55 protein-coding genes and 4 tRNA genes (1 of these 59 running past the window's edge) are annotated in these 56,438 nt (G+C 65.3%); 45 read left to right on the top strand and 14 right to left on the bottom strand.

Going from position 1 to position 56,438, the window contains the following annotated elements:
* From ribH to WC585_RS11265, 5 genes are all read left to right on the top strand, one after another.
* Positions 1-369, top strand: the 3' portion of a protein-coding gene (gene ribH / locus WC585_RS11285) for a 6,7-dimethyl-8-ribityllumazine synthase (protein ID WP_373258183.1). 96 nt of this gene lie to the left of the window's left edge; 369 of the gene's 465 nt are visible here — the last part of the coding sequence; the start codon falls outside the window, past its left edge; it ends in the stop codon at positions 367-369.
* Positions 366-893, top strand: a complete 528-nt coding sequence (gene nusB, locus WC585_RS11280) for a transcription antitermination factor NusB (RefSeq protein ID WP_373258078.1) — start codon at positions 366-368, stop codon at positions 891-893. Before ribH ends, nusB begins: the two co-directional genes overlap by 4 nt.
* On the top strand, positions 893-1,882 hold the full coding sequence (thiL, locus tag WC585_RS11275) for a thiamine-phosphate kinase (RefSeq protein ID WP_373258077.1): 990 nt from the start codon (positions 893-895) through the stop codon (positions 1,880-1,882). The genes nusB and thiL overlap by 1 nt, the downstream gene beginning before the upstream one ends.
* 43 nt (positions 1,883-1,925) lie before the next feature.
* A complete protein-coding gene (locus WC585_RS11270) occupies positions 1,926-2,351 on the top strand; it encodes a hypothetical protein (protein ID WP_373258076.1) in 426 nt (141 codons plus the stop codon).
* A gap of 179 nt (positions 2,352-2,530) precedes the next feature.
* On the top strand, positions 2,531-4,678 hold the full coding sequence (locus WC585_RS11265) for a sodium-translocating pyrophosphatase (RefSeq protein ID WP_373258075.1): 2,148 nt from the start codon (positions 2,531-2,533) through the stop codon (positions 4,676-4,678).
* 79 nt (positions 4,679-4,757) lie between these two features.
* Here WC585_RS11265 and WC585_RS11260 read toward each other — a convergent pair whose 3' ends face one another.
* Positions 4,758-5,237, bottom strand: coding sequence for an outer membrane protein assembly factor BamE (locus WC585_RS11260; RefSeq protein ID WP_373258074.1), 480 nt, complete (start codon positions 5,235-5,237; stop codon positions 4,758-4,760).
* An 81-nt stretch (positions 5,238-5,318) separates the two neighbouring features.
* Between WC585_RS11260 and WC585_RS11255 the strand changes: the two genes are divergently transcribed.
* From WC585_RS11255 to WC585_RS11225, 7 genes are all read left to right on the top strand, one after another.
* Positions 5,319-5,864, top strand: a complete 546-nt coding sequence (locus tag WC585_RS11255) for a ubiquinol-cytochrome C chaperone family protein (protein ID WP_373258073.1) — start codon at positions 5,319-5,321, stop codon at positions 5,862-5,864.
* Positions 5,861-6,376: a DUF177 domain-containing protein gene (locus tag WC585_RS11250; RefSeq protein WP_373258072.1), complete on the top strand. Its 516-nt coding sequence runs from the start codon at positions 5,861-5,863 to the stop codon at positions 6,374-6,376. Before WC585_RS11255 ends, WC585_RS11250 begins: the two co-directional genes overlap by 4 nt.
* A gap of 91 nt (positions 6,377-6,467) precedes the next feature.
* Entirely contained in the window at positions 6,468-7,544 is a 1,077-nt protein-coding gene (plsX, locus tag WC585_RS11245) for a phosphate acyltransferase PlsX (protein WP_373258071.1), read from the top strand.
* Positions 7,541-8,518, top strand: coding sequence for a beta-ketoacyl-ACP synthase III (locus tag WC585_RS11240; RefSeq protein ID WP_373258070.1), 978 nt, complete (start codon positions 7,541-7,543; stop codon positions 8,516-8,518). Before plsX ends, WC585_RS11240 begins: the two co-directional genes overlap by 4 nt.
* Before the next feature lie 75 nt (positions 8,519-8,593).
* On the top strand, positions 8,594-8,902 hold the full coding sequence (locus WC585_RS11235) for an integration host factor subunit alpha (RefSeq protein ID WP_373258069.1): 309 nt from the start codon (positions 8,594-8,596) through the stop codon (positions 8,900-8,902).
* Between the two features lie 5 nt (positions 8,903-8,907).
* On the top strand, positions 8,908-9,333 hold the full coding sequence (locus tag WC585_RS11230) for a MerR family transcriptional regulator (protein WP_373258068.1): 426 nt from the start codon (positions 8,908-8,910) through the stop codon (positions 9,331-9,333).
* A 51-nt stretch (positions 9,334-9,384) separates the two neighbouring features.
* Positions 9,385-9,461, top strand: a tRNA-Pro gene (locus tag WC585_RS11225).
* Positions 9,462-9,576: 115 nt separating this feature from the next.
* Here WC585_RS11225 and WC585_RS11220 read toward each other — a convergent pair.
* Together WC585_RS11220 and WC585_RS11215 are read right to left on the bottom strand one after the other, a co-directional pair.
* Positions 9,577-9,783 (bottom strand): DUF2842 domain-containing protein, encoded by a 207-nt coding sequence (locus tag WC585_RS11220; RefSeq protein ID WP_373258067.1) that lies wholly within the window; start codon positions 9,781-9,783, stop codon positions 9,577-9,579.
* Entirely contained in the window at positions 9,783-10,034 is a 252-nt protein-coding gene (locus WC585_RS11215; RefSeq protein ID WP_373258066.1) for an LPXTG cell wall anchor domain-containing protein, read from the bottom strand. The genes WC585_RS11220 and WC585_RS11215 overlap by 1 nt, the downstream gene beginning before the upstream one ends.
* Positions 10,035-10,168: 134 nt before the next feature.
* Here WC585_RS11215 and WC585_RS11210 point away from each other — a divergent pair, with 134 nt between their 5' ends.
* On the top strand, positions 10,169-11,236 hold the full coding sequence (locus tag WC585_RS11210; RefSeq protein ID WP_373258065.1) for a COX15/CtaA family protein: 1,068 nt from the start codon (positions 10,169-10,171) through the stop codon (positions 11,234-11,236).
* On the opposite strand, the gene WC585_RS11205 is transcribed toward WC585_RS11210, so the two are convergent.
* Positions 11,205-12,617 (bottom strand): alkaline phosphatase PhoX, encoded by a 1,413-nt coding sequence (locus WC585_RS11205; protein ID WP_373258064.1) that lies wholly within the window; start codon positions 12,615-12,617, stop codon positions 11,205-11,207. The two genes, WC585_RS11210 and WC585_RS11205, sit on opposite strands and share 32 nt — an antisense overlap.
* A 326-nt stretch (positions 12,618-12,943) precedes the next feature.
* Here WC585_RS11205 and rplM point away from each other — a divergent pair, with 326 nt between their 5' ends.
* From rplM to msrB, 4 genes are all read left to right on the top strand, one after another.
* Positions 12,944-13,420, top strand: coding sequence for a 50S ribosomal protein L13 (gene rplM, locus WC585_RS11200; protein WP_373258063.1), 477 nt, complete (start codon positions 12,944-12,946; stop codon positions 13,418-13,420).
* 2 nt (positions 13,421-13,422) lie between these two features.
* Positions 13,423-13,920: a 30S ribosomal protein S9 gene (rpsI, locus tag WC585_RS11195; RefSeq protein WP_373258062.1), complete on the top strand. Its 498-nt coding sequence runs from the start codon at positions 13,423-13,425 to the stop codon at positions 13,918-13,920.
* 101 nt (positions 13,921-14,021) lie between these two features.
* Complete coding sequence (argC, locus tag WC585_RS11190; protein ID WP_373258061.1) at positions 14,022-14,969, top strand: N-acetyl-gamma-glutamyl-phosphate reductase; 948 nt, start codon at positions 14,022-14,024, stop codon at positions 14,967-14,969.
* Between the two features lie 47 nt (positions 14,970-15,016).
* Positions 15,017-15,514: a peptide-methionine (R)-S-oxide reductase MsrB gene (gene msrB, locus WC585_RS11185; RefSeq protein WP_373258060.1), complete on the top strand. Its 498-nt coding sequence runs from the start codon at positions 15,017-15,019 to the stop codon at positions 15,512-15,514.
* Positions 15,515-15,518: 4 nt separating this feature from the next.
* Here the strand turns inward: msrB and WC585_RS11180 are convergent, their stop codons facing one another.
* Positions 15,519-15,902: a hypothetical protein gene (locus WC585_RS11180; RefSeq protein WP_373258059.1), complete on the bottom strand. Its 384-nt coding sequence runs from the start codon at positions 15,900-15,902 to the stop codon at positions 15,519-15,521.
* The gene (gene phaC / locus WC585_RS11175; protein WP_373258058.1) at positions 15,899-17,911 is read right to left on the bottom strand and encodes a class I poly(R)-hydroxyalkanoic acid synthase; all 2,013 of its coding nucleotides are present in this window, start codon (positions 17,909-17,911) and stop codon (positions 15,899-15,901) included. The genes WC585_RS11180 and phaC overlap by 4 nt, the downstream gene beginning before the upstream one ends.
* A 90-nt stretch (positions 17,912-18,001) precedes the next feature.
* Between phaC and WC585_RS11170 the strand changes: the two genes are divergently transcribed.
* The 13 genes from WC585_RS11170 (at position 18,002) to WC585_RS11110 (ending at position 27,064) form a co-directional block, all read left to right on the top strand.
* Complete coding sequence (locus tag WC585_RS11170) at positions 18,002-18,448, top strand: hypothetical protein (protein WP_373258057.1); 447 nt, start codon at positions 18,002-18,004, stop codon at positions 18,446-18,448.
* A gap of 65 nt (positions 18,449-18,513) precedes the next feature.
* Entirely contained in the window at positions 18,514-19,470 is a 957-nt protein-coding gene (gene glpX / locus WC585_RS11165; RefSeq protein ID WP_373258056.1) for a class II fructose-bisphosphatase, read from the top strand.
* The gene (gene recJ / locus WC585_RS11160; protein WP_373258055.1) at positions 19,470-21,272 is read left to right on the top strand and encodes a single-stranded-DNA-specific exonuclease RecJ; all 1,803 of its coding nucleotides are present in this window, start codon (positions 19,470-19,472) and stop codon (positions 21,270-21,272) included. The genes glpX and recJ overlap by 1 nt, the downstream gene beginning before the upstream one ends.
* Positions 21,273-21,333: 61 nt before the next feature.
* A tRNA-Glu gene (locus WC585_RS11155) sits at positions 21,334-21,408 on the top strand.
* 255 nt (positions 21,409-21,663) lie between these two features.
* Positions 21,664-22,230 carry a cold-shock protein gene (locus tag WC585_RS11150; RefSeq protein WP_373258054.1) on the top strand — a complete coding sequence of 189 codons (567 nt, stop codon included), beginning with the start codon at positions 21,664-21,666 and terminating at the stop codon, positions 22,228-22,230.
* Between the two features lie 29 nt (positions 22,231-22,259).
* Entirely contained in the window at positions 22,260-22,745 is a 486-nt protein-coding gene (locus tag WC585_RS11145; protein ID WP_373258053.1) for a DUF192 domain-containing protein, read from the top strand.
* Between the two features lie 49 nt (positions 22,746-22,794).
* Positions 22,795-22,871 (top strand) — tRNA-Pro (locus WC585_RS11140).
* A gap of 93 nt (positions 22,872-22,964) precedes the next feature.
* The gene (locus WC585_RS11135; protein ID WP_373258052.1) at positions 22,965-23,270 is read left to right on the top strand and encodes an ETC complex I subunit; all 306 of its coding nucleotides are present in this window, start codon (positions 22,965-22,967) and stop codon (positions 23,268-23,270) included.
* Positions 23,271-23,358: 88 nt separating this feature from the next.
* Positions 23,359-23,435: transfer RNA gene (locus WC585_RS11130), tRNA-Arg, on the top strand.
* 45 nt (positions 23,436-23,480) lie between these two features.
* Entirely contained in the window at positions 23,481-23,708 is a 228-nt protein-coding gene (locus WC585_RS11125; protein ID WP_373258051.1) for a hypothetical protein, read from the top strand.
* Positions 23,709-23,777: 69 nt separating this feature from the next.
* A complete protein-coding gene (locus tag WC585_RS11120) occupies positions 23,778-24,521 on the top strand; it encodes a Crp/Fnr family transcriptional regulator (RefSeq protein WP_373258050.1) in 744 nt (247 codons plus the stop codon).
* A gap of 78 nt (positions 24,522-24,599) precedes the next feature.
* Positions 24,600-25,712 (top strand): amino acid ABC transporter substrate-binding protein, encoded by a 1,113-nt coding sequence (locus tag WC585_RS11115; protein ID WP_373258049.1) that lies wholly within the window; start codon positions 24,600-24,602, stop codon positions 25,710-25,712.
* Positions 25,713-25,741: 29 nt separating this feature from the next.
* A complete protein-coding gene (locus tag WC585_RS11110) occupies positions 25,742-27,064 on the top strand; it encodes a dicarboxylate/amino acid:cation symporter (protein WP_373258048.1) in 1,323 nt (440 codons plus the stop codon).
* Position 27,065: 1 nt separating this feature from the next.
* On the opposite strand, the gene sseA is transcribed toward WC585_RS11110, so the two are convergent.
* A complete protein-coding gene (gene sseA, locus WC585_RS11105) occupies positions 27,066-27,896 on the bottom strand; it encodes a 3-mercaptopyruvate sulfurtransferase (RefSeq protein ID WP_373258047.1) in 831 nt (276 codons plus the stop codon).
* Between sseA and WC585_RS11100 the strand changes: the two genes are divergently transcribed.
* The gene (locus WC585_RS11100; protein WP_373258046.1) at positions 27,896-29,470 is read left to right on the top strand and encodes a cryptochrome/photolyase family protein; all 1,575 of its coding nucleotides are present in this window, start codon (positions 27,896-27,898) and stop codon (positions 29,468-29,470) included. The genes sseA and WC585_RS11100 overlap by 1 nt on opposite strands.
* Here the strand turns inward: WC585_RS11100 and WC585_RS11095 are convergent.
* Complete coding sequence (locus WC585_RS11095) at positions 29,467-30,915, bottom strand: deoxyribodipyrimidine photo-lyase (RefSeq protein WP_373258045.1); 1,449 nt, start codon at positions 30,913-30,915, stop codon at positions 29,467-29,469. The two genes, WC585_RS11100 and WC585_RS11095, sit on opposite strands and share 4 nt — an antisense overlap.
* A 99-nt stretch (positions 30,916-31,014) precedes the next feature.
* On the opposite strand from WC585_RS11095, the gene kdsA reads away from it, so the two are divergent.
* From kdsA to WC585_RS11075, 4 genes are read left to right on the top strand one after another with little or no spacing between them, the layout of a single operon-like run.
* Positions 31,015-31,884 carry a 3-deoxy-8-phosphooctulonate synthase gene (gene kdsA / locus WC585_RS11090; protein ID WP_373258044.1) on the top strand — a complete coding sequence of 290 codons (870 nt, stop codon included), beginning with the start codon at positions 31,015-31,017 and terminating at the stop codon, positions 31,882-31,884.
* Between the two features lie 18 nt (positions 31,885-31,902).
* Positions 31,903-33,357 (top strand): D-glycero-beta-D-manno-heptose 1-phosphate adenylyltransferase, encoded by a 1,455-nt coding sequence (rfaE2, locus tag WC585_RS11085; RefSeq protein ID WP_373258043.1) that lies wholly within the window; start codon positions 31,903-31,905, stop codon positions 33,355-33,357.
* Positions 33,354-34,355 (top strand): ADP-glyceromanno-heptose 6-epimerase, encoded by a 1,002-nt coding sequence (gene rfaD, locus WC585_RS11080; protein ID WP_373258042.1) that lies wholly within the window; start codon positions 33,354-33,356, stop codon positions 34,353-34,355. Before rfaE2 ends, rfaD begins: the two co-directional genes overlap by 4 nt.
* Positions 34,352-35,458: a DUF3089 domain-containing protein gene (locus tag WC585_RS11075; RefSeq protein WP_373258041.1), complete on the top strand. Its 1,107-nt coding sequence runs from the start codon at positions 34,352-34,354 to the stop codon at positions 35,456-35,458. Before rfaD ends, WC585_RS11075 begins: the two co-directional genes overlap by 4 nt.
* 44 nt (positions 35,459-35,502) lie before the next feature.
* Here the strand turns inward: WC585_RS11075 and recG are convergent, their stop codons facing one another.
* On the bottom strand, positions 35,503-37,602 hold the full coding sequence (gene recG, locus WC585_RS11070) for an ATP-dependent DNA helicase RecG (RefSeq protein WP_373258040.1): 2,100 nt from the start codon (positions 37,600-37,602) through the stop codon (positions 35,503-35,505).
* 80 nt (positions 37,603-37,682) lie between these two features.
* On the opposite strand from recG, the gene WC585_RS11065 reads away from it, so the two are divergent.
* Both WC585_RS11065 and mfd read left to right on the top strand, forming a co-directional pair.
* The gene (locus WC585_RS11065; RefSeq protein ID WP_373258039.1) at positions 37,683-38,000 is read left to right on the top strand and encodes a succinate dehydrogenase assembly factor 2; all 318 of its coding nucleotides are present in this window, start codon (positions 37,683-37,685) and stop codon (positions 37,998-38,000) included.
* Positions 38,000-41,449, top strand: coding sequence for a transcription-repair coupling factor (gene mfd / locus WC585_RS11060; RefSeq protein ID WP_373258038.1), 3,450 nt, complete (start codon positions 38,000-38,002; stop codon positions 41,447-41,449). The genes WC585_RS11065 and mfd overlap by 1 nt, the downstream gene beginning before the upstream one ends.
* On the opposite strand, the gene WC585_RS11055 is transcribed toward mfd, so the two are convergent.
* Positions 41,446-42,759, bottom strand: a complete 1,314-nt coding sequence (locus WC585_RS11055; protein ID WP_373258037.1) for a diguanylate cyclase domain-containing protein — start codon at positions 42,757-42,759, stop codon at positions 41,446-41,448. The two genes, mfd and WC585_RS11055, sit on opposite strands and share 4 nt — an antisense overlap.
* A gap of 161 nt (positions 42,760-42,920) precedes the next feature.
* Between WC585_RS11055 and WC585_RS11050 the strand changes: the two genes are divergently transcribed.
* Positions 42,921-43,862 (top strand): YihY/virulence factor BrkB family protein, encoded by a 942-nt coding sequence (locus WC585_RS11050; protein ID WP_373258036.1) that lies wholly within the window; start codon positions 42,921-42,923, stop codon positions 43,860-43,862.
* Here the strand turns inward: WC585_RS11050 and WC585_RS11045 are convergent.
* Complete coding sequence (locus WC585_RS11045) at positions 43,828-44,058, bottom strand: sulfurtransferase TusA family protein (RefSeq protein WP_373258035.1); 231 nt, start codon at positions 44,056-44,058, stop codon at positions 43,828-43,830. The two genes, WC585_RS11050 and WC585_RS11045, sit on opposite strands and share 35 nt — an antisense overlap.
* Positions 44,055-44,546 (bottom strand): CinA family protein, encoded by a 492-nt coding sequence (locus WC585_RS11040; protein ID WP_373258034.1) that lies wholly within the window; start codon positions 44,544-44,546, stop codon positions 44,055-44,057. Before WC585_RS11040 ends, WC585_RS11045 begins: the two co-directional genes overlap by 4 nt.
* Positions 44,547-44,627: 81 nt before the next feature.
* On the opposite strand from WC585_RS11040, the gene WC585_RS11035 reads away from it, so the two are divergent.
* Positions 44,628-46,940 carry a fused MFS/spermidine synthase gene (locus WC585_RS11035; protein ID WP_373258033.1) on the top strand — a complete coding sequence of 771 codons (2,313 nt, stop codon included), beginning with the start codon at positions 44,628-44,630 and terminating at the stop codon, positions 46,938-46,940.
* Here WC585_RS11035 and WC585_RS11030 read toward each other — a convergent pair.
* Complete coding sequence (locus WC585_RS11030) at positions 46,937-48,094, bottom strand: bifunctional 2-C-methyl-D-erythritol 4-phosphate cytidylyltransferase/2-C-methyl-D-erythritol 2,4-cyclodiphosphate synthase (protein ID WP_373258032.1); 1,158 nt, start codon at positions 48,092-48,094, stop codon at positions 46,937-46,939. The genes WC585_RS11035 and WC585_RS11030 overlap by 4 nt on opposite strands.
* Positions 48,095-48,158: 64 nt before the next feature.
* Here WC585_RS11030 and dusB point away from each other — a divergent pair, with 64 nt between their 5' ends.
* The 6 genes from dusB to hflX all read left to right on the top strand — a co-directional run bounded on the left by dusB (position 48,159) and on the right by hflX (position 55,471).
* Positions 48,159-49,211: a tRNA dihydrouridine synthase DusB gene (gene dusB, locus WC585_RS11025; protein WP_373258031.1), complete on the top strand. Its 1,053-nt coding sequence runs from the start codon at positions 48,159-48,161 to the stop codon at positions 49,209-49,211.
* A complete protein-coding gene (locus WC585_RS11020) occupies positions 49,208-51,505 on the top strand; it encodes an ATP-binding protein (RefSeq protein WP_373258030.1) in 2,298 nt (765 codons plus the stop codon). Before dusB ends, WC585_RS11020 begins: the two co-directional genes overlap by 4 nt.
* A 9-nt stretch (positions 51,506-51,514) precedes the next feature.
* Entirely contained in the window at positions 51,515-52,930 is a 1,416-nt protein-coding gene (locus tag WC585_RS11015; RefSeq protein WP_373258029.1) for a sigma-54-dependent transcriptional regulator, read from the top strand.
* Positions 52,927-53,790: a D-amino-acid transaminase gene (locus WC585_RS11010; protein ID WP_373258028.1), complete on the top strand. Its 864-nt coding sequence runs from the start codon at positions 52,927-52,929 to the stop codon at positions 53,788-53,790. Before WC585_RS11015 ends, WC585_RS11010 begins: the two co-directional genes overlap by 4 nt.
* 118 nt (positions 53,791-53,908) lie before the next feature.
* The gene (gene hfq, locus WC585_RS11005; RefSeq protein ID WP_168048505.1) at positions 53,909-54,154 is read left to right on the top strand and encodes an RNA chaperone Hfq; all 246 of its coding nucleotides are present in this window, start codon (positions 53,909-53,911) and stop codon (positions 54,152-54,154) included.
* Positions 54,155-55,471 carry a GTPase HflX gene (gene hflX / locus WC585_RS11000; RefSeq protein ID WP_373258027.1) on the top strand — a complete coding sequence of 439 codons (1,317 nt, stop codon included), beginning with the start codon at positions 54,155-54,157 and terminating at the stop codon, positions 55,469-55,471.
* Between the two features lie 60 nt (positions 55,472-55,531).
* Here hflX and WC585_RS10995 read toward each other — a convergent pair whose 3' ends face one another.
* Positions 55,532-56,218, bottom strand: a complete 687-nt coding sequence (locus WC585_RS10995) for a hypothetical protein (protein WP_373258026.1) — start codon at positions 56,216-56,218, stop codon at positions 55,532-55,534.
* Positions 56,219-56,438 lie beyond the last annotated feature (220 nt).

Below are 56,438 nucleotides of genomic sequence, written 5' to 3'. Positions count from 1 at the left end.
GAACAGGGGGCCGAGTTCGACGTCGTCTCCGTGCCTGGTGCGCTGGAGGTGCCGACGGTGATCGCCCTGGCCGAGGAAGCCGGGCGCTATCCGACCGCGCCGCGCTATGACGGCTATGTGGCGCTGGGCTGTGTGATCCGCGGCGAGACCTATCATTTCGAGATCGTCTCGGATCAGTCGGCGGCGGGCATCCGCAATCTGGGCCTGAAAGGCATCATCATCGGCAACGGCATCCTGACCACCGAGGACGAACACCAGGCCTGGGCGCGCGCCCGCATCAGCGAGGGCGACAAGGGCGGCGGCGCAGCCCGCGCGGCCCTGGACCTGATTGCGCTGCGCAAGCGGCTTCGCGTAGGACTGGGATCGTGACCCAGCCCAACAGCATTCAATCCGTCCTCGAACAATTGGCCGAGAATCAAAAGGCCAATGCCGAGCCACAACTGAGCAGTCGCCAGCGGCGTGCGCGCACGGTCGCGCGTCTGGCCGCCGTCCAGGCCCTCTATCAGATGGAGCTGGCGGGTGAGGGCGTGGACACCGTTATCACCGAGTTCTCGAACCACCGCTTCGATGCCGACATCGAGGGCGAACCCCTGGCCGAGGCGGACGAGGACTATTTCGCCCAGATCGTGCGCGGCGTGGTCGGCGAGCAGTCGGCCATCGACCTGGCGGTCAAGGCGCGGCTGGCATCGAACTGGCGGCTGGAGCGGCTCGATTCGACGCTGCGGGCCCTGCTGCGCGCAGGAGCGTGGGAGCTAAAATCGCGCCCCGATGTGCCACGAGAGATCGTGATCGACGAATATGTCGAGCTGGCCAAGGCCTTCTTCGATGAGGCCGAGGCCAAGTTCGTCAACGCCGCCCTGGACGGGGTGGCGCGGGACGTTCGCGCCAGCTGATGCCCTCCGTCGACGTCGCCGGTGAATTCGAAACCATCCGGCGACTGTTCGCGCCCCTGGCGCATCCCGAGTGGGGCAGGGAGCTGAAGGACGACGTGGCCGTAGTGCCTTCGCGTCCCGGCTTTGACCTTGTCCTGACCAAGGATGCGATGGTCGAGGGGGTCCATTTCCTGCCCGACGACCCTCTGGACACGGTGGCGCAGAAGCTGTTGCGCGTGAACCTTTCCGACCTGGCGGCCAAGGGGGCGGAAGCCTTCGGCTATATGCTGGCCTGCCACTGGTCGGATCGCTGTGGCTGGCCCGAGCGGGAGGCCTTCGTCGACGGCCTGCGACGTGATCAGGCGATCTTCGAGGTCCTGTTGCTGGGTGGAGATACGGTTTCGACCAAGGGTCCGGCCAGCTTTTCCCTGACCCTGCTGGGCTGGATGCCGAAGGGACGGACGGTCGGACGTGCGGGCGCGAGGCCGGGCGATGTGGTCATGGTCACCGGCGCGATCGGCGACGGCTGGCTGGGTCTGCAGGCCGCGCAAGGCAAGCTGTCGCTGGAGATGGAGCGGATCATCGCCCTGGTTGAACACTATCGCCGGCCTATGCCGCAGACCGATTTCGCATCCACGATCCGCGATATGGCGAGCGCCTCGGTCGATGTCTCGGACGGGCTGGTCGCCGACCTGGGCCATATCGCCTCGGCCAGCGGGGTCGGGCTGGAGATCGATCTGGAGGTGACGCCATTGTCTCTGGCGGGTCAGGCTTGGATGGATCAGAGGGTCGACGCCCAGGCGGCGCTGGAAAAACTCGTCACCGGCGGAGACGACTATGAGATCGCCTTTACCGCCCCGGCTTCCAGCGAGGAGGCCCTGCGGCGCGAGGCGGACCGTCGCCACATCCCGCTGACACGAATCGGTCAGGTGGTGGCGGGCAAAGGCGTGGCTGTGCGCTATCAAGGACAGGCCGTGACCCTGGCCAAGCCGGGATTCACCCACAGCTAGGCTGCAAACGAAATCTCAAGCCCTGTCGGGTAATGCGGGTGGCATGCGCCGTCGTGACCTCATCGCTACCTCTGCTGCCCTGCCTGCCGGTCTGCTGGCGGGCGGTGCCATGGCCAGCGAGGACGCCCCGACCTCTGCTGCACCTCTGAGCATCGCGGGCGTGGGCCTGCCGGTGATCACCGAGGGACGCATTCGCAACTATGTCTTCGTGTCGCTGAGGCTGCATCTGGGCGCAGGCACGACCGCGGAGGCCCTGCGGGTCAAGGAGCCCTATTTCCGCGACGCCCTGGTGCGTGCGGCCTATCGCACGCCGTTTACGGTGCCTAACAATTGGACCGTCATCGACGGTGCCGCCATGTCGGCCAGTCTGATGCGGGCGGCCACGACCATCGCGGGGCGCGGCAAGGTCACGCGGGTCGAGATCGTCACCCAGACACCCCGCCGTCGGACCGGTGTCCGCGCCGGCTGATCGCCGTTCACCGTAAGTGGTTGCGTCCTGTTGACGCATTTGCCAGTCTTCCGACGCAATCCCCACAGGCCGCAGTTCCGCGTCCGTTGCGCACGGGGGGGACCGGAAGGCGGAAGAGGCCAAAAGGCCCGCCGCGCCAAGGATCCGGGCGCTCAATGCACTCAGGGTTTGGAAACGCCATGAATAACTATCTGTGGCTGGTCATCGCCGCAGGCGCGCTGGGAGTCCTCTACGGACTGATCCAGACCGCTGCGCTGATGAAGGCCAGTACCGGCAACGACAAGATGCGCGAGATCGCCGCCGCGATCCAGGAAGGCGCATCAGCCTATCTGCGGCGGCAATATATGACCATCGGCATGGTCGGGATCGTCATCCTGATCGCCGCCTATTTCCTGATCGGCGTCTATGCGGCGATCGGCTTCGTGATCGGCGCAGTCCTGTCGGGCCTGGCCGGATTTGCGGGCATGCTGATTTCCGTTCGAGCCAATGTGCGGACCGCACAGGCGGCCTCGGAAAGCCTGTCCAAGGGGCTGGACCTGGCGTTCAGGTCCGGAGCCATCACCGGCATGTTCGTGGCGGGCGGGGCTCTGCTGGGTGTCGCGGGCTATTATGCCGTGCTGACGGCGGGCATGGGCCTTGAGGCCACGGGCCGCGAGGTCATTGACGGCCTGGTGGCGCTGGGCTTCGGGGCCTCGCTGATCTCCATCTTCGCGCGCCTGGGTGGCGGCATCTTCACCAAGGGTGCGGACGTCGGCGGCGACATGGTGGGCAAGGTCGAGGCGGGCATCCCCGAGGACGATCCCCGCAATGCCGCGACCATCGCCGACAACGTCGGCGACAACGTCGGCGACTGCGCCGGCATGGCCGCCGATCTGTTCGAGACCTATGCGGTGACGACCGTGGCGACGATGGTGCTGGCCGCCATCTTCTTCCGCGAGCAGCCCTATGTCGAAACGATGATGCTGTTGCCGCTGGCGATCTGCGGCATCTGTATCGTGACCTCGATCATCGGTTCGTTCTTCGTGCAGCTGGGCAAGAGCCAGAACATCATGGGGGCGCTGTATCAGGGCCTGATCGTGACCGGCGTCCTGTCGGTCGCGGCGGTGTGGTGGGTCATCACGACCTTGGTCCCCGAGACAATGACGACCATGGACGGACGCACGTTCGACGCCATGGCCCTGTTCTGGTCCGGGCTTGTTGGCCTGGGCGTCACCGCTGCAATCGTGGTGATCACGGAATACTATACCGGGTCGAACTTCCGGCCCGTGCGGTCAGTGGCCAATGCCTCTGTTTCGGGCCACGGCACCAATGTGATCCAGGGTCTGGCCGTATCGCTGGAGTCCACGGCGCTGCCGGCGCTGACGATCATCGTCGGCATCGTGGCCAGCTTCCAGCTGGCCGGCCTGTTCGGCATCGCCATCGCCACCACGACCATGCTCGGCGTGGCGGGGATGATCGTGGCGCTGGATGCCTTTGGTCCCGTCACCGACAACGCCGGGGGGATCGCCGAAATGGCGGGCCTGCCCAGCGAGGTGCGACATTCGACCGACGCTCTCGACGCGGTGGGCAACACCACCAAGGCGGTGACCAAGGGCTATGCGATCGGATCGGCGGGCCTCGGCGCGCTGGTGCTGTTCGCGGCCTACACGTCTGACCTGAACTATTTCGCGGCCAATCCGGACCTGTATCCCTTCTTCGCAGGCATGGGCGCGATCGATTTCGGCCTGACCAATCCGTATGTCGTCGTCGGCCTGCTGTTCGGGGGGCTGCTGCCCTTCCTGTTCGGGGGCATGTCGATGATGGCGGTGGGCCGGGCCGCCGAGGCCGTCGTGGCCGAGGTGCGTCGTCAGTTCCGCGAGAACCCCGGCATCATGACCTACGAGGTCAAGCCGGAGTATGGGCGGGCCGTCGACATCCTGACCAGGGCCGCGATCAAGGAGATGATCCTGCCGTCGCTGTTGCCGGTGCTGTCGCCGATCGTGCTTTTCGTCGCCGTGCTGGCCATTTCGGACAAGGCGACGGCGTTTGCAGCGCTAGGGGCCATGCTGATGGGTGTGATTGTGACCGGCCTGTTCGTGGCCATCTCGATGACCTCGGGCGGCGGCGCATGGGACAACGCCAAGAAAGTGATCGAGGAAGGCTTCACCGACAAGAACGGCGTCGTCCACGGCAAGGGCTCGGAGGCGCACAAGGCCGCCGTCACAGGCGACACCGTTGGCGATCCCTACAAGGATACGTCCGGCCCGGCGGTGAATCCGATGATCAAGATCACGAACATCGTAGCGCTGCTGCTGTTGGCAGTTCTGGCGAGCGGGAACGTCGGCTAGCCCATCCCGATAGCGAAAACAAAGACGCCCCGGAGAGCGATCTCGGGGCGTTCTTCATTCTGGCATCGAAGAGTTTGGCCTAGTCGTCGCGGCGCTGCTGGCCGGGGACGTCCTCGTCCGTGCGAGGCAGTTGGCCACGGCCGACGTTGCCCAGCAGTTGTTCCAGAATGGTCAGCTGGCGACCGCGCGTCGGCGTCTCATTGCTGTTCATGGACAGGCGCTGGCCGTCGTCGAGCCCGAGCGTACGAACCTCTGCGACTTGGCCAGCGTCGTTGAAAGTAATTTCCGTCACGCTGCGCTGCGTCACCTGCGGACGATTGTAAGTATATTTCTCGGTCGTCTGGCTGATGTAGTACCAGACAGTGTCCTTCTCGAACGTCGAGGTGGTCGAGGGCGAGCCGAGGCGGGTCAGCACCGTCTGCCGTGTGTCCGTGCCCGCCACGATGTCCGTCGGCTTGGCGTCGATGGCCTGAAACCCGTTCTGCCCGATCGTGGGCGCACAGGCGACGGTCAGGGCTGCGACCGAAAGAGCGGCAAAAGTCAGGGAAATGCGGAGCATGGGCGAGCCTGCGACAAAACAAGGTCTTTGACCTAACCGGACCTGCGCCTTAGTTCAACGGCGCGGCGGAAAAGGGGCCGTATGATCATGCTGTCAAAACTGTTCCGAACCCGACCCCACGTCCGAATGGGTGAGACCCTGTATGAACGGGCGGTCGATCAGGCCCGCCATACGGATTTTTACACGACGCTGGGCGTCGCCGACCAGATCGATGCGCGATTCGAACTCTACACTCTGCATGCCCTGCTGCTGATTCTACGCCTGCGCGACGATGACCAGAATCGCGACGAGGGCGGGGCCGAGGCGGCGCAGGCGCTGTTCGACACCTATGTCTCGGCGCTGGATCATGCGCTTCGGGAACTGGGTGTGGGCGACACCTCCGTCGGCAAGAAGATGCGCAAGCTGGGAGAGGCCATGTACGGACGGATGCAGGCCTATGAGACGCCTCTGCGCGACGGCGATCAGGCGGCGTTGGCGGCGGGCCTGGCGCGGAACGTCTATGAGAGCGACGATGCGGCCACAGGTGCGGCCTTGGCGCGTTATGCCATTGCCAGCCGTCGACGCCTGGCGACACAAGGTTTTGGTTCGCTATTGAAGGGCCCGGACTGGGCGGAGATTGCGGCATGATCGAGAGCGGATTGCCCTACAGCGTGCCGGTGCGGTTGCATCAGGCCGGAGCGGGTCTGGAGCGGCATCTGGAGCCGGACGCAGCCGAGCGGGCGAAGATTGCAAAGTCGCTGGACCTGGCGTCGCTGGACGCTTTTGACGCCGACATCAAACTGGAGCCCAGTGGTCACTCGGGCTGGCGCGTGTCGGGCCGGGTGCGGGCCGACGCGGTCCAGACATGCGGTCTGACGCTGGAGCCGCTGCCGATCCACATCGATGCCAGGTTCTCGATACCGCTGGCTGAGGCGGTCGAAACCGAAAGTGACGAGATCGACGTCACCCTGGACGACGATGCGCCCGACCTGATCGAGGACGGTCAGATCGACCTGGGTCAGTATGCGGTCGAGCAACTGGCGCTGAAGCTGGACCCGTTCCCCCGCAAGCCGGGCGCCGAATTCGTACAGCCCGAAGAACCGGCGGAAATCTCGCCCTTTGCGGTGCTGAAAGCGTTGCGTCCGTCCGACGAAGGTTGACGCAGGGTCTGCACGGTTGCATCCCCCCGGCGCGGGTCTATCTTCCCGCCTCAAAGCGCCCGAGTCCCTGGCGCGACGGAGTCGAACCGGCTTGCCATCCTCCATACTGATTTCGCTCGACGGCATGGGCGGGGACCACGGTCCGCCCGTCGTAATCGCCGGCATCCAAGACTATCGCAAACAGCACGGCGGCGATGGTGTCCGCTTTCTGGTGCATGGCGACGAGGCCGCCATCCGGACCGAGATGGGCAAATGCGGCCTGGGCGACGATCTGGTCGTCGTGCGCCACACCGACAAGGTCGTGGGCATGGAAGAAAAGCCCGCCCAGGCCATGCGGCGAGGCAAGGGCTCGAGCCTGTGGAACGCGATCGAGGCGGTGAAGACGGGTGAGGCGCATGCTGTCGTCTCGGCGGGCAATACCGGGGCATTAATGGCGATTGCCAAGCTGATCCTGCGCATGTCGGCCCACGGGCTGGAACGTCCGGCGATCGTCGCCAGCTGGCCCACGCTGCGCGGCGTGACCGCCGTGCTGGATGTCGGGGCCAATATCGAGAGCGACGCCGAACAGCTGATCGAATTCGCCATCATGGGCGAGGCCTTTCATGCCGCCGTGCACGGTGTAGCGTGTCCAACCGTCGGCATACTGAACGTCGGCTCCGAGGACATGAAGGGCCACGAGGAGGTCCGGGAAGCCAGCCGTGTCCTGCGTGAGGGTGGTTTGGGTTTGAACTATCACGGCTTTGTCGAGGGCGATGACATCGCCAAGGGCACGGTCGATGTGGTCGTGACCGACGGCTTTACCGGCAATATCGCGCTCAAGACCGCGGAGGGCGTGGCGCGGTTCATCTCGGCCCTGTTGAAGGAGGCGCTGACCTCCAGTCTTCAGGCCAAGGTCGGGGCGGCGATCGCCATGCCGGCGCTTAAGGCCATGGGACGACGGATCGATCCCAGTTCCATCAATGGCGGACCGCTGCTGGGTCTGAACGGCATCGTGGTGAAGAGCCACGGCGGGGCTGACGCAAAGGGCTTTGCCAATGCCATTCGTATTGCGGTGGATCTGGCCCGCAGTGACTATCTGACCAAGGTGCGCGACAGCCTGAACCGGCTGCCAGCGGCCCTGGAGTTGCCGGCGGCGACGCCGGAGACCGTGACGGAGCCTTCCCAGTGAGCGTAGTGCGCAGCGCCGTGACCGGCGTCGGATCCTTCCTGCCCGAACAGATCGTAACCAATGCCGACTTGGCCCAAATCGTCGACACGTCCGACGAATGGATCCAGGAACGCACCGGGATCAAGCAGCGTCACAAGGCCCGTGACGACCAGCCGACCAGCGACCTGGCCACCGAGGCCGCGCGGCGGGCCCTGGCCGATGCCGGCAAGACGGCGGCTGATGTCGATCTGATCATCGTGGCGACCACGACGCCGGACATGACCTTTCCGGCCACGGCTTCGATCGTGCAGCGCAAGCTGAGCGCGCCGGTAGGAATTGCGTTCGATGTCCAGGCGGTCTGTTCTGGCTTCGTCTATGCGATGAGCGTGGCGGACGGCTTCGTGGCGCGGGGCCTGGCCAAATGCGCCCTTGTGATCGGTGCCGAGGAAATGACCCGCCTGATGGACTGGACCGACCGGTCGACCTGCGTCCTGTTTGGCGACGGGGCCGGTGCCTTCGTCATGGAGCCGCGCGAGGGGCAGGGGACCAAGGACGATCAGGGCCTGCTGGGGTTTGCCCTGCGTTGCGACGGCAACAAGACGGACCTGCTGTATGTCGATGGCGGACCGGCCACGACGGGCACGGTCGGGCATCTTAGGATGGCCGGGAACCAGGTGTTTCGTCATGCCGTCGTCAATATCGCCGAGGCCATCACGGCGGCCTGTCAGGCGGCCAGCATCGAAGTGTCCGATGTCGACTGGTTCGTGCCGCACCAGGCCAATCAGCGGATCATCAAGGGCGTCGGTGACAGGCTGGGTCTGGACGAAAACAAGGTCATCTCGACGGTGGCGATCCATGCCAATACTTCGGCTGCGTCCATCCCGCTGGCCATGGATGCGGCCATTCAGGACGGACGGATCAAGCGGGGCGACATGGTACTGCTTGAGGCCATGGGCGGCGGGCTCACCTGGGGAGCCTGCGCCTTCCGTCTGTAAAATAGGGTTTTCGGCTTTCCATTTGACGACGCTTGGCCTTTTATAGATCGAACGACCCTCGGAGGGGAGCGGACCGTGACCGACAATCAGACCCTGACTCGCGCAGACCTGTGCGAAGCCGTCCATGAAGAGGTCGGGCTCTCGCGACTGGAGTGTTCCGCCATGGTCGAACGGACGCTGGAACTGATCATCGAATCGCTGGAGCGCGGCGAGACCGTGAAGCTGTCCGGATTTGGTGTGTTTCAGGTCCGCGAGAAACGTGCCCGCATGGGGCGTAATCCCAAGACGGGCGAGCCTGCTGCGATCAATCCGCGCCGGGTCATCAGTTTCCGTGCCTCGCAGATCATGAAGGGCAGGGTCCACGACGCGGTCGTGAGCGCCTGACGCCCGTGGCCAAAAGCCCCCAAGCTTTTCGTTCCATCTCCGAAGCGGCCGACGAGGTCGGTGTGCCCCAGCATGTGCTGCGGTTCTGGGAAACCAAATTTGCCTTCATCGCGCCGATGAAACGGGCTGGAGGGCGACGGTTTTATCGCCCCCAGGACCTGGTGCTGCTGAAGGCAGTCAAACGGCTGCTGCATGACGAAGGCCTGACCATCAAGGGCGTGTTGCGTCTGCACAAGGAGCAGGGGCTGAAGGCGTTGGCCCGCTATGGTGATCCCGGTGGACTGGTCAGTTTCGATGATGAAATGGCTGCGGCTATGCCCGAAACGCGTTCGACGTCGGGTCGAGCGACGGTTCGCCTGCGTCAGGCCCTGGCCGAGATCGAGGGCGCGCGGGCACGCCTCGATGCGGTTCTCATGAGAAGCGCCGGTTAGGCCATTTTTCCGTTTGCGGTCCGGCCAACCCCGTCTATAGGGAGCCCCTCTCGGAGCGTGGCGCAGCCTGGTAGCGCACTTGACTGGGGGTCAAGGGGTCGCAGGTTCGAATCCTGTCGCTCCGACCATCTTCCCTTGACCCGGTTCATCTTTGTTGTCCTATCGTGCGCGACGCGGTCGCTTGCTACTTGAGGACGGGTTGGCCCTGGCACTCGTGACGCGCTGCTTGCGGCAAGTGTCGTTTCAGTCCTTCGGCTTGCCGCCCTCGGCCCATTTGAACAGCGGGAACAGGGGTACGCCCCAGGCAATGCCAGCGACTGCAAAGAAAGCCATGTCGATCCATGGCGAGTTCGGCAGATGGTCGCCGATGGCAATGACGGCCCAGACGTAGAAGATCAGAAAGACCACAGTGCCCAGGCTGGCGACCAGGCGACGGCCACGCGGGCCCATCAGCGCTTGTTCCGGAACAGGAAGAAGGTGCCTAGCGCGAGAGCCGCTGCGATGCCCGACCATGCGAGCCACAGCCACTGCTGTGACGTGGCCACGCCGAAAACCCTGACCGCCAGAAACCAGCCCGCGACCGCTCCGACGCCGGAGACCAGGGCCGTGGCGAAGAAACCGCGGCGTCCGGTCAGCATGTCGGCCACACCGGCCAGGGCAAGGGCGATGGCCACGGCGGCGGCGATCTGGGCGTAGGGCAAGCAGCGTCTCCTGTTGCGGCGATCAGACGCCGTAAAGCGACTGGCACTCGTCGCCGGGGGCGGGCATACCGCTGATCCCGACGGTGAGCCAGTGCCACCGGGGGCAGTGTAACGGTCGGAACGGCGGGCGTCGAATGAAGCGTTTTAGCGCAGGTGGGCAGAGCCGGGCAGTGGCGGTCTGGCTGTTCGTCAGCGCAGCCCTGGTGTTCGCCATGGTCGTGGTCGGCGGCGTGACGCGCCTGACCGGATCGGGTCTGTCGATCACCGAGTGGAAGCCGATCATGGGGGCCTTGCCGCCTATGAACGGAACCGACTGGGCCGAGGCCTTTCAGAAATACAAGACGATCCCTCAGTACGCGCACATCAATCCGGACATGACCCTGGACGGGTTCAAGACGATCTTCTGGTGGGAGTGGGCACACAGATTTCTGGGGCGAATCATCGGCGTCGTGTTTGCCGTACCGTTCTTCGTGTTTCTGGCGCTGCGGAAGATCCCCAAGCGGCTGATCGGGCGGTGCGCGGTGCTGCTGGCGCTGGGCGGGCTGCAGGGGCTGATCGGTTGGTGGATGGTGTCCAGTGGTCTGTCGGAGCGGGTCGATGTCGCGCCCGAGCGCTTGGCGACGCATCTGGGGCTGGCGCTGCTGATCTTCATGGGACTGATCTGGACTGGGCTGGAGGCCTGGAACGGCGAGGAGCATTCGCGCTCGCCCGTGGGCTGGAGCCGAGGGGCGGCGGTGCTGCTGGGGGCCGTCTTCGTGCAATGCCTGCTGGGCGGGCTTGTGGCGGGAGCAAAGGCGGGGTTCGTCTATACGGACTGGCCGCTGATGAACGGGTCGGTCTTGCCGCCGGTCGAGTGGGGCGCAGGAGCGCTGACCTTCCTGCACGATCAGGCGCTGGTGCAGTTCAACCATCGGATCGCGGCCTACGGCCTGCTGATCGGCGGGACGATCTATGCGGTACAGGCGTGGCGCTGGCGGCTGGCCGAGGGGCTGGGCGTCAGCGCCATGGTAGTAGCAGCCGTGCTGTGGATGCAGGCGGCGCTGGGTGTCGTGACCCTGATCCATGCCGTGCCGTTGTGGCTGGGAGCGCTGCACCAGGCCGGGGCGGCTCTGGTCCTGGCCGTGGTGACGATCAATCTGTGGCTGGTGCGCCGATCTCAGCCGCGCCTGTTCATGTCCGGACCGAGGACCAAGGTCCTCTGATCGCCAGGGTGATGCCCGGGTACATGATGTTCACGAACAGCACCTCGCCGTCGGGCGAGAAGACGGCTCCTGCAAACTCGGAATTCCCCGCGAACACATTGCGGCCGATGGCATAGACCTGCCCGTCCGGCGTGACGCCCTTCAGGTGGTTGCGGATGTCGCTGGAATAGTTGTCCTCGCAGACGATCAGATGGCCCCAGGGTGCGATGCAGATGTTGTCGGCCATGTTCATGGTGCGCAGGTCGGTGCTTTCCGTGAACAGCTGGATGCGACCGGGACGGCTGGTCTCACCCGCTTGGCCTTCGTCGGGCGAGGGGATGTAGCGCATGATCTGACCACGCTTCAGAGGCCCGCCCGAGGTGGCAGTCATGTAGAGTTCGTTGTCGCCCCAGAAGATGCCTTCGCCGCGCGCGACCAGGGCCGCCCCGGAGGCATGGCCACGCAGACGCAGGTCGTCATTCGGCGATTCGACGTCGTCCATGTCGATCCAGACGACCTCGCGCCAGTCGCGCACGGCCCATTCGGCGCTGTCCCAGTTGCGGGTGTCGGCGCGGGGCTTGTCCTTGAAAGCCATGGCCTGGAGGCGACCGCCTTCGATCAGCTTGCCGGGCGTTTTGGGGATGAAGCGATAGAAGAGGCCGTCGCCCTGATCCTCGGTCTCATAGACGATGCCGGTGCGGGGGTCGATGCAGACCGCCTCGTGATCGAACCGGCCCATGGCCTTGAGCGGCACGGGATCGACCAGGCCGGTCGCCGTGGCGGGGACTTCGAAGACGAAGCCGTGCGGCTTGGTGACGTCGCGGGTGGCGGGCGTTTCGGTCGTCTCCTCGCAGGTCAGCCAACTGCCCCAGGGGGTATGGCCGCCGCAGCAGTTGGTCGAGGTGCCGGCAAGGGACAGATGCTGGCTGACCTTCCGGCGTGTGGCGAGGTCATAGATCAGTGTGGTGGTGCCGCCGGGCAGGGCGCGACCGTCCTTGTAGGTGTCATAGCCCTTTGACGCGTCCAGCAGGCCGATGCGCTGCTGGTGAAAGCCGCCGGGGCCGAGATTGCGGTGAAGCGCGCTGGAGCCTTTGAGCTCGTGATTGCAGACCAGGGCGACGCGGGTCCCATCCAGAGGGAAACAGCCCATGCCGTCCGGCTGACCCGGCACGAACAGGCCATCGTCCATGGTGTCGCCGCTCTGGGAGACGATCTCGTAGGTGAAGCCTTCGGGCAGATCGAGCAGCTTGTCGGGGTCGGCCATCAGCGGGCCGTAGCCGTGCACATCATTGATATAGGTCTCGCCCGCCGGTGCCGCCTGGGCTTTGACATTGCGGGCCAGACCGGCAAAGGCGACCGCAGCGGCAGAACCAGTGAAAAGCTGACGACGATCAGGGCGCATGCGAGAAGACTCCGTGGATGCTGTCTTATGCAGGGCCGGGGTGGCGGGATCATCATGGTTCTGTGACGAACGACGCCATGACGCAGGCAATCACGATCTCCCGCATGATGGATCGCCGGTAGAAACGCGCCTCATTCTGCCAAACATATGCGGTATTTTAATACCTTACTAAATTAGACCAATATATACAATGACATATCGGCATGTTTGGGTGACATCAATCATTGACCCCAACCCTGTCATCCCCTAGTAAGCGCGCCTTCCGCTTCTTCCGGCCATATGGTGGGGAGGGGCTCATCGTATCGCCTTCCCGGGAAACCCACGTCATGCTGAAGAGCACTACGGCTTCGTTGAAGCCGGCCGACGTCGAGAAGAAGTGGATCCACATCGATGCCGAAGGCGTCGTCGTGGGCCGTCTCGCGACGTTCATCGCCAACCGTCTGCGCGGTAAGCACCGCGGCGACTACACGCCCCACGTCGATTGCGGCGACTATGTCGTCGTCACCAACGTCGACAAGGTGGTGTTCACCGGCAAGAAGAACACCGACAAGATCTACTACCGCCACACCGGTCACCCGGGCGGCGTCAAGCAGACGACCCCGGAAAAGGTCCTGAACGGCCGCTTCCCCGAGCGTGTCCTTGAAAAGGCCGTCGAGCGCATGCTGCCCAAGGAGAGCCCGCTGGCTCGCAAGCAGATGACGCACCTGCGCCTGTTCGCCGGTTCGACCCACGATCACGAAGCCCAGAAGCCCGAGACGATCGACTTCGCGTCGGCCTCTCCCAAGAACACCCGGAGCGTCTGAGCATGACCGACGTCACCAACACCGAAGCCGCCACAGGTTTTGATGCTCTGAAGAGCATGCAATCCCCCGGCTTGGGCGAAGAGCACCCCGTCTACGTCCAGAAACTGGACGCCCAGGGTCGTGCCTATTCGACCGGCAAGCGCAAGAACGCGATCGCTCGTGTCTGGGTGAAGCCCGGCACCGGCAAGTTCACGATCAACGGCAAGGACCAGATGCAGTATTTCGCCCGCGAAATCCTGCGCATGATGATCGCCCAGCCGCTGGTCGTCACCGGACGTGAAACCCAGTTCGACGTGGTCTGCACCGTCGAGGGCTCGGGCCTGTCCGGCCAGGCCGGCGCGATCCGCCACGGCCTGTCGCACGCCCTGACCCACTATGAGCCGGCCCTGCGCCCGGTCCTGAAGCCGCACGGCTTCCTGACCCGCGACAGCCGCGTCGTCGAGCGCAAGAAGTACGGCCGCGCCAAGGCCCGCAAGTCCTTCCAGTTCTCGAAGCGCTAACTCGCAACCGCGAGTGGGATTACAAAGGCGCTCCGGGGAAACCTGGAGCGCCTTTTTCTTGTTTCCTTCTCCCGCAAGGGGTGAAGGGTCTGGAGTGTCCGATGACCCACACCATCTTCATCGACGGCGAGGCCGGGACGACGGGGCTGGAGATCCGCGAGCGGCTGGAGGCGCGTAGCGACCTCGAGCTGATCCTGCTGGGCGACCGGCGGCGCGAGGTCGAGGCGCGGCGCGAGGCGCTGAACGCGGCTGACGCGGTGATCTTGTGCCTGCCGGATGAGGCGGCGAAGGAGGCCGTGGCCATGATCGAGACCCCGGAGGTGCGGGTGATCGACGCCTCCACGGCCTACCGGGTCGATCCGGCCTGGACCTATGGTTTTGCGGAGATGGCCCAAAACCTTGGCCAGATGGGCCAGAGAGAGCGGATCGCGAGCGCGACGCGGGTGTCCAATCCGGGCTGCTATCCGACCGGCTTCATTGGCCTGATCGCGCCACTGGTGCGGGCCGGGCTGGTGCCCGCCGACTGGCCGGTGACGGTCAATGCGGTGTCCGGCTATTCCGGTGGCGGCAAGGCGATGATCGCGGAGTTCGAGGCCGGCACCCCGACGCCGTTCCGCGCCTATGGCCTGTCGCTGAAACACAAACATGTCCCCGAGATGACGCGGCACACGGGCCTCTCGCGCGACGTGCTGTTCGCACCGGCTGTCGGGAACTATCGCCAGGGGATGCTGGTCGAAGTGCCGCTGCACCTGTCGGCCCTGCCCGGATCGCCGTCGGTCGCGGCCGTGCATGACGTGCTGGCCCAAACCTACGATGGCGAGCGTTTCGTCGAAGTGGCGTCGCTGTCGGCGACCGAGGCGATGTCCGGGCTGGATCCCGAGGGCCTGAACGGCACCAACCGGATGCGTCTGCATGTGTTCGGCGACCGGTCGGGCGGTCAGGCGCGGCTGGTGGCCTTGCTGGACAATCTGGGCAAGGGGGCGTCCGGCGCGGCGGTGCAGAACCTGAACCTGATGCTGGCGTTGGACGAAGGGGCGGGGTTGAGCTGATCCGCCGCGCTTGAAACCTCTGCGGTCTTGTCGACGTATATCCAAGCATGACCCAAGCTCTGAGCCGCCGAATCCTGTTCCTGACCGCCGGTGCGGTCGCCCTGACCGGCTGTGCGCCGGGGACGGCGGACGCCTCCACCCGTCAGTACGCCAACTCGCCCTTTCGCCGCGTGACGGATGCGCAATGGCGACAGCGGCTGCCACGCGCGGCCTATGACGTCCTGCGGCACGAGGCGACCGAGCGGCCGGGTTCTAGTCCCCTGAACAACGAGAGCCGGCGCGGGACCTTCATCTGTCGCGGTTGCGACTTGCCGTTGTTCCGGTCCCAGTGGAAGTATGACAGCCGCACGGGCTGGCCCAGCTTCTACGACGTCATCGCCGCCAATATCGGGACCAAGACCGACTATGCGATCGGCATCCCGCGCGTGGAATATCACTGCGCCCGCTGCCTGGGACACCAAGGCCATGTGTTCGACGACGGCCCGCGTCCGACGGGCAAACGCTACTGTAACAATGGCGTGGCGTTGAAGTTCGTGCCCGCCTGACGGCTCAGGCCTGTTTGCGGGCCGTGATCGCCGACTGGACCGTCACCCCGAACAGGATCGAGGCGATCACGACCATCAGGCCGTAGTTGAAGCCGCGGATGAAGAACGGCACGACCGCCAGGACGGTCACGATGCTGGGAAATATCCCCGCCCAGACGGCCGAGGTCGGAGCCAGCGGGCTGATCATGGGCGGCCGCTGGGCGTTCATCTTCATCAGCTTCGAAAGCGGCTGGTTCAGGCCGACGTAGATGACGGTGTAGAGCACGGCCAGCGCCGGGTTCAGCCACACCGGACCAGGCTCGCCATAGACGGTCGCCGTCATCGTCAGGAGCAGAAGCGGGATGCCGGTCGCAAAGGCCAGCAGCAGGTTCGGTTCGATACGCGTCAACTCTTGACCTTCACATAGGAGCCTGGGGCCGGTTCTAGCGGCGAAAGAGGGCCGGATTTGGGGTCGCGGGCCGCGACCCATCCGCCCGACTTGTCATGCAGCCAGTCGGCCCAGTGGTTCCACCAGCTGCCGGGATGCTCCTCGGCCCCCGCCTGCCATTCGGCCAGGGTCGCGGGCAGGGCAGGGTTGATCCAGTGCTGGTATTTGTTGGCGCTGGGCGGATTAATGACCCCCGCGATATGCCCCGATCCGGCCAGAGTCAGCGTCACGTCGGCATTGGAGAAGGCCCGCGCCGACCGATAGACCGAGTTCATCGGCGCGATGTGGTCCTCGCGACTGGCCTGGAAATACAGCGGGATGGTGACCTTGGACAGATCGACCGTGAGGCCGCCGATCTCGAACGTGCCCTGGCTGAGCCGGTTCTGGCCATACATGGAGCGCAGATAGTCCATGTGAAGCCGCTTGGGCATGCGGGTCTGATCCGCATTCCAGAACAGCAGGTCGAAGGCAGCGGGCGACTTCCCCATCAGATAGTTGGACACAAAGAACGACCAGATCAGGTCGTTGGCCCGCAGGGCATTGAAGGTCTCGGCCATGGCCGCGCCGGGCAGGACGCCGCCAGCCGCATCCATCTGTTCCTCGACCTGGGCCAGCCAGTGCTCGTCGGTGAACAGAAGGAGGTCGCCCGCCTCGGCGAAGTCGTGCTGCGCGGCGAAGAAGGTTGTGGCCGTGACCCGCTCGTCCTTTTTCGCCGCCATATGGGCCAGGGCCGCGCCCATCAGGGTGCCACCGATGCAGTAGCCGACGGTGTTCAGGTGCTTGCCACTAGTCTGCTCCAGCACCTTTTCGATGGCGCGATAGATGCCCTTGTCCAGATAGTCGTCAAAGCCGAACTCGGCCTTGTCTCTGTCCGGATTGACCCAGGAGCAGACGAAGACGGTGAACCCTTGCGCCGACAGCCAGCGGATCAGCGAGTTCGCGGGCTGCAGATCCATGATGTAGAATTTGTTGATCCAGGGCGGGAAGATCAGCAGGGGGATGGCCCGCTGCTTGTCCGTCGCGGCATCGTACTGGATCAGTTCGAACAGCTCGTCGCGCCAGACGACCTGGCCCGGCGCGGTGGCGACGTTTTGGCCGACGACGAACTGGCCATAATCGGCCTGGCTGATCTTCAGCTTGCCTGCACCGCGCTCCATGTCGGCGGCGAAATTCTGCATCCCCCGCACCAGCGATTCGCCATTGGTCTCGGCCAGGGCCTTCAGCGCGGCCGGGTTGGAAGCCAGAAAGTTGGACGGCGAGAAGGCGTCGGTCAAAAGCTTGGTGAAGAACTCGGCCCGTCGCTTGGTCAGGGGATCGACATCATCGACGCTGGAGACCAGGCCGTTCATCCAGTCAGCGGTGACCAGATACGACTGGCGCATCATGTCGAACATGGGGTTTTCGGACCAAGCCGGGTCCTTGAACCGCTTGTCCTTCGACGGTTCGGGGGGCGTGTCGTCGCCTGCCGCGCGGCGCGTCGTGGTGGCCCACAGGTCCATGTAGCGGTTGAACAGATCGGCTTGGGCGGCGAACAGGCGATCGGGGCGCGAGGCGAGGCTGGTCATCACGCTGTTCATTGCCGGGCCGACGTTGAACGGGTCGGGCGACAGGGCGGCAGGGCGGTCCGCCTGAGACAGGGCGGCCTCGGCAATCGCGGTCTGGGCCGTCATCGCGGCGCGGGCCAGATTCAGCGAAAGGCTCTCGATCATCTGACGCTGTTCGGAGCCGACGTCGCCGAAGGGGTAAGAGGGGGTTTCTGATGTGGGCTGTGGTTCCGGTGTCGGGGACGGGGGCGCATCGGCCTGAACGGCTTCGACGACAGGGGAGGGGGTGGGCTCGATCTTTGGCTTGGCCGCCTTGGCGCGGGGACGAGGCGGCTTTGCTGACGTCGGGCGACCCGACTTGCGCGGCGCACGCGAAGCCGCGTCAGGCACCGTCTTCGGGACCGACTTGGACGGGGGCTTGGCCATGGTCAGGCTCCTTGAGATCGTCGTCAGACAGGGCAAGCCGCGCGCCCGCCCTTCCGCCTGTCGCAATCATGGCATATGAGCGCACCTGAAATGAACGCATTGATCCAGAAAATCGGCAGCGTCCTGGTCATGGTGGTCTGCGCTTCGGCACTGACGGCCTGTGCGTCGTCGTTCAACCCCCGCACAGACGAGACTTCGCCGATTGCAGCAAGGGTTCAGGCTCTGGTCGATGCGAATCGCGAGTATCCGCGCTGGGCCGACTTTCCGAAGACGGATCAGCCTGCCCCGACCCCCACCGCCATTGCCGCAGAGGTCAATACGCTGAGGGTCACGCAGGGAGCCTTGGCGGGTGAAGTCGCCCGGATCGACTGGACACTGCCCGGCGATTCGGCGGCGTTCGCCGAGGCGCTGCGGGCGAGGGTGGCGGCCACTGCCGTCGCGCCGGCGACCCAGCAGACCCAAGCCGAAATCGATGAATACCTGCGCCGTGCCCGCGAACGCGGCCGTGCGCCACCGCCCATCACGCGCCGCCAATAACTTACTGATCGACGCGCTCGCCCGGATCGGAGAATCCGGCGATCATCCCCCAAGGAGATACGCCCATGGCCGATCTGGCCCCTTACGCCTCAACGCTGGCCGCCGATGCTGCGCGGGTGACTGAACTGGCCGCCATCGCGTCCTGGGCCCAGATCGGGCGTGGTGACGAGAAGCACGCCGATCAACTGGCCGTCGACGCCATGCGCACGGCGCTGAATGCGCTGGATATCGATGGTAAGATCGTGATCGGCGAGGGCGAGCGTGACGAAGCCCCCATGCTTTACATCGGCGAGAAGGTCGGCACCGGCAAAGGCCCGGCCATCGACATCGCTCTGGACCCGCTGGAAGGCACGACCCTGACCGCCAAGGCTATGGCCAATGCCCTGACGGTGCTGTCGATGTCGCCCGGCGGCGGCATGCTGCATGCGCCCGACACCTATATGGACAAGATCGCCATCGGCCCCGGATTTGCGCCCGGAACGGTCGATCTGGACATGAAGCCGGGCGACAATGTCCGCTCGCTGGCCTCGGCCAAGGGCGTGCGCCCGGAAGACATCACCGTCTGCGTCATGGACCGTCCGCGCCACGCCGAGCTGATCGCCGCCCTGCGCGAGGTCGGGGCCAAGGTCATGCTGATCACCGACGGCGATGTGGCCGGCGTGATCCACACCGCCGAGCCGGAGACCGGCATCGACCTGTATTTGGGCTCCGGCGGGGCACCGGAAGGTGTGCTGGCCGCCTCGGCGCTGAAATGCGTGGGCGGGCATTTCCAGGGGCGGCTGATCTTCCGCAATGATGAGGAGCGGGCGCGGGCCAATCGTACGGGCGTCACCGATTTCGACCGCAAATACGATTTGCACGAGTTGGTCTCCAAGGACGCCATCTTCGCGGCGACCGGCGTGACCAAGGGGGCCATGCTGGACGGGGTACAGATGAAGGACGGCTTCGTCTCGACCCATACGCTGGTGATGGATTCCTCGACCCGCACGGTCCAGCGCATCCGCACGATCCGTCCGGTCTGATGGCCGACGGCGCGGGCCAGCCTGCGTTTCTGGGCATCTCCCGCTCGCTGTCGGGCCGGGCCTGGCGGCAGAGGCCGGCCGAGGCGGGGCTAGTCCGCGCGCACATGCAGGCGCTGGGGCTGGACGAGCCGCTCGCGCGAGCGCTGGCGTCGCGAGCGGTGCAGGCCGATCAGGGCGCAAACTTCCTGAACCCCACGCTGAAGGCACTGTTTCCCGATCCGTCCAGCTTCATGGACATGGACGTCGCTGCACGAACCATCGTCGAGGCCTTGCAGGCCGGTCAGTCGATTCATGTGTTCGCCGACTATGATGTCGACGGCGCGTCCAGCGCGGCCTTGCTGGTCCGCTGGTTCAGGGCCTTGGGGACTGACCTGCCCATCTATGTGCCGGACCGCCTGACCGAGGGATATGGGCCCAGCGCCAAGGCGTTCGACACGCTGAAGGCGTCCGGAGCGGATCTGGTCATCACCGTGGACTGCGGCGCGGCGGCCAATGAGGCGGTGGCCCATGCGGCGGCCATCGGGCTGAAGGTCGTGGTCATCGACCACCACATGATGCGCGAGCATCCGCCGGTCTGCGCCGCCGTGGTCAATCCGAACCGGCCGGGGGACACCTCGGGCCAGGGCAATCTGGCGGCGGCGGGCGTGGTGTTCGTTCTTCTGGCTGCGCTGAACCGCGAGGGCCGAGGCAAGGGTCTGTTCGAGGATCGCAAGGAGCCGGACATCCGCCAATGGCTGGATCTGGCGGCCATGGGGGCGATCTGTGATGTAACCGGCCTGACTGGGTTCAACCGGGCCCTGACCAGTCTGGGGCTGCGCGTCATGTCCGACTGGGGCAATCCGGGCTTGCGGGCTTTGCTGGCTGCGGCGGGAGCCGAGCCAGGTCCCGCCAAGTCGAACCACGCAGGCTTCATCCTGGGGCCGCGAATCAATGCTGGCGGTCGGATCGGCAAGTCGGACCTGGGCGCGCGGTTGCTGTCGACCGATGACGAGGCTGAGGCTTCGGCCCTGGCGGCAGAGCTCCATGCGCTGAACATCGAGCGCCGCGAGGTTGAGCGCCTGGTGACCGAGGAGGCCACGCGGCGTGTCGAGGCCACGGGGGCGCACGACGATGGTTCTGCGGTCGTGGTCATCGAGGGGGCGGACTGGCATCCCGGCGTGGTCGGGATCGTGGCCGGCCGTCTGCGCGAACGCTGGCGTAAGCCCGTGGTGGTGATTGGCGTCGATGCGATCAACGGCATCGGCAAGGGCTCGGGGCGTTCGCAAACGGGCATGAATCTGGGGCGGGCTATTCAGGCGGCCTGGAACGAGGGTGTGCTGATCGCGGGCGGTGGCCATGCGATGGCTGCGGGCCTGACGGTGCGCGTCGACGATATCGGGCGTCTGAGAGATTTCCTGAACGACCGCATGGCGGGCGAGCAGGCGCATGCCGAGGCATTGGATGGTGTGGAAATCGATGCCCTTATCGAGCCGGGTGCGGCGACGCGCGTCCTGTTCGAGCAGTTTGAGCAACTGGCTCCCTTCGGTCCGGCCAATCCGGAGCCTTTGTTCGCGCTGTCGCATGTCGCAGCCCGAGATGCTGTGGCCATGACGGGCGGACATGTCAGATGCCGCCTGGTCGGGGCGGACGGAGCCTCGGTCAAGGCCATCGCCTGGCGCTGTTCGGACCTGCCGACAGGTCAGGCGCTGCTGTCGGGGCAGGGCGGGTTGAGCGTCGTAGGTCGCCTCAAGGCGGACGACTGGAACGGCCGAAAGGGTGTGCAGTTCGAGGTCGAGGACGTCGCTGATCCGCGGATGAATTAATCGGCCATCGGCGCTTGCATCCCCGAATGTCGGCGGCTATATCGCCGCTTCCCCGCGCAGCGGTCCCTTCGTCTATCGGTTAGGACGTCAGGTTTTCAACCTGAAGAGAGGGGTTCGACTCCCCTAGGGACTGCCAGCGCGGGGCATTCCATCTCCTGAGACCTGAGAACGGACTTCCCTGATCAGGGTGCCCCGGCCTATGACATCTGCTCATGGGTTGCGCTGTGGTGCCAGGGTGAAACAGCCGTGCGCCGCGCCCGATGGAAGCTCACGCCAGCGCAAATAAATTTGCATCGGCTTCTCCCGACCAGCGTTTTTTCTCTTTTCCTGAGTTCACAGAACCGTGTTAAACGGAACTCGTCCGTAAGGTTAAGCGGGCGGAGGGGTGGCTGTGTCGGACTACGAGGGCGTTGAGACGGGTGCGGTGGCGATTGTTCGTGTCATCGGTCACGTGAAGTGGTTCGATCCGGGTAAGGGATATGGCTTCATCGTGCCTGATGATTCCGGTCTGACCGAAGATCGTGATGTTCTGCTGCACGTCACCAGCCTGCGTGACAAGGGTTTCGAGACGGCAGGAGAAGGGGCACCGATAGTTTGTGACTGTACACGTCGCCCCAAGGGTTGGCAGGTCACCGAGGTGCATGAGCTTGGCGAAGGCGAAGGCCCCACTCAGCCCCTACGTCGATCCGCCTACGACGGCATTCGCCAGCATCCTGCTGCACTGACGGTGGACGACGCCAGCGCCGCCGGTATGGAAGTAGCGGTCGTCAAATGGTTCAATCGCACGAAGGGCTATGGTTTCGTGGTGCGAAACAACGAGCCAGGAGATATCTTCGTGCACGTCGAGACCTTGCGGCGCTGCGGACTGGATGATCTGTTGCCGGGCGAAGCCGTCGCGGTGCGGTTCGCCGACGGGCCAAAGGGCCTGGTGGTTGCGGAAATCAGACCGGGCGGTTGATCATGACCGCCCTATGAGGGTGTGAGTCTATGTCGAATCGTCGTGGGTTTCTGAGCGGTCTGGCGGCAGGCGTCGTCAGTCTGACGTTGTTGTCCGGCTGCGCAGGCGCGGGCACGCCCAAGGATGCACAGGGCAATCCACTCGAGCCTCTGACGGTCGTGACCAGTTCCGGTGAGCACCGCTTCATGGTCGAGATCGCTGACGATGATGCAGAACGCCAGCGCGGCATGATGGGGCGTCCACCCCTGGCGGATGACAGAGGCATGCTGTTTCAGTTTCCGGATGTCGCAGAGCGCGCCTTCTGGATGCACAATACGCCCTCTTCGCTGGACATCATCTACATCGATCCGCGCGGCGTGATCGTTTCGATCGCTCCGAATGCGCCGCCCAACAGCGATGCGCTGATCCCTTCGAACGGTCCTGCCAGCGGCGTTCTGGAACTACGTGCGGGTCGCGCCTCCCAGATTGGGGCCAAGGCTGGAGATAGGGTCCGACACCCATTCTTTGCCGAATAAGCGATTTGCTGCGTTGCGGCGCAGGCTCGAGTGTGTCACATCCCGCCGCCGGAGTGTAGCGCAGCCTGGTAGCGCATCTGGTTTGGGACCAGAGGGTCGGAGGTTCGAATCCTCTCACTCCGACCATTTATTTGGGGCGCTAACGCTCGCGACGCGGTCGCTCGCTTCTTGAGCGCAGAGTCGGCGCGGTGCCTCAGTGCTGCAGAGCCGAGGTTTGCCATGCTGGCCCGCATCTATCGTCCCGCCAAGACCGCCATGCAGTCGGGCAAGGCCAAGACCCTGAGCTGGCGCCTGGAATTCGAGCCGGCCTCGGCGCGGACCATTGATCCCCTCATGGGCTGGACCAGTTCCGACGACATGAACGGTCAGGTTCGTCTGACCTTCGACAGTGCCGAGGAGGCTGTGGCCTATGCCGAGCGCCATGGCATTCCTTTCCGCTTGCATGAGCCGCAAGAGCCGCCGGTGATCATCAAGGCCTACGCCGACAACTTCGCCACTTTCCGCAAGCAGCCCTGGACGCATTGATCAGAGGGTGGCTATCGCTCGGCGTCTCGCTGCTTGAGCCGAGTTTTCTTTTGCGGCTACCGCGCTTTGCGCTACTTGAGCCGCGAGAGCGCCCATAGCTCAACCGGATAGAGCACCCGCCTTCTAAGCGGGATGTTGCAGGTTCGAGTCCTGCTGGGCGCGCCAACTTGGCCATAGGGAACAAAGACGTCTGGGGCGGCTTTCCCGGTCATGCCGCGCTACTTCTTTGACACCACATCAGAACGAACACCCGTCGATGCCGACGGGGAGACCCTGCCCAACGACGCGGCCGCCTGCGCCAGTGCCGTGGCCAGCCTGGCGGAGTTGCTGCCGGGCGAAGCCTCGAAACTGATTGGAGGTGGTGTCTTCGGCCTGACGGTGGCGCGTGAGGACGGGACTGTCTTCTACCGGATAGAAGCGGTCGCCACGGCGGTGTAGAATATTAGGCGCGGTCGGTGTAGCGCATGGGTGTCATGCTACGGTGGCGCTGGGGACCGGATACAAGATATGGCCAGCGTATTGAGCGCGGATAACAGCGGCAATGGTCTGCTGGAATCTATGGACGAGGCGGATCAGATCGCGCTGGAGCCGCATCTGCGCCGCATGAAGGTCGAAAAGGATCAGGTCCTGATCGAGCAGGAATCGCGTATTCGCGAAGTGCATTTTCCGGTCGCCACAGAGTTGTCCAATCTCATGGCATTCAGCGACGGACGCGAGGTCGAGATTTCGACGGTCGGATCGGAAGGCGTTTCCGGCCTGGCCGCCTTCCTGGCCGAGGCTCCGTGTGCGTGGCGGGTGACCGTGCGTGAAGGCGACACCATCATCGCCCTGTCCGCAGCAGCGCTGAGGAAACAGGTGGGCGAGAGCCCCCGCCTGCTGAAGCGTCTGATGTTGCTGACCCACGACAATCAGTCCCAGGGGGCCCAGAATGCCGCCTGCAATGCGATCCACGACAGCACATCTCGACTGGCCCGATGGATATTGACGCTATGCGACAGGACCGGCCGGGACGCACTTGAGCTGACCCAGGAAGAAATGTCGGTCATGCTGGGCGTGCAGCGCACGACTGTGTCGGCCGGTGCTGCGGAGCTGAAACGTCAGGGTGCCATCTCCTACGCACGTGGTGCCCTGCGCGTCGAAAATCGGCGGCGCCTCGAGGGGGCGGCCTGCGAATGCTACATGATTCAGAAGACGCGAACCGAGAGACTGGGTCTGGCGCCCGGTCAGGATATGCTTGAACCCGAGGACTAAATGCCTCGTGGCGGTTGATACCGACGGCGCGAACGCTTCTAAAGGGCCGACGAGGGTCAGTACGACGGTGAAACGGACATGCAGCCAGTGAAGGCAGGCAAGGCAGCGATCACAGGTGTGATCTTGGCCCTGGGTCTTGGCCTGGCCGGTTGTGATCTGTTCGGCGGTGGCGAAACGGCGGACGATACAGCCCCTGCGACCGAGACCAGCACCGTCGCTCCCGAATTCGCCAGCCCGACGCTGGCCGCGATCAAGGCGAGGGGCCGCTTAAATTGCGGCGTCCACGAGGGCCTGGTCGGTTTCGCCTATACGGACAATCGCGGTCAGTGGCAGGGCTTCGACGTCGACTTCTGTCGCGCCTTGGCCGCAGCCGTGCTGGGCGATGCCAACGCCGTGCGATTCGTGCCCGTGTCCAATGCCCAAAGGTTCGAAGCTTTGCGCAGCGGCCGCGCCGATGTCCTCTGGCGCGAAACGTCCTGGACCCTGTCGCGCGAGGCTGAGGAAGGCGTGCGGTTCGCGGGCGTCAACTATTACGACGGTCAGGGCTTCATGGTGCGACGGGCGCTGACCCTGACCAGCGCGCAGGAACTGAATACGGCCCGCGTCTGCGTTCAGCGGGCTTCGACCTCCGAAGGCAATGTGGCTGACTGGTTCCGCGCACGTGGCCTGGAGTACCGCAAGGTCGAGGCGGTGAGTGCCGAGGCGGCGGCGGCGGCCTATGGGCGTGAGGAATGTGATGCCCTGAGCGCCGACATCTCGGCCCTGGCGGCGGCGCGAACGACGCTGGCCAGCCCTGACCAGCACATGATCCTGCCTGACGTCATCTCGAAGGAGCCACTGGGGCCGGCCGTCAAGCGCGGTGACGAGGCCTGGACCTCTGTCGTGCGCTGGACGTTGAATGCCTTGATCACGGCCGAGGAACTGGGCGTCACGTCCGAGACCGTGGATGCCCAGATCGAGGAAGCGACCGATCCGCGTATTCGCCGCCTCCTGGGCGTTGAAGGCGAACTGGGCGCGACGCTGGGTCTGTCCGATGACTGGGCCGCACGCGCCATCAAGGCGCGCGGCAACTATGGCGAAATCTTTGCCAGAAACATCGGCGTGGATTCTCCGCTCGACCTTGAGCGGGGGCTTAACGCACAATGGAACGCTAGGCCGGGCGGCCTGATCTACGCCCTGCCCATTCGATGACAGCGCCCGATCAACGGGCCGGGGGATATATGGAAGCGACCAAAAAAGGCGGACTGCCGCTTCACTGGCTGATGCTGATCGGCTTTGTGGTCGGGCTGGGAGGCGGTCTGGCCGTCAATATGCTGGTGGGTCCGGAAACGGAATGGGTCGTCTGGGTGACGACCAACATCACCGGACCGGCGGGGCAGATCTTCCTGCGCCTGCTGTTCATGCTGGTGATCCCGCTGCTGTTTTCGGCCCTTGTGGTCGGGGTGGCAGAGATGGGCGACCTGAAATCGCTGGGACGTGCGGGTTGGAAAACTCTGGCGCTGACAATCCTGATGTCCGGCATCGCCGTGATCATCGGACTGGTGATGGTCAATGTCTTCCAGCCGGGCGCGGGCGTCGATCGCATCCTGGCCGACCAGCTACTGGCACAAGGTGCCGAAGGGGCCGGCAATATCGTCGACAACGCGCCCGAGAGCATCCAGTTGGGCCAGTTCTTCCTTGAACTGATCCCGTCGAACGTCTTCACGGCCGCTGCCGAAAATCAAATCCTGCCGGTTATGGTATTCGCCCTGATCTTCGGTATCGGCCTGGTCATGGCCAAGAGCCCGGCGACCGACCGCCTCCAGCAGACCATCGAGGGCATCCTTGAGGTCACGATGAAGCTGATCAATCTGGTCATCAAACTGGCTCCGTTCGCCATCGCCTTCCTGATGTTCAACCTGGCGGCGCTGTTCGGGTGGGAGCTGCTGGTTCGGCTGGCGGCCTTCACCGGCGTGGCCGTGGGCGCGATGGCGATCCACATGTTCGTGGTCTATCCGACGATCGTCTGGACCTTGGGCAAGCGGTCGCCGCTGGCCTTCTTCCGGGGTATCCGCGAGCCCATGGTGGTGGCCTTTTCGACGGCCTCGTCCAACGCCACCCTGCCAGTGGCGCTCAAGGCGGCAGACGAGCAGCTGGGCCTGCCGCGCAAGATCGCGCGCTTCGTCCTGACGGTCGGGGCCACCGCAAACCAGAACGGCACGGCCCTCTTCGAAGGGGTGACCGTGCTGTTCCTGGCCCAGTTCTTCGGCATCGAGCTCAGCCTGTTCCAGCAGTTCGTGGTCATGCTGGTCTGCATCCTCGGCGGGATCGGGACGGCAGGAGTTCCTGCCGGGTCGCTGCCGGTCGTGGCAATGATTCTGGTCATGGTTGGCGTGCCCGCCGAGGGCATCGGTCTGGTGCTGGGCGTGGACCGCTTCCTGGACATGTGCCGGACCACGCTGAACGTCACCGGCGATCTGGTGTTGGCGACGGTCGTGTCGCGTGGCGAAGACGATGTGCCGATCCAGCCCGGCGACGACGTGCCCGTGGCACCGCCGGCCTAGGTCAGCCGGTCTGGATCGGAGTGTCCGACCGGGCACCCCATTCGGCCCAGGACCCGTCGTACAGGCGGCTGTCGGAGCCGAGTTCCGCCAGGGCCAGGCTCAAGACAGCGGCGGTGACGCCGGAGCCGCAGGTCGTGACGATAGGACGGCCGAGGTCCACTCCGGCATGCTGGAAGGCCTCAGCCAGAGCCTCGCCCCGCTTCAGGCGACCGGCATCGTCGAGGACCGACTTCATGGGCAGATTCAGCGCGCCGGGCATGTGACCCGGGCGCAGTCCGGCGCGCGGTTCTGGCGTCTGGCCCGCGAAGCGGGCGGCGGGTCGGGCATCGACCACCTGGGTATCGCCGGTGAGGGCGGCCATGACTGTCGGGACATCTGCGACGGCGTCAGAGGCCAAGGTGGCGCGGAAGGTCGCGGGAGCTGGTTTTGGCGGGGTGCCGGTTTCGACGGGGCGACTCTCGGCCTGCCAGGCAGGAAGCCCGCCGTCGAGCACAAAGACGTTGGCCGTGCCCATCACCTGGAATGTCCACCAGACGCGGGCAGCGGAGAACAAACCGACGGTGTCGTAGACCACAATGGTGTCGGTCTCTGCGATGCCTAAGCTACCGGCCGCTTCGGCAAAGGCTGCGGCAGTCGGCAGCATGTGCGGCAGGTCCGAGGTGTGGTCTGAGACGGCGTCTAGATCGAAGAAGACCGAGCCGGGAATGCGCACGGCCTCGAAATCGGCGCGGGCGTCGCGACCGTCCAGGTGCCAGGAGCCATCGACGACCCGCAGCGTAGGATCATTAAAGCGGGCAGCGAGTGCGGTGGCGGAGATCAGGGGAGAGGCCATTGGCCAAGACTAGCACAGACGACACGGGGGCGGGCAGGGGAACGCTGCGCCTGGTGCTGGGCGATCAGTTGTCGGACGGACTGTCCGCGCTGGAGGGGCTGGACGCCAAGCGTGACGTCGTCCTGATGGCCGAGGTGCGCGACGAGGCCACCTATGTGAAGCATCACAAGCAGAAGATCGCCCTGACATTTGCCGCCATGCGCAGCTTTGCGCTGCGGCTGGAGAAGCGCGGCGTGACGGTGCGTTATGTCCGGATCGACGATCCCGACAACAGCCACTCTGTCGTCGGGGAGTTGCATAGGGCGCTGGAGGGGCAATCGTTCGAGGCCGTGGCCATTACCGAATGCGGCGAGTGGCGGCTGGCCGAGGCGCTTGCGACCTTCGCGGGCGTGGGGCGGGTGCCGGTGGATATCCGCGAGGACCGACGCTTCATCGCGTCCCATGACCGGTTCCGGCGCTGGGCCTCGGGCAAATCCTCCTTGCGCATGGAGTTCTTCTATCGCGAGATGCGGCGCGAGACCGGCATCCTGATGGATGGAAAACTGCCGGAGGGCGGGCAGTGGAATTATGACGCCGAGAACCGCAAGAAGCTGACCAAGGGCCTGCGGCCGCCGAATCGGCTGCGGACGGTGCCAGACGCGGTGGCGCAAGGGGCGATCGCGGATGTGGCACGGCTGTTTCCCGACCACTTTGGTGATCTGGACGGCTTCGGCTGGCCTACGACGGCGGAACAGGCCGAGGTCGTCGTCGCCGATTTTCTGGAGAAGGTGCTGCCGTCCTTCGGGGACTGGCAGGATGCGATGGCCGAGGGCGAGCCATGGATGTGGCACGGCCTGATCTCGACCTCGATCAACCTGGGACTGGTCGATCCACTGGACGTGTGTCGGCGGGCGGAGGCGGTTTACCGGGCGGGCAAGGCCCCGCTGAATGCGGTCGAGGGCTTCATCCGCCAGATCATCGGCTGGCGGGAGTTCGTGCGCGGCATCTACTGGCTGAAGGTGCCGGAGTATCGGATGCGCAACTTCCTGGATGCGGACAGGGCCTTGCCGTGGTTCTTCTGGTCCGGAGAGACCGACATGGCCTGCGTGGCCGATGTCGTCGAGACGACGCGGGCCAATGCCTATGCCCACCATATTCAGCGGCTGATGGTGACCGGCAACCTGGCCATGCTGCTGGGGGTGCATCCGGACGCCGTCGATGACTGGTACATGACGGTCTATGCCGATGCTTATGAGTGGGTCGAGATGCCCAATACGCGAGGGATGGCGACGTTCGCGGACGGCGGGATCGTCGGATCGAAACCCTATGCGGCGTCGGGGGCCTATATCGACCGGATGAGCGACTATTGCGGCCCGTGCCGCTATGATGTGAAGGCCAAGACGGGCGAGGGGGCATGCCCATTCAACCGGCTGTACTGGGGCTTTCTGGAACGAAACCGGGGACGGCTGCGGGACAATGTCCGACTGGCCATGCCCTACCGCACGCTGGAAAACTTTGGCGAAGAAAAGCGCAAGGCCCTACTGGACGAGGCCGAGAGCTGCCGGACCACGCTGGGCGCGGTCCCGATCGACTAGGGCTCCGGGTCGTCCTTGTTGGACACGGTCTTCAGGGCCGCCAGCGCGCGCGCGCGGCCTTCAGCGTGGTCCACGATCGGACGCGGGTAGTCGTGGCCGAGCCTCAGGCCAATGTCGCGCAGGACCTCGGGCGGGGCCGTCCAGGGAGAATGCAACCACTTGTCCGGCACGCGTCGCACCTCCGGCACCCATCGTCTGACATAAGTGCCGTCGGCGTCGAACTTCTCGCCCTGGGTGATGGGGTTGAAGATGCGGAAATAGGGGGCGGCGTCCGCGCCTGACCCCGCGACCCACTGCCAGTTCTGGACGTTGGAAGCCAAATCGGCATCCACCAGCGTGTCCCAGAACCAGGCCTCGCCCTCGCGCCAGTCGATCAGCAGGTGCTTGATCAGAAAGGACGCCACGATCATGCGTACGCGGTTGTGCATGATGCCCGTGGCCCAAAGCTCGCGCATGCCGGCATCCACAATTGGATAGCCAGTCTGGCCGGTCTGCCAGGCCTTCAGGGCTTTGGCATCCTTGCGCCAGGGCATGGCGTCGTATTCGGGCCGGAAGGCTTGGGTCGTAATCTGGGGGAAGGCGGCCAGCAGGTGGGCCGAAAACTCGCGCCAGACGACTTCAGAAATGAATTTCTCGGCCTCCTTGCCAGCGGCCTTGCTGTCCCGGGCTGTCTCCACGACCCGCCACGGACTGATTTCGCCGAAATGCAGGTGAGGGGACAGACGACTGGTCCCCGCCTTGCCCGGCAGGTCGCGGTCGCGGCTGTAGGTCTTTGCTGCCGTGCTCAGAAAGGCATCCAGCGCTGCCTTGGCTCCGGCCTCGCCCGGCGTGCCGGTAAAGCCCCCGGACCAGTCGGGACGCGTCGGGTGTAGCCCCCAGTCGTCGATGTCGTCTGAGGCGACGTCAGTCAGGGCCTTGATGTGCCGAGGGATCGCGACATGCGCCGGCGGTGTCGCCTCGGCCAGCAGGGCTTTCATGAACGGCGTGAAGACCTTGTACGGCTGGCCCGAGCCGTTCAGCACCTTTCCCGGCGCGCACAGCAACGTCCCGTTGAAGCCCTTGCACTCGATATCGTCGGCCTGAAGGCTGTGGGCGATGTCGGCGTCGCGGGCGAAGGCATCGGGCTCGAACAACCGGTTCATGTAGACCGACTCGGCCCCCGTCTGATCGATCAAACGACGCAGTTCCGATTCGCTGTCGCCGCGTCGCAGGATCAGTTCAGCACCATGCTTCTTCAGCGAAGCCGCCAGCGCACGCAGAGACTTGTCCAGCCACCACAGCGAGGCCGCGCCCATGGGCCGGACGCGGCTGCCCTGATCGAGGATGTAGACCGACAGGACGGGACGACCGCTCTTCACCGCATGGCCCAGTGCCGGATTGTCCGCCAGACGCAGGTCCTGACGGAACCACAGGATGACGGAGCTGTCGTCGGCCTTGGTGGTCATGCGGTCGCGCTCCATGATAGCTTGCGAACACCAACGTCCGACGCCACCTGATCGCCGCATAGGTGCGTCAGTTGCGCCGCCTCTCCAAGCCGAAAGTCCATGCCCGTGTCAAAGCCCAACGCCATCATCGACATCAAGGACGGCCTGACCCGCCCCGTCTCCATCGGTGGCGGCCAGCGGATCGTCTTCATCGCCGGCCCGTGCCAGCTGGAAAGCCGTCAGCACGCGCTGGAGATGGCCCATGCGCTGAAGGAGATCGGCGAGCGGCTGAACGTCGGGATCATCTACAAGACCAGCTTCGACAAGGCGAACCGGACCAGCGCCAACGCCGCGCGAGGCTTCGGGTTGGATGGCTCACTGCCGATCTTCGCCGAAATCCGCGAAGTGACGGGCCTGCCCGTTCTCACCGACGTTCATACCGAGGAGCATTGCCGCATCGCCGCTCAGGCGGTGGACGTGCTGCAGATCCCGGCCTTCCTCAGCCGCCAGACCGACCTGCTGCTGGCCGCCGCCGCAACCGGCAAGGCGATCAACATCAAGAAGGGTCAGTTCCTCGCCCCCTGGGACATGAAGAATGTGATCGCCAAGGTGGTGGGTGCAGGGAACCCCAACGTCATGGCCTGCGAGCGGGGAGCCAGCTTCGGCTACAACACCCTGGTGTCGGACATGCGCGCCTTGCCGGTCCTGCGCGAGATCGGCTGTCCGGTCGTATTCGACGCGACCCACAGTGTGCAGCAGCCGGGCGGGCAGGGAACCTCCTCGGGCGGTCAGCGCGAGTTCGTGCCCGTCCTGGCACGCGCCGCCGTTGCCGTCGGTGTGGACGCCGTCTTCATGGAGACACACCAGGACCCGGACAATGCCCCGTCGGACGGGCCGAACATGGTGCCGCTGGATCAGTTCGAGGCCCTAGCCGCCGAGCTGATCGCCTATGACGACCTGACCAAGAGCCGGATGGCGAAAGCGGCGTGAATCCGATAGGCCGTAAGCATGGCTGAACGGACGCTCGACCTCGGACAATTGCAGGCGCTACTGGAGCGCGTGCGCGGGCTGAAGATCGCCTGCGTCGGCGACCTGATGCTGGACCGCTACGTCTATGGCGAGGTCAGCCGTATTTCGCCTGAAGCCCCTATCCCTGTGCTGAAGACGCGCCGGACAACGGCTATGCCGGGTGGCGTCGGCAATGTCGCGCGCAACGTGGCAGCGCTGGGCGGTGTGGCGCGTCTGGGAGCCGTGGTCGGTCAGGACGCGGCAGGTCAGGAACTTGTCGACCTGATCGCGGCCGAGGACGGCATCGAGGATGCGGTGGAGCGGCGGGTTGGCGTGGCCACCATCGTCAAGACGCGCTTCGTGGCGGCGGGGCAGCAGTTGCTGCGCCTGGATGAGGAAGACGCAACGGTCGCGGCGAAAGATAGCGCCGCGTTTACAGGCGCTTCCGTCATTCTGTTGTCCGACTACGCCAAGGGCGTGGTCAGCGATTCCGTGATCGCTCAGGCCATCGCAGCGGGGCGATCGGCGGGCGTGCCGGTCGTGGTCGATCCCAAGGGGCGGGATTTTGCACGCTATGGGGCCGTCGACCTGATCAAGCCCAATGCCAGCGAACTGGCGGGGGCCACGGGCCTGCCGGTCGAGACGGATGAGGAAGTCGAGACGGCGCTGGTGGCGCTTCTGGCGACCACCACGGCCAAGGCGGTCGTCGTGACCCGCGCGGGCAAGGGCATGAGCCTGATGCGGCGGGATGGACCTGTGGCGCACTTCCCGGGCCGGGCGCGCGAGGTGTTCGACGTCTCGGGCGCGGGGGATACCGGTCTGGCGGCGCTGGGTCTGGCGCTAGGGGCTGGAGCGTCGCTGGAGACGGCGGTCGAGTTTGCCATCCTGGCCTCGGGCGTGGTCGTGGGCAAGGCGGGGACTGCCGTTGTGACGGCCGCGGAGCTGATCGACGCCGAGATGAGCCAGCACGCAGCCAGCGCCCACGCCAAGGTGATGCCGCTGGACGACCTGGCGCATGTCGTCGAGGGCTGGAAGCGGCAGGGGCTCAAGGTCGGCTTCACCAACGGCTGTTTCGACATCCTTCATCGGGGCCACGTCGCCTATCTGGCCCAGGCGCGGAGCTGGTGCGACCGGCTGGTGGTGGCCTTGAATACCGATGCCTCGGTGCGACGGCTCAAGGGCGAGGGGCGGCCGATCAACGATCTGGACAGCCGGGCCGTCGTCATCGGCGGTCTGCAGTCGGTGGATCGGGTAACGGCTTTCGACGATCCGACGCCCCTGGCCCTGATCGAACGACTGCGGCCCGATGTACTGATCAAGGGCGCGGACTACACGCGCGAGGGCGTCGTCGGCGGCGATCTGGTCGAGAGCTGGGGCGGCGTCGTGCGGCTGGCGACCTTCGAGGACGGCTATTCCACCACGCGCACGATCGAGAAGATGAGGACGGACGGATGATGCGGCGCATGATCGTGGTGACCGGCGGCGCGGGCTTCATCGGCTCCAACATCGTGGCCCGGCTGTGTGAAGAAGACCGCCATGACGTCGTGGTCTGCGACCGGCTGGAAGATGCCGACCTTGGCAAGTGGAAGAACATCGCCAAACACCCGATCGCCGACTTCTGGCAGCCGGAGGAAATGTTCGAACAGCTGGAGCGGCATGCCGAGGCGGTCGAAGCCGTCGTGCATATGGGGGCCATCTCCTCGACGACCGAGGCGGATGCCGACCTGATCCTGCGCACCAACTTCAGCCTGTCGCGCAACCTGTGGGACTGGTGCGCCCTGCGCAATGCCCGGATGATCTATGCGTCTTCAGCGGCCACCTATGGCGACGGCGAGGCTGGCTTTACAGATGACGACAGTCTTGAGGCACTGACTGCGCTGAAGCCGCTAAATGCCTATGGGTATTCGAAAATGCTGTTCGATCAGTATGCAGCCCGGCAGTCTGATCGAGGGCAGCCGCCCAGCCAGTGGGCCGGGTTGAAGTTCTTCAACGTCTACGGCCCCAATGAGTATCACAAGGGGGGGATGAAATCGGTCGTCGCGCAGATATGGCCGAAGGTGCAGGCCGATGAGTCCGTCACCCTGTTCCGCTCGCACAACCCCGCCTATGCCGATGGCGGCCAGATGCGCGACTTCGTCTTCGTGGACGACGTGGTCGACATCATCGCATGGCTGCTGGACACACCGTCCGTGTCGGGCGTGTTCAACGCCGGTTCTGGTCAGGCGCGATCATTCCAGGACCTGGCGCTGGCGACCTTTGCCGCCGCCGGAAAAACCGCGCAGATCACCTATGTCGATACGCCCGTGAGCATCCGCGACAAATATCAGTACTTCACCGAGGCGCGGATGGAGCGTATCCGAGCGGCCGGCTATCCGGGCCAGTCCACGCCACTGGAAGAGGGCGTAAGGCGCTACGTTCAGGGCTTCCTGTCGCAAGCGGACGCCTATCGGTGACGAAGTCCCGTCTGACCTTGCGGCAATGGGTGGGTTGGACCGGCTTTGGCGTCGTGGCCGTTCTGACCCTGGCGATCGCTGTCTGGCGAGGTGATATTCTGCAGGCCTTTCTGGATCCGCAGGTGCCGTTCCAGACCTATACGCCGCCGCCCGCACCCGATTACGCAAGCCCGGATGCCTGGGCGATGAGCGAGATGCGCAGTCCCGCCTCTGGTCCCGCAGCCGTCTTTTTCCTGCACTCCACGACCTTTGACGGCGGCCGGGACTGGAATGGGCCGATCGGGGACGGTGAGGCCGATCGCTATCTGAAGCGTGTGGTCCTGCCCAACTACGCCGGTCCTTTCGCCCTGGCGGGGGCTGTGAGCGTACCGCGATATCGCCAGGCCAGCCTCTACACCCGACTGACGGCGCGCGAGGACGCGCGGGAGGCGAGGTCGTTTGCCTATCGGGATGTGGCGGCTGCATTCGATGTCTGGATCGCGCGGCATCCGACAGGGCCAGTAGTCCTCGCAGGCGTAGAGCAGGGCGGGGAACTGCTCGAGCGGCTGGTTCGCGAAAAGGTCGCTGGTGATCCTGCGCTGCGTCAGCGCATCGTCGCCGCCTATCTGATTGATGTGGTCGCGCCGTCCGTGGGTGTGACACCCCAACTTCCGGCCTGTCAGAAACGAATGCAAACAGCTTGCCTGGTGGGCTGGTCGCCTGTCAGCGAGGGCAATGATGGCGCAGCGTCAAGACGGCTTCGTCGGGCACTGGTCTGGGACAAGGCCGGGTATCTTGTCTATCTGGACGGGCGGGAGGCCCTTTGCGTGAATCCGATAACCGGCGCGGCCAACGACGAACAGGCCGCAGAAAGACTGCATGCGGGTGCCACCAATGCGACCGGGCTGGAATGGGGGGTCCGTCCGGCCTTGCTGAGCAGGGAGATCGCTGCGAAGTGCCAGGATGGTGTGCTGAGACATACCGAGCCCCGGTCGGAATCCTTCAAACCGACGGGAAGCTGGACGGACAGAAGAAAGTCCCGGCCTTACAATCTCTTCTACGGAGATATTGAGAGCGATGTTCAGCGCAGGCTGTCGTCTTGGAGTGCCGATACAGAGACCTGATCGTTTTTAGTTTCAAAGAACGGAATGAAACGAACGGCGGTAGGTCAATCAGCTCCTGAGCGGTCGTTCTTCCAGTCGAAGAGGGCTTCCAGCACGCGGATGGTCGAACCTCGCTCGGAAACAAGATCAGGATCCCGGCCCAAAATCAGGCGTGCATCGTCAGATGCGGCCAGCAGCAGGCTCCGGTGGCGGATCGGGTCGGCGAAGCGGTAGGCCGGAAAGCCACTCTGTTTCAGACCCAGAGGATCGCCGCCGCCCCGAAGGCGAAAATCTTCTTCCGCGATCACGAAGCCGTCTTCGGTCCGGCGAAGCGTTTCCAGCCGGACCCGCGCAGTCTCACCCAAGGAAGGCTCCTGCCCGGTGTCACTACCTCCATAAAGCAGGATGCAAGCACTGGCCTTGGCTCCACGCCCGACGCGCCCACGAAGCTGGTGCAACTGCGCCAGACCAAAACGATCGGCGTGCTCTATGACCATGATGGTGGCGTTGGGAACATCCACACCGACCTCCACGACCGTCGTGGCGACCAGCAGCGGCAGCCGACCATCAGCGAAATCGGCCATGACGGCCTCGCGCTCGGCCCCCGGCATCTGGCCGTGAGCGAGGCCCACCTCGACCTTCAGGATGCGCCGCAGGTCGGCGGCTCGCGCCTCTGCCGCTGCCAGGTCGATGCTCTCGCTCTCAGCCACGAGGGGGCAGATCCAATAGGCCTGGGCTCCGCTGTCCAGCGCCGCCTTCAGCCGCTTGGCGACCTCGCCAATACGGGCCTGGGGCAGGACGGCCGTCGTGACAGGGGTGCGGCCCGGCGGCTTTTCGGTCAGACGCGACACCTCCAACTCACCGTACTGGGTGAGCTCCAGTGTGCGCGGGATGGGTGTGGCCGACATGGTCAGCAGATGGACACCGCCGGTGCGAGGGTCGCCCTTGGCCTGCAGTCTCTGGCGTTCGTTGACCCCGAAGCGGTGCTGCTCGTCGATGACGGCGAGGGCCAGTCGGTCGAAGCGGACGGCGTCCTGGAACAGGGCATGGGTTCCGATGGCCACCTGGGCATCGCCGGCTGCGAGAGCCGCCAGCCGCTCGCGCCGCTCGGCCGGTGTATCGCGGCCGGTCAGAAGGATGGTCGAAATCCCTGCAGTCTCCAGCAAGGGGGCCAGCTTCTGATAATGTTGCCGGGCCAGGATTTCAGTCGGGGCCATCAAGGCAGATTGAAAGCCCGACGCCGCCGTATCGACCAGGGCCAGGGCGGCGACCGCGGTCTTGCCGGAACCGACGTCGCCCTGCAGCAGGCGCCCCATCTGCTCGCCCGCCGCGAGGTCGCGGCGTATCTCCTGAACTGCCTGGGCCTGGGCACCCGTCAGGCTGAAAGGCAGGGCGTCCAGCAGTCGGGCAGAGGCATCTCCTGGCATGATGCGGGGCGCTGGCGTGATCTTGCGAGTTCGGCGGCGGCGGGCGAGGGCCAACTGGTGTGCCAGCAGTTCGTCGTAGGCCAGACGCTGGCGAATTGGTGCCTCTGGTAGAAGGTCTGGCTCGGAGGAGGGAGCATGGAGCGCTTTCAAGGCGTCGCGCCAGCTCGGCCAGCGCATCTTCGCCAGCCACGCAGGATCCTGCCACTCCGCCAGATCCGGCGCTTGGGCCAGCGCCGCCTGGGCCAGCTTGCGCACCACGCGTGAGGTCAGACCCTGCGTGGCCGGATAGACCGGCTCGACGGCGGGAATATCGACGGCCTGTTCGGGGGTGAAGATGTCCGGATGGACGATCTGGACCTCGTTGTTGAAGCGCTCGACCTTGCCCGACACCCACCGCTTCTGGCCCTTGGGCAGCAGGCGATCGATGTGCTGGGCCGAGCCGCCGAACCAGATCAGGTGGACGAAGCCGGTCTCATCGATCGCCCGGACCTTGATCGGCGCGCCCGGCTTGCCGGGCACGATCAGGCGGTCGATGACGATCTCGAACAGACCGACATGCCCCTCGACCGCGTCGACGGCCGTCATGGGGCGTCGGATGATCAGGCCGGACGGCGACAGGAAGGCCACGTCGCGCACCAGCGGCCCAGCCAGTTTCTGGACCAGAGGCAGGATTTTCGGGCCCACGCCCTTCAGGTTGGACACCTCTGCAAACAGGGGAAAGAGAATCTGCGGCCTCATGAACTGCAGCATAGCTGGCGAAAGGCCGGTTGGAACGCTATCTGGTGCCGACCTGACGCACTGACCGGGCAAGGAACCTTGTGACCGATATCGACGCACGCCTGATGGAAGACAAACGGAACCGGCTGGGGCGCATCGCCTTCCGGGCCTGGCGGCGTGGGTTCCGCGAGGCCGACCTGGTGCTGGGCCCGTTCACCGATCAGGTGGGGCCGACACTGACCGACGACGAACTGGACGCCTTCGAGGCCCTGCTGGCCCAGGACGACGATCACGAACTCTATGCCTGGATCATCGAGAGCCGTCCGACGCCGGACGAATACGAAACTCCGGTAATGGCCAAGATCAGAGCTTTCATGCGCGATCACGTGGCCGCTGCGGTCGCTGAAGGGGCCGGTTGATGGACGGCGAGGCGTTGCGGCGCAGCGAACAGGACCTCGGCGGCGCACCGGAGGGACTGGATGCGCTGACCGTTGCAGAGCGGCTGAAGACCGACGGCGGCATCGGTGTTTTCATAGCCCGCGACTATGGCCGAATGGGAGAGTTCGTCCAGGCGTTCGGATTCTTCTCAAAAGACATTGAAGTCGTGGAGTTTCCGGCCTGGGATTGTCTGCCCTACGACCGGCTGAGTCCCACATCGTCGGTGTCGGCCGAGCGGATGGCGGCCCTGACGCACTTGGCGCGGCGGGACTCTTCGGACAGGCACCCTCTGCTGGTCGTCACGACGGTCGGCGGGGCCATGCAGCGCACGCCGCCAAGCGAGATCACCGAAGGCGCGGGCTTCGAGGCCGTCACGGGCACCGATCTGGATACGACCCAGCTGGAGCGTTACTTCGCTGCGAACGGCTACATGCGGGCCTCGACCGTGTCGGAGAAGGGCGAGTTCGCCGTACGCGGCGGTGTGATCGACGTCTATCCGCCTGGGTTCGAAGAGCCCGTGCGACTGGACATGTTCGGCTCCGAGCTGGAATCGATTCGCACCTTCGATCCGGCCACACAGCGATCGACAGGACAGAAGACGTCGGTGGCCCTGGCCCCGGTGTCCGAGGCCCTGCTGGATGCCGACAGCATCTCGCGGTTCCGCACCGGCTATCTGAACCTGTTCGGCGCACCGGGCGATGACGCCCTGTATGCCGCGATCAGCGAGGGCGCGCGGCGTCAGGGCATGGAGCACTGGCTGCCGTTATTCTACGACCGGCTGGAGACGCTGTTCGACTATCTACCCGATGACGCGCGGCTGTTTCTGGACAATCAGGTGGAGGCGGCGCGGGCGGAGCGCTGGACCCTGACGGCCGACGCCTATGAGGCCCGGCGCGATGCCTCGATGACCAAGGCGGGCGCTGCCAACCGGGCCCTGCCGCCACAGCGGCTGTATCTGGATGCTGGCGACTGGAACAGCGCCCTGGCCGGTCGCTGGGTGCGTCGTCTGTCGCCGCTGGCCAATTCAGGCGAGGACGCCGGCGGACGCCTGGGCCGCAGCTTTGCCGCCGAGCGGGCGCAGGACAGCGTCAATCTGTTCGAGGCGGTCGCCCGGCATGCCCAGGCGCTGAAGGCGGCGGGCAAGCGGGTGCTGTTCGCCTCCTGGACCGAAGGCTCTTCGGAGCGGCTGGCCTCCATGATGGCCGACCACGGGCTGGAGCATGTCATCGCCGTGCGTGACTGGGCCGATGTCCAGGCCGCGCCGAAAGACGTCTATCTGCGCGGCATCTTGCCGGTTGAACATGGCTTCGAGACGGATGAGATCGCTGTCATCTCCGAAACCGACATGCTGGGCGACCGGCTGGCGCGTCCGCGCAAGAAGCGCCGGGCGTCCAACTTCCTGGCCGAGGCTTCGGCTCTGACGACGGGCGATCTGGTGGTCCATCTCGATCACGGCATCGGACGGTATGAGGGCCTCAAGACGCTGGAGATCCAGGAAGCCCCGCACGACTGCCTGGAGCTCATGTACGCCGGTGAGAGCAAACTCTACTTGCCGGTTGAAAACATTGATCTTCTGACACGTTACGGCAGCGATGCCGACGGGGCGCAGCTGGATCGTCTGGGCGGGGCAGGCTGGCAGGCCCGCAAGGCCAAGGCCAAGCAGCGGCTGCGCGACATGGCCGAGGGGCTGATCGCCCTGGCCGCCAAGCGGGCCTTGCGGACCTCAGAGGCCATCACCCCGCCGCACGGCCTGTTCGACGAGTTCTGTGCCCGCTTCCCCTATGAGGAGACAGACGATCAGCTGAACGCCATCGGCGACGTGCTGGAAGACCTTGGCAAGGGCACGCCTATGGATCGCCTGATCTGCGGCGACGTCGGCTTCGGCAAGACCGAGGTGGCGCTGCGGGCCGCCTTTGTGGTCGCCATGACCGGTCAGCAGGTCGCTATCGTCTGTCCTACGACCCTGTTGGCCCGACAGCACTTCAAGACCTTCAGCGAGCGCTTCGCGGGCTGGCCCATCACCGTGCGGCATCTGTCGCGCATGGTCACGGCCAAGGACGCGTCCGAGACCCGCGCGGGCCTGAAGGACGGTGCCTTCGAGATCGTGGTCGGGACCCACGCCGTCTTGAGCGAGCAGGTCGGGTTCAAGGACCTGGGCCTTGTTATCGTTGATGAAGAGCAGCATTTCGGGGTCAAGCATAAGGAGAAGCTGAAGTCGCTTCGGGCCGACGTTCATCTTCTGACCCTGACCGCCACGCCGATCCCGCGCACGCTCCAGATGGCGCTGTCAGGCATCCGCGAGATGTCGATCATAGCGACCCCGCCGGTCGATCGGCTTGCCGTTCGGACCTATGTCACGCCGTGGGATTCGGTCCTGGTCCGCGAGGCCCTGCTGCGCGAGAAGTACCGCGGCGGTCAGGCCTACTATGTCGCGCCACGCCTGAAGGACCTGCCCGACATCGAGCAGTTCCTGCGCGAACAGGTGCCCGAGGTGAAGTTCGTCGTCGGCCACGGCCAGATGAGCCCGACCCAGCTGGAAGACGTCATGAGCGCCTTCTACGACGGCACCTATGACGTGCTGCTGTCGACCACGATCGTCGAGAGTGGCCTGGACGTGCCGACGGCCAACACCCTGATCGTGCACCGGGCCGACATGTTCGGCCTGGCCCAGTTGCACCAGATCCGGGGCCGGATCGGACGGGCGAAGGCCCGGGCCTTTGCCTACCTCACCACGGATCCGAAGCGGCCTTTGTCGCTGTCGTCCGAACGGCGGCTGCAGGTGCTGCAGTCGCTCGACAACCTGGGGGCCGGTTTCCAGCTGGCCAGCCACGATCTGGACCAGCGCGGGGGTGGCAATCTGCTGGGCGACGAACAGTCGGGCCATATCCGCGAGGTCGGCGTCGAACTGTATCAGCAGATGCTGGAAGACGCGGTCGCGGAGCTCAAGCAGAACGGCGAGGGGGGCGAGATCGACCGAGGCTGGTCACCCGCCATCAATGTGGGCGCGGCCGTATTGATTCCAGAGGCTTATGTTCCGGACCTGAATGTGCGTCTGAGCCTGTATCGGCGCTTGTCCGATGCCGAAAAGACCGAGGAGCGCGAAGCCCTGGCCGCCGAACTGATCGACCGGTTTGGCCCGCTGCCGGACGAGGCCAAGCAGTTGCTGCGGATCGTCGGCATCAAGGCCAGTTGCAAGACCGCCTGTATCGAACGCATCGACATAGGGCCCAAGGGCGCGGTCCTGACCCTGCGCAACAACGCCTTCCCCAACCCCATGGGTCTGGTCGGCCTGATCCAGAAGAACCACGCCTTCTGGAAGATCCGGCCGGATCAGAAAATCGTGGTCAAGGGCGACTGGAACACACCCGAGGAGCGGCTGAAGGTGGCCGAACGCATCACGACGGACCTGGCGCGGGTGGCCGGAGCCTAGCGCGCGGCGTTGATGTCGTGAGACGCCCGCTCCAGCACCGCAGCCGGGCTCTCGCCGGGCTGTACCTCGGCGACGCCGCATTCGAACTCGACGACGAACGGGGTCTTGTCGGGGCCGGCCTCGAATGCGGTGCAGCCGATGACGGCGGCGATGCGGTCTGCGGCGATCCGGCCGGCGGGCCCGCGCGTGGCAGGCAGGGCCAGGGCGAAGACGTCCGGGGCCAGGCGGGCGGCCGTGTCCTCGGTCCGGATCAGGCGCGACACCATGGTGCCGACCTGCGGCAGGGCGCGATCCAGCCAGCCCCCCTGACGCGCCTCGCGGACGGCCTCGGTCTCGGTCACGCGCAATACAGCGACGGACAAGGGTCGGCGGCGCAGGCGGGCTCCCTCGGCCACGCGGGCCAGATGGCTGGCGAACAGTTCGGGCGTGAACAGGCCGGTATTGGGATCGGTCAGCCCTGAACCGCGTGCGCTTTCCAGCGACTTGCGAATGGCGACATGACGACGATGGGCGCGGGCCAGGGCGACGATACGGTCCGCCGTCTCGTCCTCGGGCGTGTCAGCGGCGGCCACGTCCGCAAAGCCGCGGTTGTAAAGCTCTGCCAGATTGATCTCGGCCGAACCGCGCAGATAGAGCACCGCCGGGATGTGATACAGGCGCGTGTTGCGCTTCATGCCAGAGGCGATGGACAGGGCCGGGGCGTGATCTTCGGCCCCCCACAGCACGGCGGCGTCGAAGGCCCGCTCATGCAGATAGTCGAAGGCAGTATAGGGCGTCGGGGCGGCGACGACCTCGCAACCGTGGGCTTCCAGTGCATTGGACAGGGCCAGAAAGTGCCGGTCTGCCTTGCCTGCAGCCAGGACGCGCAGGGGCGTATCATCGATATCGACCGGCTTGAGGGGTTCGCCCCGGGCGGTGAAGGTGGTTTCGCGCAGTGCCACTTCTTCCTCGGCGATAGCCGAGCGGACCAGGGCCTCGAGCCGCAAGGCGGCCTGGGCGGGGTGAGGGGGCGCTGACATGATCAGATCGGCTTGGTTACCGACCCATGTCGTCGCTTCGGACCCGATAGCCATGACAGGCAGGCGTCGCGGGGCGACGGCCAGCCGAAGCGCCTCGACGCCGGCTTCTGTGTCGGCGATGCGGGCGTCCAGAATGATGGCTTCCAGCGGCCAGTCCATCAGCACAGTCAGTGCGGCGGCCAGCGAGCGAGCCGTGACCGTGCGCCAGCCCAGAGCGTCCAGGCCCTGACACAGGGGCCCGACCACCGCGTCGTCATGGGCGACGACCAGAATGCGAGGATCGGAACTCAAGGGTGACATCTCCGGGGCCGGACCGCGTTCGGACTCGACGTCGGGGACCATAGCGATGCCACCCCGAATGGAGCAACAGCGAGTGCGCGCTTTCCCCTGTATTCAGATCGGCTATGGTGTCCGGCTAATGGGCGGTTGTGGGGACCGGATTGTCATCTGAAATGAACACACACGCGGTGACGCGATGGGTAGCGCCTGCGTTGTGGGGGCGGCTGGCCGTGCGGGCCTTTGCCCGAAGTTGGGGTCGCGATGTCATGCTGTACACCGGCGGGGTGTCGTTCTTCGCCCTGCTGGCGGTGTTTCCCGCGATCGCAATCCTGATCGGTTTCTACAAGGCTGTCCTGACCATAGGACAGGTCAGCGAACAGGCAGCGGCTTTGGCTGACGTCATGCCTCATGCGGCGCGGGCCATTTTCATGGCCGAGATCGATCGGCTGGCAAATGCCTCGGCCCGAACTGTATCGGCCCAATCCGCTTTCGCCGTGATCATCGGCGGCTATGCGGCACACCGGGGTTTCAAGGCCTTGCTGGCCGGACTTAATCTGATTCATGACGAGACGGAGCCGCACGGCTTCTTCAAATTCAATCTTCTGGCCTTCTTCGTGGCCCTGTTCGCCTTCCTTCTGTTCACCGTCGTGTCGGGGGCCGTCGTGACGTCGCGCATTCTGGAGCGTGCCAGCGCCGATGAACCTGGCCGTCTGGTATCCAACTGGAGCATGGATGCGCTCTGGCCTGCGCTGGGTCTGGGGCTGGGCCTGACGTTGCTCTATCGGTACGCCATGTCGCACCGTGCGCCGGTGGCCTGGATCCCGTCGATCGTCGGCGGTGTCGTGGCCACGATCATGTCGACCATCTCGTCCTGGCTCTGTGCCATCTATGTCGAGCAGATCGCGCCGTTGGGGGCCACCTATGGCTCCGTGGGGGCCGTGGTCGTGTTGCTGATCTGGCTGTCCTGGAACGTCAACGCCATCTTCTACGGCGGAGCATTCACCACAGAGATGGAACTGGCGGCCCGGTCAAAGGGCGCGCCCGATCTGGAGGCTGGCGAGGCCCTACCCGACAGCGTGGTCAAACTGTCGGACCGCCGGGCGCAGCGACGGTAATCGACAGGACGCCGTCGGCTTCCTCGACCGAGACGACCCGGCCCCCGATCTGGTCCATCAGGAACGGGACGTCGATACGGGCCATCGGATCGGTGGCCAGCAGGGTCAGATGACTGCTGGGGGCCGCTGCCTGCAGGGCCTTCTGCAGCTTCAGGCTGGGGACGGGACAGCGGTGGCCGCGTGCATCGACGATCACGACCTTGTACGTTCCATCAGCATGTCCAGAGCGACGCGGACACTGGCCAGCCGTATAGCTTCACGGCCCAGATCGCCGAACCGGTGCTCGGCATGACTCAGGCCACCGGGGCCACATGCCGCGAAATGGACCAGCCCGACGGGCTTGTCATTCGATCCTCCGCCCGGACCGGCGATGCCGGTGATCGAGACCGACAGGGTCGCCTGCGACTGCGCAACTGCCCCGCTCGCCATGGCACGCGCGACGGGCTCGGACACGGCTCCATGCGTGGCGATCATGCCAGCGGGCACGCCCAGCATCTCGGTCTTCGCGGCATTGCTGTAGGTCACGAACCCCCGGTCAAGGACCACGGATGAGCCCGCGACAGCGGTCAAGGCCCCGGCTACCAGACCGCCGGTGCAGCTCTCGGCCGTCGTGATCATCAGGTTTCTGGCGGCGGCGGCCACGATAACCTGACGGGCCAGTTGCTCAATGTCGTCGGGGAACATGGACAGGCTTTCCGGAGCGGCGGGGTTCTGGTCTAGGGTAGTCTATCCCCGCCTGACCGGAAGACCTTTCATGAGCCGACCATGAGTGAGACGAGCCTCGGCCCGGAAGTGGGCTACGCTGCACCGCGGCGGTCTTCGGATCGGCTAACGCCCCTTCTGTTCGCCCTGGCCATCTTCACTTCGGCGGCCCTGGTGTTCGGGGTCCAGCCCATGGTGACCAAGCTGGTCTTGCCGATGCTGGGCGGCTCGCCGTCAGTCTGGAACACGGCGATGGTCTTCTTCCAGACCGCGCTGCTGGCGGGTTACGGCTATGCGCATCTGTTGCAGCGGATCAGGTCGATCAAGCTGCAGGTCGGGCTTCATCTGGTCCTGCTCGTCGCGGCCGCCCTTTTCCTGCCGCTGCGTATCAACGGCTGGCTGGGCGACCCGGACCCGTCGGCCCCCATCGGCTGGTTGCTAGTGACCCTGACCCTGTCCGTGGGTGCTCCCTTTGCGGTGTTGTCCGCGACCGCGCCGCTGCTGCAGGCCTGGTACGCAAGGGTGCGTGTGGGGCAGGCGGAAGGCCAGAACCCCTATGTTCTTTACGCCGCGTCCAACCTGGGCAGCTTCCTGGCCCTTCTGTCCTATCCGGTTCTGATCGAGCCCCTTGCAACCTTGTCGGGTCAGCGATGGGGTTGGAGTGTCGGCTACGGCATCTTCGTGCTCATGATCGTTGGCCTGGCCGCAGTGGTCTGGAGCCGACGGCTGGATCGCTCGACAGAGCCGGCACCTCTGCCGACAAGTACGCCCATCCCATGGGCAGAAAAGATCCGCTTCGTGCTCCTGGCCGCCGCGCCTTCCAGCCTGATGCTGGGCGTCACCGCGCATCTGTCGACCGATGTGGCCTCGGCACCGTTTCTTTGGGTCATACCGCTGGCATTGTACCTGCTGACGTTCGTCATCGCATTTCAGGCGCGGCCATGGATACCGCTACCCATAACGCTTGTCCTGTCGGCGGCATTGGGCGCGATGTGCGCCGTGGTGGTGGCGTTCCGGTCGATCGAGTGGACTTTGGCCTTTGGGGTCAGCCTGCTGGCCTTCTTTTTCCTGACACTGATGTGTCACCAGCTGATGGCCGCCCGCCGCCCGCCTCCGGATCGCCTGACGGAGTTCTACCTGCTGATGTCCCTGGGCGGGGTGATCGGCGGGGCGTTCACGGCCCTGGTCGCACCTCTGCTGTTCGACATGGTGTGGGAGTATCCGCTGGTCCTGGTGCTGGTCGGTCTGTTCCGGCCCTGGGGCAAGGGTGGGCTGACCTCCTATCAGACGATGGCGGTGATCCTGGCGATCGTGTCGTCCGCCGCACCGGTCCTGGTATCGATCGCGCTGAATGCCGACGACTATGCGCGCACGATCTTCTACGCCAAGTCGCCGTTGATGATGCCGCAATTGACCATATTGCTGCTGCTTCCTGCCGTGATCTGCGCGTTCCTGCTTCGGGATCGGGGTCTGGTCTTTACCGGTATCGTGCTGCTGATGACCCTGTCAGCCCAATGGGTCGGCCGCGGACATGACACCAGCTTTTCAGACCGCAGCTTCTTCGGCGTCGTGCGTATCGCCAATGTGCCGGACCCACGTCTGGGCGGCGATGTGCATGTACTGACGCACGGAACGACCTATCACGGAGCCCAGGCACGCAATCCGCTCTTCGCCTGCACGGCGCGGATGTACTATGCAGCAACCACCCCGATTGGGCAGTCAGCGCTGATTGTCGGGCGTCGCGGCCCGGCCAATATCGGCGTGGTCGGCCTGGGGACAGGTGCCATGGCCGCCTACAAGCGGGCCGAGGACCGGATGACCTTCTTCGAGATCGACCCCATGGTCGATCGTCTCGCGCGCGATCCAGACTGGTTTACCTATATCTCCGGCTGCGCTCAGGGGCCTGTCAGGACCGTACTGGGGGATGCGCGCCTGACGCTGGCCAATGAACCGGTCGGCAGCTACGACCTGCTGGTCATAGACGCCTTTTCTTCGGATGCCGTGCCGACGCATCTGCTCACCGTCGAGGCTATCGATGGCTACCTGCAGCAGCTGAAGCCGACGGGTGTGGTGGTGCTGCACCTGTCCAACCGCAACCTGGACATCACCCTGCCGGCGATCGCGGCGGCCCAGGCGCTGGGGCGGCCCAAACTTCATCAGGTGACTTACCAGGGCCCATCGACGCCCGATCTGGCCGAAGCATCGACCGAGGTCCTGATCCTGTCGCCGACCGAGCAGGGGCTGGAAGATTTCCGCAGCGACCCACGCTGGATAGACCCTGCGGACACCGATGTCGCGGCCTGGACTGACGACTATGTGAACCTGTTCGGGGCAATGCGTCGTCGATATCAACCGGTCGCCGCGCCGGAGGCCTAGCTGCGTGCCGGCAGTTCGATGGTGGCCAGGGCCTGGGCGGCCAGGCCTTCGCCTCGACCGGTGAACCCCATGGCCTCGGTCGTGGTCGCCTTGACGCTGACCGCGTCCAGCGGAAGAGCCAGCAGTTCGGCGAGGCGTTCGCGCATAGCCTGACGGTGCGGTTTCACCTTGGGCCGCTCGCAGATCAGGGTGACATCCACATTGACCAGTCGCCCGCCCCGCGCGCTCAGCCGCTCGACCGCGTGGATCAGGAACAGATCGGACGAGGCCCCCTTCCATTGCGGGTCCGTTGGTGGGAAGTGATCCCCGATGTCGCCATCACCCATGGCGCCCAGAATGGCGTCGGTCAGCGCGTGCAGTCCCGCATCGGCATCCGAATGGCCGATCAGGGTCTGGTCATGCGAAATCTCGACCCCGCACAGCCACACGGCATTGCCTGGCCCCCAGCGGTGGGCGTCGAAGCCCTGACCCACGCGGATCTGACGGGGAATGTAGGCCTCGGCCATGGCAAAATCCTCTGGGTAGGTAAGTTTCATCAGGCGAGAGTCGCCTGACACGATGCGGACTCGGCCACCCGCGCGCTGAACGACGGTGGCCTCATCGGTGGCGACCTCGTCGGCGGGCCAAGCGGCGTAGGCGGATGTAATCTTGTCATGGCGGAAGGCCTGCGGGGTCTGGGCCCGCCAAAGGTCGCCGCGTTCGACCTCGCCAGTGACGATGTCGCCGTCCGCACGGCGCAGGCTGTCGGCGACCGGCAGGGCGGGCAGGGCACCGTCGGCATCAGCTAGGGCGGCAATCACCCTGTCGATGACGCTGCGATCCAGCAGGGGGCGGGCGGCATCATGGATCAGGACTGGACGGTCGGTTGGGCCTTTGAGGGCCGCGAGACCATTCTGAACAGACGCCGCGCGTGTCGACCCGCCGAGCGTCAGACGCCAGCCGCTCAAACCCCCCAGGGCTGCCTGTGCTTCAGCCTCGGCGTCGCCCGCCACGACCACGACGAGATCTTCCGCCCCGGCCTCGATCAGGGCCTCGACCGACCACCGGATCACCGGCTTGCCGCCCAGGTCGCGCCATTGCTTGGGTCCGCCGAAACGGGAGCCGGAACCGGCGGCCACCACAATGGCGGCAAAGCGGGGGAGGGGTGTCGTCATTACGGCCTTCTAATCGCCGCCGTCATGCTTGACGAGGGGGCGTCGACGCGCGGTAAGGGGCCACATGGCCACAGGCATACAGATCGGTGACGTTTGGGTGCCCGGACGGGTGCTGACCGCGCCCATGACCGGGATCACGGACCTGCCGTTCCGCGTCCTGGCCTCCCGGCTGGGCGCCGCCTATGTGGCGACAGAGATGGTCGCGGCCGCGGAGCTGGCACGGGCACGGCCTGATGTCGTTCGGCGCGCAGCAGTCGGGGACGGCCTGCCCCTGACCGTGATCCAGCTGGTCGGGCGTGATCCGGCGACGATGGCGCAGGGCGCGCGCATGGCCGAGGCGGCAGGGGCCGACATCATCGACCTGAATTTCGGCTGTCCGGCCAAGGAGGTCACAGGCTCGGCATGCGGCTCGGCCTTGATGCGCACGCCCGATCTGGCCGCGCGCCTGATGCAGGCGGCGGTCGAGGCGACCTCGCGCCCCGTCACGGTCAAGATGCGGCTGGGCTGGGATGACGCAAGCCGCAATGCGCCCGACATTGCCCGCCGGGCCGAGGACCTGGGTATCAAGGCCATCACGGTCCACGGGCGCACCCGCCAGCAATTCTACACCGGCCGCGCCGACTGGCGGGCGGTGGGCGAGGTCAAGGCGGCGGTCGCCCTGCCGGTGATCGTCAATGGCGATATCCTGACGGCCGACGATGCCCGCGAGGCCCTGCACCAGTCGGGCGCGGACGCGCTTATGCTGGGCCGCGGTGTCTATGGGCGGCCTTGGCTGGCGGCGCATCTGGAGCGGGCGCTGGCAGACGGGACGGTTCTGACCGAGCCGGACCGCGCCGAACGCACCGCCATAGTGATCGAGCATCTGCGGGCTTCGGTGGCCTTCTACGGCCTGCCACTAGGGCTGAAGATGTTCCGCAAACATCTGGGCTGGTATGTCGAACAGGCCCCCTGGCCTGCAGATCCCCAGGAGCGGCGCGCGGCCAAGGCGCGCCTGTGTCGGCTCGAGCACCCGGGCGAGGTGGAGCAGGCGATCACGCAGCTGTGGTCGTCAGTGACGCTTTCCGGTCACTCGCCTGTTGATCTAGCGCCACAGTTGGTAGACGCTGGAGCGGTATGACGGAGACGCCCATCGCGACCCACGCCGATCAGACGCCCCCGCCGAGCGGCATGGGGGGCTGGTTTTCCGGTTGGTCCGAAGAGCGTCGTCGCAATCTGTTCCTGTTCACATTTGGCCTGTCGCTCCTGATAACGGCTGCAGCCATCTGGCTGGTCGCCGAGGCTCCGGGCACAAGCGGCGAGGGAGCCCGCGATCTGGCCAGCCGGGCCGTGCTGTGGATCCTGTCGATCAATCTGGTGCTGATCCTGGCCTTGGCAGTGGTCGTCGGGCGACGCGCGATCGGCCTGTTCCGGCGCAGATCCGACGCGGGTGCGCGCTTGCACCTGAGGTTCGTGACCCTGTTCTCGATGGTGGCCCTGATACCGTCGATCCTGATCGCCCTGGTATTCGGCGTTTTGGTCAACCGGGGCGTCGACCAGTGGTTCAGCGACAATGTCCAATCCGCCGTCGAAAACGGCGCGACCATCGGGCGGGCCTATCAGGAAGACGTGGCCAACGAGATGGATGGCGACATACTGGTCGTCGCGGAACAGTTGAACAGTGTTCGGCCCCTTTTTGACAACCGGGTGCAGTTTTCTGATGCTCTGTCTCAGGTCGGACAACTGTTCGGTTATCCCGCCGTCTACATTTTAGGGTCCGACGGGCAGGTTCTGGCCAGCGGTGAATCGCCAGGTGCCCCACCCTATGTCGCTCCTTCCATGGAAGCGTTGGAAGAAGCATCGCTTGAAGGTGCCCCTCCTGCTCAAGAGGTCACCGAGGGGCCGGACGCGGTGCGTTCCGTCATGGTCTTGCCTGCCTATGGCGACGCCTTTCTTTATATGGTCCGCCCGCTTCAGCCTGGCTTGCTGGCCCAGATGCGCAATGGCGAGGAATCGATTCTGGCCTATCGGGAGGCCCAAGCCAGCCGCGAACGCATCCAGGCCTCATTCGCGCTCAGCTATGTCGAGACGGCTTTGCTGGTTCTCGTTGGGGCAGTCTGGCTGGGTATGTCGGCTGCCAGCTCCATCTCCGGCCCCATCGGGCGGCTTGTCGAGGCGGCGGACAAGGTGGCGGGCGGCGATCTGGCGGCGCGTGTGGACGGCAACGACGGGCCGGGCGAAATCCGTATGCTTTCAGCCGCGTTCAACCGCATGACTGCCGATCTGGCCGCTCAGCAGTCGGCACTGCGTGCGGCGAGCGAGGAGGCGACGGGGCGGACCCGCTTTATCGAGACGGTGCTGTCGGGCGTATCGGCTGGCGTCATAGGGCTTGACCGCCAGCGCCGGGTCTCGGCCATCAACGACAGCGCGGTCGAACTGCTGGCCATATCCGACACGGACATCATCGGTCGTCCGCTCGGCGAGGTCTCGCCCGAGCTCAGCGAACTGGCGGCGCGGGCCGAGGCCCATATCGAAGAAGAGATCGACGTGACTCTGGAGGGTGAAACACGTCGTCTGCGGGTGCGGATCGAAGGTGGTGTCGGCGGAGAGATGGTCCTGACCTTCGACGACATCACACGTCTGGTCACGGCCCAGCGCAACGCCGCATGGCGTGACGTAGCGCAGCGCATCGCGCACGAGATCAAGAACCCGCTGACGCCCATCCAGCTCTCGGCCGAACGGCTGCGTCGCCGCTATCGCAAACAGGTCGAAGAGGACGTCGAGGTCTTCGACCGCTGCACCGAGACCATCATCCGTCAGGTGGGTGACATCGGGCGGATGGTCGATGAGTTCTCGTCTTTCGCCCGGATGCCCGCGCCACGATTTACGTCGTCCGATCCGGCGGAGTTGTTGCGTGAGGCGGTGTTCGCACAGCGCGTGGCCGTTGCCGAGATCACTGTCGAACTGGCCGAGCCCCTGCCCAAGGTCACCATTCACGCGGACCGCCCCATGATCGGTCAGGCCCTGGCCAACATCCTGAAGAATGCGGGGGAGGCCGTGGCCCTGCGCCGCGAAACGGACCCCAGGGCCGGTGACGGAGACGGTCCGGGTATTCTGGCGCGCTTGCTGGTCGAGGACGACGTGGCGACCTTCGTGATCGAGGATGACGGGCCCGGCCTGCCTGCCAAGGATCGTGATCGCCTGACCGAACCCTATGTGACGACGCGCGAGAAGGGCACTGGCCTTGGCCTCGCCATCGTCAAACGCATCTGCGAGGAGCATGGCGGCGAGCTCAAACTGGCCGACGCCGAGACGCTGGGCGGTGCCAAGGTCTGCCTGATCTTTCCTCTGAAATCCCAACAGCCATCGACCGGATCGCCCAGGGTGAAGGATGCTCCCGCGTCCCGATCCGTGACCGTTCCGGCCAACGAATAGCGAGGCGATATGCGATCCACGGGAGCCGATATTCTGGTCGTCGACGACGAGGCCGACATCCGCGAACTGGTGTCCGGCCTGCTGGAGGACGAAGGCCACGCCGTGCGCGTGGCGTCCAACTCCGAAGAAGCGCTAGCCGCGATTCGTGCACGCAAGCCCTCGCTGGCCCTGCTCGACATCTGGATGAAGGGCGGCGGTCTGGACGGGCTGGAGCTGCTGGACGTCATCAAGGAACTGGATCCCGACCTGCCCGTCGTCATGATCTCGGGCCACGGCAATATCGAGACGGCGGTCACGGCCCTGCAACGCGGGGCCTATGACTTCATCGAAAAGCCCTTCAAGTCCGATCGGCTGGTCGTCGTCGTGCAGCGCGCACTGGAAACCAGCTCCCTGAAGCGTGAGAACCGCCGTCTGAAGGCCCAGGTCAACGAGCCTGACGGCTTCATCGGTCGCTCGGCGGCGGCCCAGGCCCTGCGCACCACCATCGCCAAGGTCGCCCCGGCCAACAGCCGCGTCCTGATCAGCGGCCCCCCCGGTTCCGGCAAGGAGCTGGTCGCGCGCCAGATCCATGAGGCCAGCGCCCGCTCGCGCGGCGAGTTCGTCGCCATCGCCGCAGCCGGCATGACGCCTGAGCGACTGGATCTGGAGCTGTTCGGCGAAGAGGGGCACGACGGTCGCCCCCGCAAGATCGGCGTCTTCGAGCGCGCCCACAACGGCACGCTTTATCTGGACGACGTCGCCGACATGCCGCGCGAGAGCCAGAGCCGGGTCCTGCGCGTCCTGGTCGAACAGCGCTTCCGCCGCGTCGGCGGCGAGCAGGACGTGCAGGTCGATATCCGCGTCATCACCTCGACCTCGCGCGACCTCAAGGTCGAGATCGCAGAGGGCCGCTTCCGCGAAGACCTGTTCCACCGCCTGAACGTCGTGCCCATACGCGTGCCCGCCCTGTCGGAGCGGCGCGAGGACATCGGCGAGCTGATCGACTATTTCATCGACACCTTGTCGGCCTCGCAAGGCCTGCCGAAGCGGCGCATGGGCGACGACGCCATCGCGGTGCTGCAGGTCCATCCCTGGCCGGGCAATGTCCGTCAGCTGCGCAACAACGTCGAGCGGCTGCTGATCCTGGCGACGGGCGATCCGTCCGAGCCGATCAGCGCCGACATGCTGCCGTCCGAGGCGACCAATGCCAACTCCACCGGCACGCTTGGCGCGGAGCGGATCATCGCCCTGCCGCTGCGCGAGGCGCGCGAGGTGTTCGAGCGCGAATATCTGGCGGCCCAGATCATGCGCTTCGGCGGCAACATCAGCCGCACCGCCGCCTTCATCGGCATGGAGCGCTCGGCCCTGCACAGGAAGCTGAAGTCGTTGGGCGTCTCCCCCTCGCGCGGTGGCGACGACGAGGAAGAGCCGGTGGCCGAAGCATGAGCCGCGTCGCCTACGTCAACGGCCAGTACCAACCGCACGGCCGGGCCATGGTCCATGTGGAGGATCGCGGCTTCCAGTTCGCCGACGGCGTCTATGAGGTCTGGTCCATCTTCGACGGGCGGATGGCCGATTTCGACGGCCACATGACCCGCCTGCACCGCAGCCTGAACGAGCTGCGGATCGACATCCCCATGAGCCGCGAGGCCCTGACGCGGGTGCTGCACGAGACCATCCGGCGCAATCGCGTCACCAACGGCATCGTCTATCTGCAGGTCACGCGCGGCACGGCCCGGCGCGATCACCCGTTCCCGGCCGAGGGCACCCCGCCCAGCGTCATCGTCACCTCCCGCTCCATCAGCGCCAGCAAGGCGGAGGCACAGGCGCAAAAGGGCGTCGCCGTCCTGACCCAGCCTGACATCCGCTGGGGCCGCTGCGACATCAAGACCGTCGGCCTGCTGGCCAACGTCCTGGCCAAACAGGCGGCGCGCGAGGCCGGGGCCTATGAGGCCTGGATGGTCGACGAGATGGGCCTGGTGACCGAGGGCTCCTCGACCAATGCCTGGATCGTCGACGAGCACGGCAAGCTGCGGACCCGCGACACCCAGGCCAACATTCTGAAGGGCATCACCCGCACAGCCCTGATGGCTCTGATCGAGCACGAAAAGCTGGAGCTGGACGAACGCCCCTTCAGCGTGGACGAGGCCAAGCGCGCGAAGGAAGCCTTCTTCACCGCCGCCGGGGCCTTCGTCATGCCGGCGGTGTCCATCGACGGCACCACCATCGGCGACGGCAAGCCCGGCCCTATCGCGACCCGCCTTCGCACCCTGTATCTTGAACAGGCCAAACGCGACGCCATTTAGGGTCGCGCCCTGTTGCGATGCCGCCCTGGCGGTGCGTAATGTGGCGGGCCGGGCATTCGATCCGGTCCCGTGTGGTCACTCGCGCGGCGGAACAAGCAAGAACAGGGGCAAACCTGCCATGTCGCAAGACAAATCCAAGAACCTTCAGGACACCTTCCTCAACTCGGTCCGCAAGACCAAGACGCCGCTGACCATCTTCCTGGTCAACGGGGTCAAGCTGCAGGGCATCGTGACCTGGTTCGACAACTTCTGTGTGCTGCTGCGCCGCGATGGCCAGTCGCAACTGGTCTACAAGCACGCCATCTCCACCATCATGCCGTCAGCACCCGTGCAGCTGTACGAGCCTGACGCCGACGAAGACTGATTGACCCAAAAACTTATCGACCACGCCGTCCCGCTGATCCGGGCGATCGTCATCCACCCCGATGGACGCAGCGAAAGCAGTCGCGCGGCGGAGGAGCGGCTTGAAGAGGCGGTGGGCCTGGCCCGCGCGCTGGACCTGGACGTGCGCGCCGAAGAGATCGTGCGCCTGCGCAAGGTCACGCCCGCCACCCTGTTCGGCACCGGCAAGGTCGAGGAGCTGGCCGCCCTGGTCACGGCCGCAGAGGCCGAGGCCGTGGTCATCGACGACGACCTGACCCCGGTCCAGCAGCGCAATCTGGAAAAGGCCTGGGACTGCAAGGTCATCGACCGCACCGGCCTGATCCTGGAAATCTTCGGTCGCCGCGCCCGCACCAAGGAGGGCCGGCTTCAGGTCGAGCTGGCCCGGCTGGACTATGAGAAGTCGCGCCTGGTCCGCACCTGGACCCACCTGGAGCGGCAGCGCGGCGGCACCGGCTCGACCGGCGGCCCCGGCGAGACCCAGATCGAGCTGGACCGCCGCCTGATCGCCGACCGAATCGTCAAGCTGAAGGTCGAGCTGGACGAGGTGCGCCGCACGCGCGGCCTGCACCGCAAACAGCGCCAGAAGGTGCCGTTCCCGACCATCGCCCTGGTCGGCTACACCAATGCCGGCAAGTCGACCCTGTTCAACCGTCTCACCGGTTCCGAGGTCATGGCCAAGGACCTGCTGTTCGCCACCCTGGACACGACCCAGCGCACCATTCGCCTGCCGCAGGGGCGTCCCGCCATCATCGCCGACACCGTCGGCTTCATCTCCGACCTGCCGCACGAACTGGTCGAAAGCTTCCGTGCCACTCTGGAAGAGGTGGGCGAGGCCGACCTGATCCTGCACGTCCGCGACATCGCCTCGACCGACACGGCGGCCCAGGCCCGGGACGTCGAGACGGTCCTGAAACAGATCGAACAACCGACTGCCGCCGACGGCACGGTCAAGCCACGCCGCATCCTGGAGGTCTGGAACAAGACCGACCTGCTGGACCCTGAGGCGCGCGAAGCCATCGAGGGTCAGGCCGCTCGATCCGGCAACACTGCCGTCGCCGTCTCCGCCTGGACGGGGGAGGGGATCGAGACCCTGCGCCACGCCATCACCGAGCTGATCGACGACGACCCCGAAATGGACCTGGTCCTGCAACCCTCCCAGGGCGAGGCCCTGGCCTGGCTCTACGAACACGGCCGCGTCACGGCGCGCGACACGGATGCGGAAGGGCGGACCCATCTGACGGTGCGGCTGGACCCGCAGGCCATGGGACGGTTCGAGCGGCAGTTTCAGGCGGGGTGAGGGCGGCTAGCAGGCTTGGATGACTGCTTTTCGTAAACAACGTGGTGTCCGCTTTCGACCCTAAGCAGACCCCCAGCGCCAGGCATGAACGCAGCTTCCCTCATAGCTAATATGCTTCAGGACGGCCCCAAGGCTGTAGTCAATCAGTTCGCTGTTGCCTGGGCCGCCGCCTTCGAGCGCGGGACCACCAGAATAGAAAGCGTCGTTCTTTCGCTGGTCATAAAGGGTGCCTCCAAGCCGGACGAGGTCATCTAGGGGCAAAGATGCTTCGGCGCGTTCGAGAATGTCGAAGTAGTTACGGTAGGTCCTAACTGAAAGCGTGTGCTTCTTCGTCTTGGCGAACGCCTCTAACTCGGCCTCCATAGCAGGCCGATCCAATCGCCCTTCTAGGGCGTGCAGCAAATGCACCGTGAGGCGACCGTCAGGGTACTCGATCTCCTCCGGTCGAAGTATGTGAAAATAAGGACGTCCGATCAGGAAAGCGAACACGCCGCCGACCTCCAGATGGAAGGCGCTTGCAGTCATTTCGGGAACATCCCGAAGTAATCCGGGAGCATTGTCCTCCAGAACGGTCACGCCCTGTTCGATGTAGTCGCGTGGGTTCTCACCGCGCCTCCAAAGAAGCAGCCCCGAATGAAACCGATAGCTTGGTAGACGTGCGTAGTTTCTGGCTACACCCGACGCGTTCCCTTTGGCAGTCAAAAGCTCAATCGCTTTCACGCCACGGTCAAAGAACTCTTGGTTCAAGGTTAGCCGGTTCTTCATGGTCGGATACGGTGTGTCAGACGAAGGGAGCAATCAAGTCCTCGCCTGATCGTCAGCGCTATGTCCGGTTTCCACGGTGGCCTCAACCGGTGACCGCAACACGCTAACTTTTCTTCGGAGATGGAGCGTGGGTCATGAAGCAGCGGCGGCGGATCTATTATTCGGCGGCTCAACGGGCTGAAATCTGGGATCGCTGGAAGGC

The sequence above is a fragment of the Brevundimonas sp. genome (genome assembly GCF_041648055.1).
In the GTDB taxonomy this organism is placed as follows: Bacteria; Pseudomonadota; Alphaproteobacteria; order Caulobacterales; family Caulobacteraceae; genus Brevundimonas.
Note: the sequence above shows the minus strand (reverse complement) of the source record. Positions and strands in the feature narration are given on the sequence as shown.

Coding starts and splice junctions, on each gene's coding strand:
- thiL (WP_373258077.1), top strand. CDS start 893: ATGCCCTCCGTCGACGTCGCCGGTGAATTCGAAACCATCCGGCGACTG.
- WC585_RS11270 (WP_373258076.1), top strand. CDS start 1,926: ATGCGCCGTCGTGACCTCATCGCTACCTCTGCTGCCCTGCCTGCCGGT.
- WC585_RS11265 (WP_373258075.1), top strand. CDS start 2,531: ATGAATAACTATCTGTGGCTGGTCATCGCCGCAGGCGCGCTGGGAGTC.
- WC585_RS11260 (WP_373258074.1), bottom strand. CDS start 5,237: ATGCTCCGCATTTCCCTGACTTTTGCCGCTCTTTCGGTCGCAGCCCTG.
- WC585_RS11255 (WP_373258073.1), top strand. CDS start 5,319: ATGATCATGCTGTCAAAACTGTTCCGAACCCGACCCCACGTCCGAATG.
- WC585_RS11250 (WP_373258072.1), top strand. CDS start 5,861: ATGATCGAGAGCGGATTGCCCTACAGCGTGCCGGTGCGGTTGCATCAG.
- WC585_RS11220 (WP_373258067.1), bottom strand. CDS start 9,783: ATGGGCCCGCGTGGCCGTCGCCTGGTCGCCAGCCTGGGCACTGTGGTC.
- WC585_RS11210 (WP_373258065.1), top strand. CDS start 10,169: ATGAAGCGTTTTAGCGCAGGTGGGCAGAGCCGGGCAGTGGCGGTCTGG.
- WC585_RS11205 (WP_373258064.1), bottom strand. CDS start 12,617: ATGCGCCCTGATCGTCGTCAGCTTTTCACTGGTTCTGCCGCTGCGGTC.
- rplM (WP_373258063.1), top strand. CDS start 12,944: ATGCTGAAGAGCACTACGGCTTCGTTGAAGCCGGCCGACGTCGAGAAG.
- rpsI (WP_373258062.1), top strand. CDS start 13,423: ATGACCGACGTCACCAACACCGAAGCCGCCACAGGTTTTGATGCTCTG.
- argC (WP_373258061.1), top strand. CDS start 14,022: ATGACCCACACCATCTTCATCGACGGCGAGGCCGGGACGACGGGGCTG.
- msrB (WP_373258060.1), top strand. CDS start 15,017: ATGACCCAAGCTCTGAGCCGCCGAATCCTGTTCCTGACCGCCGGTGCG.
- phaC (WP_373258058.1), bottom strand. CDS start 17,911: ATGGCCAAGCCCCCGTCCAAGTCGGTCCCGAAGACGGTGCCTGACGCG.
- WC585_RS11170 (WP_373258057.1), top strand. CDS start 18,002: ATGAACGCATTGATCCAGAAAATCGGCAGCGTCCTGGTCATGGTGGTC.
- glpX (WP_373258056.1), top strand. CDS start 18,514: ATGGCCGATCTGGCCCCTTACGCCTCAACGCTGGCCGCCGATGCTGCG.
- recJ (WP_373258055.1), top strand. CDS start 19,470: ATGGCCGACGGCGCGGGCCAGCCTGCGTTTCTGGGCATCTCCCGCTCG.
- WC585_RS11145 (WP_373258053.1), top strand. CDS start 22,260: ATGTCGAATCGTCGTGGGTTTCTGAGCGGTCTGGCGGCAGGCGTCGTC.
- WC585_RS11135 (WP_373258052.1), top strand. CDS start 22,965: ATGCTGGCCCGCATCTATCGTCCCGCCAAGACCGCCATGCAGTCGGGC.
- WC585_RS11125 (WP_373258051.1), top strand. CDS start 23,481: ATGCCGCGCTACTTCTTTGACACCACATCAGAACGAACACCCGTCGAT.
- WC585_RS11120 (WP_373258050.1), top strand. CDS start 23,778: ATGGCCAGCGTATTGAGCGCGGATAACAGCGGCAATGGTCTGCTGGAA.
- WC585_RS11115 (WP_373258049.1), top strand. CDS start 24,600: ATGCAGCCAGTGAAGGCAGGCAAGGCAGCGATCACAGGTGTGATCTTG.
- WC585_RS11110 (WP_373258048.1), top strand. CDS start 25,742: ATGGAAGCGACCAAAAAAGGCGGACTGCCGCTTCACTGGCTGATGCTG.
- sseA (WP_373258047.1), bottom strand. CDS start 27,896: ATGGCCTCTCCCCTGATCTCCGCCACCGCACTCGCTGCCCGCTTTAAT.
- WC585_RS11095 (WP_373258045.1), bottom strand. CDS start 30,915: ATGACCACCAAGGCCGACGACAGCTCCGTCATCCTGTGGTTCCGTCAG.
- kdsA (WP_373258044.1), top strand. CDS start 31,015: ATGCCCGTGTCAAAGCCCAACGCCATCATCGACATCAAGGACGGCCTG.
- rfaE2 (WP_373258043.1), top strand. CDS start 31,903: ATGGCTGAACGGACGCTCGACCTCGGACAATTGCAGGCGCTACTGGAG.
- rfaD (WP_373258042.1), top strand. CDS start 33,354: ATGATGCGGCGCATGATCGTGGTGACCGGCGGCGCGGGCTTCATCGGC.
- recG (WP_373258040.1), bottom strand. CDS start 37,602: ATGAGGCCGCAGATTCTCTTTCCCCTGTTTGCAGAGGTGTCCAACCTG.
- mfd (WP_373258038.1), top strand. CDS start 38,000: ATGGACGGCGAGGCGTTGCGGCGCAGCGAACAGGACCTCGGCGGCGCA.
- WC585_RS11050 (WP_373258036.1), top strand. CDS start 42,921: ATGAACACACACGCGGTGACGCGATGGGTAGCGCCTGCGTTGTGGGGG.
- WC585_RS11040 (WP_373258034.1), bottom strand. CDS start 44,546: ATGTTCCCCGACGACATTGAGCAACTGGCCCGTCAGGTTATCGTGGCC.
- WC585_RS11035 (WP_373258033.1), top strand. CDS start 44,628: ATGAGTGAGACGAGCCTCGGCCCGGAAGTGGGCTACGCTGCACCGCGG.
- WC585_RS11030 (WP_373258032.1), bottom strand. CDS start 48,094: ATGACGACACCCCTCCCCCGCTTTGCCGCCATTGTGGTGGCCGCCGGT.
- dusB (WP_373258031.1), top strand. CDS start 48,159: ATGGCCACAGGCATACAGATCGGTGACGTTTGGGTGCCCGGACGGGTG.
- WC585_RS11020 (WP_373258030.1), top strand. CDS start 49,208: ATGACGGAGACGCCCATCGCGACCCACGCCGATCAGACGCCCCCGCCG.
- WC585_RS11015 (WP_373258029.1), top strand. CDS start 51,515: ATGCGATCCACGGGAGCCGATATTCTGGTCGTCGACGACGAGGCCGAC.
- WC585_RS11010 (WP_373258028.1), top strand. CDS start 52,927: ATGAGCCGCGTCGCCTACGTCAACGGCCAGTACCAACCGCACGGCCGG.
- hfq (WP_168048505.1), top strand. CDS start 53,909: ATGTCGCAAGACAAATCCAAGAACCTTCAGGACACCTTCCTCAACTCG.